A 57,671-nucleotide genomic window follows, 5' to 3' on the forward strand; every position below is an offset into this window, starting at 1 on the left:
GTAAAGAAAACTCATCGATTGGCTAGCCTGTAAGGCGTAGACAGAGATGTAGTTGAACTTACACTTGTTACCTACTACCTCGAATTTTCTTCCCCTCAACGGGTTATAAGAAGTGTAAAGAAAACTCTTCGATTGGCTAGCCTGTATGGCGTAGACAGAGATGTAGTTGCCCTTACACTTGTTACCTTAACCCGCTTACTACCTCGAATTTTCTTCCCCACAACGGGTTATGAGAAGTGTAAAGAAAACTCATCGATTGGCTAGCCTGTATGGCGTAGACAGAGATGTAGTTGAACTTACACTTGTTACCTTAACCCGTTACTACCTCGAATTTTCTTCCCCTCAACGGGTTATAAGAAGTGTAAAGAAACTCTTCGATTGGCTAGCCTGTATGGCGTAGACAGAGATAAACAAAAAACGGGAATCCCCGTAAAAGGGATTCCCGTCTTTTTAATTCCTACTAATTATTTAGCTGCGCTGTAACGTTTTGCAACTTCATCCCAGTTAACAACATTCCAGAAAGAATTGATGTATTCAGGACGACGGTTTTGGTAGTTTAGGTAGTAAGCATGCTCCCAAACATCCAATCCAAGAAGTGGAGTTTTACCTTCTGATAATGGGTTGTCTTGGTTCGGTGTGCTTGTTACTTCTAACTCACCGTTGTTTACAGCAAGCCATGCCCAGCCAGATCCGAAACGAGTAGTAGCCGCTTTAGCGAACTCTTCTTTAAAGCTGTCAAAGCTGCCAAATTTAGAAGTGATAGCATCAGCTAGCTCACCAGTTGGTTGTCCGCCACCGTTTGGTGAAAGGATTTCCCAGAATAATGAGTGGTTAGCATGTCCACCACCATTGTTACGTACAGCTGTACGAACAGCTTCAGGTACTGCATCAAGATTAGCAACAATTTCTTCAACGCTTTTGCTTAGAAGTTCTTGGTTGCCTTCTAGAGCATTGTTCAAGTTTGTCACATACGTGTTGTGATGTTTAGTGTGGTGAATGTTCATTGTTTCTTTGTCGATGTGTGGTTCTAATGCGTCATATGCATACGGTAATTGTGGAAGTTCGAAAGCCATAATAAAATTCCTCCCTATGTAAGCTGTTTTTTTGAGGGCTCTAGTTCTCTTAAGATACCTAAAGCTCGCTAGCAATAGAGTATCAAATTTTTGAAACGGTTTCAAACCTTATGCCTCACTTTTTCAATTCAATTCTATTTCCTATGAGAATACCGCGAATAAAAAATACGCAATCATCAAAAGTTGGATGATACCTTTTGTAATCACACTGCTTATAAATCCGATAACGGAACCAAGGCCGATTTTAGATGCAGTAATAGGGTCTTTTTTATGGACGATGATTTCTGCTAGGAATGCGCCTATAAAAGGCCCTATTAATATCCCGACAAATGGTATCACAAATGGTCCGACAAGAAGCCCGATTGTACTGCCCCAAACCCCCGCTTTGGTCCCTCCATATTTTTTGACCCCGACCATGTTTGCGATATAATCTGCTGCGAATAAGAGAATGACAAATAAAATTTGGACTGTCCAAAAGAACCATCCAAAAGGTTCAAAGGAATAAAATAGCCCATATAACAAAATCCCCCCAAATATAAATAAAACGCTTGGAATGACTGGAAAAATTAATCCGACAAAGCCCACTATGAACATCAGGACTATAATTATCCAAAATATTGTATCCACAATTAAAACGCCCTTTCACATTTCATTTATAATTTGCCTCTATCTCTTCATAATTACCTGTTTACAGATATGTGAAACCATTGAAGTAGAATACAGGTTGTTTTATTTTTACCATGTAGTTAAAATTGGATAGGTATATTACAATAGATAGGTGCTGAAAACATTGAACATATTCAAACAACTATGGGTAAGCTTGTATTCACCTAAAGATATCTCTTCCTTTCAAAACCAAGGAATTGGAAAAACGATTCTATTTGTATTTTTATTAAGCCTTGTTGCCTTTCTCCCTTCAGCTTTTTACTTCGGTACAATGGTTGTGGACGGGATTGATGCGATGCACGAAACAGTATCTGAAGATTTGCCGGAATTTGAAATTAAAAATGGCACATTAACGTCTGAGAGTAGCGAGCCATTTGTTTTGAATAAAAACGGATACCAAATTTTTGTAGACGGTTCAGGGACCTTGACCCCAGAAGATGTGGGCTCTAAAGCTGATGAGGCAATCGCCCTTTTAAAATCCGAGCTGGTTTTCGTTTCTGGTGGTAACGTTCAAACTTCTCCTTATTCCCTTTTAGAAGGAAATAATCAGGACATATCCAATTGGCTTGATTCAGTCGATTCTGTGCTGCCGATTATACTTTCGCTACTGCTTCTCATATTATACCTGTTTACTGCTTGTGGAACATTCATTAAAGTGACAATTCTAGCCGCTTTTGGTCTTCTTTTCAAAAGCACTCTTGGTCGTTCGCTTGCTTATAGGCATCTATGGAGAATTGGTGCATATAGTATTACACTTTCCACTATTTTCTTTACCATCATGGACATCTTTAAGGCAAATGTTCCATTTGCTTCGCTCCTTAGCTGGTTTGTGACATTAATTATGATGTACTTATCAATTAAAGAAACATCAGCTGTTAAGGAATAATGAATTATATGCTAATGAATTGCAAAAAAACCCGCGCCGATAAGGCCCGGGTTTTTACTTTGGGAATATCACTGTTATACAATCACTCAGTTGTTATTTATTAGGTTTATAAACCTTTAATCGTAATAATGGAGGCAAAAAAGATTGATCTGACGCCAAAGGAAATCCGCTACTTTCTTAACACCAATTCATATAAAAGGGCTTTTACACAACAAAATAAAAAAGTCGTACAAGTAAGTCCTAATTTTCATTTGAAAAATCTGCCCAATTTTAGGCATAATCTTTAAACCTTCCAAGTATATATGTATTAAAGACAAGCTTGGGAGGATGGAAAAATGAAACGGCTACTGCTTTTTATCTCATTCTGTTTCATTATATTTATTATTTATTTTGATTTAACCACAGGTACACTGCCGGATTCCCATCCATCAACCACTTCAGTCGAGCCATCTGTTCCGGCAAGTAAGCCTGCATCTGTCCCTTCAGTGGCTTACAATGAAATCACCATCAAACCTGGTGATACATTACTCTCCATCGTTGAAAAGGAAATCGGCGCATCAAACCAGCCGATTGAGACAATTATATCTGACTTTCAAGGACTGAACGAAGGGTTGAAGCCAGAACAAATGCAAATTGGCAAAACATATAAAATTCCTGTTTATAAATAGCTATCAAAGGGTCCACGGTTTCAAAAACGGAATACTTTCTTGATACAAAAAAAGATAATGCATCCTATTCCTTGTAAAGCGGTATGTACATTGATACAATATTTTAGAGAAATAAATTAAAAATCAAAACTGATTTTTTCCTAAAGGAGAGAATTCCACTTGAGTGAAATCATACATCGCACTAAGACGCGGCCAATTAAAGTCGGAAACTTAACAATTGGCGGCAATAATGAAGTTATTGTACAAAGCATGACTACAACAAAAACACATGATGTTGAAGCAACAGTTGCAGAAATTCTTCGTCTTGAAGAAGCTGGTTGCCAAATCGTACGTGTCGCCTGCCCAGATGAAAGAGCGGCTGATGCCATTCCTGAAATAAAAAAACGGATAAACATCCCACTTGTAGTTGATATTCATTTTGATTATAAGCTGGCTCTTAAAGCAATAGAAGGCGGAGCAGATAAAATCAGGATTAATCCTGGTAACATCGGACGACGTGAAAAAGTTGAAGCAGTAGTTAAAGCGGCGAAAGCAAAAGGGATTCCGATTCGTATTGGAGTCAATGCTGGTTCTCTCGAGAAGAAGATCCTCGATAAATATGGATATCCAACTGCCGATGGCATGGTTGAAAGTGCCTTACACCATATCAAGATCCTGGAAGATCACGATTTCCATGACATCATCGTTTCCATGAAGGCTTCTGATGTAAATTTAGCCATCGAAGCATATGAAAAAGCTTCAAAAGCATTCGATTATCCTCTACACCTTGGGATTACGGAATCAGGTACACTGTTCTCCGGAACTGTAAAAAGTGCTGCCGGACTAGGTGCCATCCTAAGCCAAGGTATCGGAAGCACGATGCGTGTTTCCTTAAGTGCTGATCCTGTCGAAGAGGTGAAAGTGGCAAGGGAGCTTCTAAAAGTATTTGGACTTGCTTCTAACATGGCTACTTTAATTTCTTGTCCTACATGCGGACGTATCGAAATTGATTTAATCTCAATCGCTAATGAGGTTGAAGAGTACATCCAGACGATTAAAGCACCAATTAAGGTATCTGTTCTAGGTTGTGCGGTAAACGGCCCTGGTGAAGCTCGTGAGGCGGATATCGGCATTGCTGGAGCACGTGGTGAAGGTTTACTGTTTAGAAAAGGACAAATCGTACGTAAAGTGCCTGAAGAAACGATGGTCGAGGAACTGAAAAAGGAAATTGACAAAATCGCTGAAGAGTACTATGAAAAACAAAGAGCAGAAGCTGCTGCTGCAGCCTTAACTAAATAAAAAAAGTCCCGAATTTTATTTTCGGGACTTTTTTCTTTTTAATACACTAAATTCAAATAAATAAAACTCATCATTGGTCGATAAGCCATTAGAAAAGTGTTAAGCATAAAATTTGTACTGATTACAAACAAAAAAAGCGCCTTCAATGTCATGAAAACGACATCGAAGGCAAGCTTATGCTCCTTTAAAAGAACGGCAGAATAAATATGCCGACAATGATGGAGACTGCACCAATAACTATGGCCCATGTACCCATTTTCGATCCTCGAACGCGAGCAAAAATACCGACAATTATCCCTAAAGCCCCTAAGATGAAGGGCATCATAAATAACGATATTATGGAGATGATTAAGGATATAACTCCAACAACGTTTCCACTTGAAGTCCTATCTTCAGAATCAACCGACTCGTCATTATATCCTCTGCTTCGCTGAGGCGGTGTTGATATTTCGGCAGAAGTTTCTTCACGATAGCGGTTATCCGTCTTTACATTAGACTCCCTATTTTCATATCGCCTGTCATCTGCAGCTGTATCTTCATTATAATAACGCTCATGATGCTGATCATCTACAACAGCTGGTACACTTTCCTCTTTAGATCGCATCTCATCGTCAATACTGGAGTATTGATCTTTTTCCATTCGTGCATCCCTCACTTTCATTTGTAGGAGCATTTATAGTGTATGTACAATCTATAGAAACTTCCGTAAAAAAGGTTTCATGTCTTGGAAATAAATATGGTTTTTTTCCATTACTAAGTTGGTATATGGTACACTATTACAAGTATTGAAAATGAGGAGAGATTCATCATGAAAAAACGTTTTGGCATTGATATAGATGGGACTGTTACAAGACCTGATACCATGGTCCCCTATTTAAATAAAGCTTTTCAACTGAATTTAGCTTATGAAGATATAACTGAGTATGACTTATTCCCTTTTGTAAATGTACCAAAAGAAGACTTCACCAAATGGTTCATAGAAACCGAGCCACTCATTTATTCCGAGTCTATATTGGCTGAGGGAGCAAAAGATGTATTGGAAAAGTGGACAGACCAAGCTGACTTATATTTTATCAGTGCCAGAAGCAACCGCCTGCTGGATGTAACAGAGAAATGGTTTTCAACGAATAAGGTCATTTATAACCACCTAGAGTTGGTTGGTTCACACGATAAAGTTGCTACAGCCAAAAAATTCGCCGTCGATCTCTTTTTGGAGGACAAGCATGATAATGCGGTGGCCATTTCTGAAGAATGCAAAATACCCGTAATTTTATTTAATACCCCTTATAACCAAGATCCTGTGCCCGATAGAGTGATACGAGTCAACAATTGGCAAGAAGCCTCTCACTGGGTGAATAATTGGATGGCAGAAAAGCCCCTTACTATAAAATAAAAAGAAAAACCATTGACTGAAGTCAATGGTTTTTTACGCTTCTACAGAAACACTACATGTAGGACAGCGTCCGTAAATTTCAAATTTATGTCCCGAAACGTCATAGTCCTTCAAACTTTCCTGAAGTTCCTGCATCGGGCATAATTCGATTTCCTTCGTTTTACCGCAATTCAAACAGATGAAGTGGTGATGGTGTGAAGAATGTCCGCATGTAAAGCGAAAATGCTTTTCTCCTTCCAACTCGGTCGTCTCAAAGATTCCGAGTTCGACAAACAAGGAAAGATTACGGTAAATCGTATCGAAGCTTAAGCCTGGATATTCCTGTTTCATATTCTCCAACACATCTTTAGCGGTTAAATATTTATCACTGGAAGAGAAAAGCTGAAGCATTTCTTCTCTCTTTCCTGTATGTTTAAAGCCTTTATCTTTTAGTAATTGCATGGCAGTTGTTACGTTCAAAACATCACCCCATCTATCGATTTTTCCACTTATCAAACAAAATTGACAAGATGAGAATTAGCACTGCGATAATAACAATTGTCCCACCTGGAGCGAGATTAAGGTTGTATGATAAAAATAATCCGCCGACAACGGAAATTTCACCGAATAGTACGGAATAAACAATCATCTGCTTAAAACCCTTCGCAAAGCGGAGGCTAGCTGCAACTGGTAGCGTCATGAGCGATGAGACTAGCAATATTCCAATAATTTTCATCGAAGCAGCAATGACCAATGCTACCATGACAATAAATATAAAGTGAATCGCTTTATAAGGTATTCCAGAAGCTTTAGCATGCTCTTCATCAAATGATAACAGAAATAGTTCTTTATACAATAGGGTAAGCATCAAGGAAACTACTATTCCCACTGCCAAAATGACATACAAATCTGAACGGCTGACTGCACTGACACTTCCGAATAAATAACCATATAAATCCGTATTGAAACCATCCGCAATTGAAATAAAAATTACACTCAGACCCATGCCACCGGACATAATGATTGGGATTGCAAGTTCTTGGTAATGCTTGTACACCCCTCTTAATTTTTCAATAAATAAAGAACCCCCTACCGAAAAAGCCATCCCTATATATAGCGGATTCAATCCAGCAAGTGATAGAAAGCTCTTCTGTAGCAATAAACTAAATGCTATACCAGCAAGCGCTACATGACTAAGTGCATCGGAAATCATCGACATCCTTCTTACCACGACAAAAACGCCTACTAATGGCGCAAGCGCTCCGATGATGATTCCAGTCAAAAAAGCGTTCTGCAAAAATTCAAATTGCAATATCCCCGATATCATTGGGCTATCCTCCAAAACATTTTAATGATTATGATTTAACAATTGGACGCCGTGCCCATAAATTGATGACAGTTCTCCCTCATCCAAATCATTATATTCACATGCATCCCCATGAAAATGAAGCTTTTTATTCAAGCAGGCGACATGTGTGACTTTATCGGTCACCGTACCAACATCATGAGTGACTAAAATTAGGGTAATTCCTAATTTTTCATTTAACATTTCCAGCATTTCATAAAATTGGTGGACGTTCTTTGAATCCACTCCGACCGTAGGTTCATCCAGGATCATCAATTCCGGCTCACTGACAAGTGATCGGGCAATGAATACCCTCTGCTGCTGGCCCCCGGATAATTCACCGATATTGCGGCTCTGATAATCGAGCATGTCCACAGATTCCAAAGCTTTCTTTACCTTTTGCTTATCCTCTTTACTTGCAAATTTAAATAAACCGATTTTTTTGGTCAAACCGCTTTGAACCACTTCAAATACTGTTGCAGGGAATCCTGAGTTAAAGGAGTTCGCCTTTTGTGACACAAACCCGACCTTTTGCCAATCTTTAAAGCGTCGTATATCTTCCCCAAATATTTCAATTTTTCCTTTTTGGAGCTTAAACAAACCAAGTAGCAACTTCAAAAGTGTGGACTTACCGGATCCATTTGGTCCGACAATTGCTAAAAAAGCCCCTTTAGGGATTTCAAGCGAAACATGTTCCAACACTAGATCTTTTGTATATTTGTAAGATATATCTTCTAATTTAACAATGGGGTTTACTACATTATCCAAAGAGATCACCTTTTTTTTAAGAATCATTACGATTAACAATGGTTAGTATAAATCAAAGAAGTTCAGATGTAAAGAATCCTGCCCTCTAATCAAGAGCTTTTTCGCCCTGAAATACCAAAATTCATTATTTACATCAATTTCTCGAGAATCAAACAAAGTTTCATGTTCACATACGTCTACCTTCTTCATATGTTTTAAAAAAGGAGGAGATCGTATGAAATTATTTGAAATGATGGTTAATCATAAAATTAACAATATACGACCCGATGAACTACTTTCCCTTGCGAGGCAGCACCAGGTTTCACTAACTCAAAAACAAGCACAAGATATCAGCGCACTTCTAAAAGGTAAAAACATTAACATTTTTGATATCCGTCAAAGACAGAACGTTCTTGGTCAAATTACTAATGTTGCCGGAGCCAGCACAGCCAGGGAAATTGAAACCCTCTTCAACAATCTTACTTCCAATTTTTAAATAACTCTGCCGGCTGTCTGACTTAGTTACCTAGGCATTCGTCCACATTATAAGTAAAATGAAAGGACGATTCATCGTTATTTCGATGAATCGTCCTTTCAACATTATTATTTTTGTAACATGATCTTTTCCAATACATCTTCTTCGAATTGATTGTTCTTAAACATATCAATTTCAAATTTGTATGGTGCCTTTTTGTCTTTCTTGTCTTCTCCTACATAAGGTGTTTCCAGTATTTTCGAAACATCGCTTAATTGCGGATGATGGACAATATAATTCAACGCATTAAAACCAATATGGCCAAAACCAATATTTTCATGGCGGTCTTTACGCATACCGCGTTCATTTTTGCTGTCGTTGATATGAAGGACCTTAATGCGGTCAATACCGACTAGTTTATCAAATTCATTTAGTACACCATCGAAATCCTCGATGATATTATATCCAGCATCATGAGTATGGCATGTATCGAAGCATACCGATAACTTATCATTATGGGTTACACCGTCGATGATCATCGCTAACTCCTCGAAAGAACGGCCACATTCAGTTCCTTTACCAGCCATCGTTTCAAGGGCAATTTGAACTTTATCATCGGCAGTGAGCACTTCGTTTAAGCCTTCGATGATTCTCTTGATTCCGAGTTCACTGCCTGCACCAACATGTGCACCTGGATGAAGAACAATCTGTCTTGCACCTAACGCTTCTGTCCGGTCGATTTCACTACGTAAAAAGTTGACTCCCAGCTCATATGTGGCTGGATTCGTCGTATTTCCGATGTTGATGATATAGGGGGCATGGACCACGATATCACTTATTCCATTTTCCTCCATATGCAATCTACCGGCTTCGATATTTAAATCCTCGATTTTTTTACGTCTTGTATTTTGAGGGGCTCCCGTATAGATCATGAATGTGTTGGAGCCATATAAAACCGCTTCTTGACTCGCAGCAAGAAGCATATTTTTCCCGCTCATAGAAACATGCGATCCAATCTTCAGCATCTAATTACTCCCTTATTATTTCTTTCTCTGTATACGACGTTCACGTTTTTTAAAGTTTTCCACATCACGTTGAATTTTCTTCTTGTAACCAGGCTTAACTTTAGTTGGCTTCTTAACATGCCTACTTGCTTTAACATCAATATCAGATTTTTGTTTCTTACGGTTTTTCCGTTTATTGCGCTCTTCTATATTAACCCAATCGCCGTTTTGGATATCGGCATCATGAAATTCGATTCCCATCTTTTCAAGACGGTTCAATGAATCTTCATCAGATGTAGCATAGATTGTTGCGGCGATACCTGAATATCCTGCACGAGCTGTTCTTCCTGTTCTATGGATATAAAAGTCCAAATCTGATGGCAATTCATAGTTAATGATATGGCTGACACCTTCAATATCGATTCCACGCGAAGCCAAATCTGTCGCAACAATGAATTGATATTCCAATTCTTTAATTTGCTTCATCATTTTTTTACGCTCACGAGGTGTTAAATCTCCGTGAATACGACCGACATTCAACCCTTTTTCAATCAAGGAATTAGCCACATGATCCGCCATTTTTTTGGTATTTGTGAAAATAATCGCCAAATACGGATTATAACGAACAATGATGTCGTGCAGTAACTGCTCTCTGTTACGATGGCGGAGCGGAATTAAGACATGTTCAATTTTTGCAGCAGTCGCCTGTTTAGGGTTCACTTGAACATATTTCGGATTCTCCATATATTTATTCAAGAATGGCTTTAATTTTTCTGGTATAGTTGCCGAGAAAACAAGCATTTGAATTTTTTCAGCCATACGTGATGCAAATAAATCGACATCTTCAAGGAATCCCATGTCAAGCATAAGGTCCGCTTCATCGACTACAAGCATTTTTGCTGTATACACTTGTAAGGCCTGAGCTTCAACCAAATCCTTAATCCTACCAGGAGTCCCAATAACCAGTTGTGGCTGTGTCTTCAATTTATCAATCATTCGCTGTTTATCAGTACCACCGATAAAGCAACGGACTTGAATCTGCTCATCCTCAGGGAAATGGTCTGCAATTTTCAAAGCTTCTTTGTAGATTTGGTTCGCTAACTCACGGGTTGGTGCGGAAATAATCGCTTGAACTTCATTTTTACCAGCATCAAGCTTGTTCATAATTGGCAGCAAATAGGAATGTGTCTTACCCGTACCTGTCTGCGACTGTCCTATTAAGCTACTTCCCTTTAAAAGCGACGGAAGCACACGTTCTTGAATTTCCGTCGGCTTATCGAACCCTAAAGTACGAACCGCATCTAGAATGTAGCTTTTCAAATTAAATCGTTCAAATTGGTTTTGTTTCATCAAAAAACTCCTTTATCCTTGTCAGTCAATAGACATGTCCTATTATTATAATAAATTTTATACAAAAAGCGCAAGCGCCTTGCTAGTGAAGNGGCAATTTTTGCCTTTTGAGGTCCATCATCTTTTTCACAACGAGCTAGGCGCTGAAGCTAAAAAAATATAAAAAGCGCAAGCGCTTTGGTTAGTTCTCTTAAAATGGACTCTTGCAAACGAAAAGCCCCTGTCCTGGCCATAGCGTATCCCCCGCAGACATGGAGCTAAAAGACTACCGTTACCATCTTACCTTCTTTCCGGTTACTTCACAACAGCCCAGTCATTCTTTCCTCAAACCTTTTTTGTTGAACTGCATAATTTATATAGAAGAAAACACCAGCATATAAACTTAGAGGAGGTGAAACCTATGTTCCCAGGTAGAAATCGGCCACCCGGACCCGGATTTCAACCACCTAATGCAAGGCGAATGCCGCAGCCACCAGGCCCGTTTAGAGGACCCCAGCAGCAAAATCCAAACGCTTTTCAACAGATGCGTCGGCCTGTTGCACCAAATAGACCTCAAACACCTCAAGGTTTCCGAGGTCCATTCAATCAGCCACAGAGGCAGGAACAGCCACCTGCGAAGAAAGAAGGATTGCTATCAAGAATTCTGGGTAAGTCCAAACAGAATGCAGCTTCCCCCAACTTATTTGCGCCAGCTGCTTCTTCCACCAACCAAAATTCTTCAAGAAGTAGTGGAGGTGGGATTTTAGAGACATTAAAAAACCCTGATTCCCTGAACAATATGCTCAACAACACGCAAAAAGTGCTGCAGGCAGCCGAACAATTCACCCCAATGGTAGAGCAATATGGCCCAGTTATTAAAAACTTGCCGTCCATGTGGAAGGTTTTCCGAAGCATATCATCCAGTGATGATACAGTGAAATCAGAAGGTGAAAGTGAAGTTGAAACAAAAGCAAAGGATGTGTCACCAAATACCAATGAGTTAAAGGAGGATACAACTAAACAAGAAACCGTTACCCCTGAAAAACCAATCTCTAAAGTTCGTCCTGAAACCACAAGGGTAAGGTCTTCTGGCCCTAAGCTTTATATTTAAAATTCTAAAAAGCTAATTTTAGGCAAATAGGATGTTTTGTAATATCATCTATGGTCTTATATAATAGAAAGGTATAAATAGTGAGAGTTTCTTGCCTTTGAAGGAGGACACATAGATGAAAGTGATTAAAATTTCCCCGCGCGGCTATTGTTATGGCGTTGTCGATGCCATGGTCATCGCCCGAAATGCGGCTTTAGATAAAACCTTGCCACGTCCTATTTACATTTTAGGTATGATTGTTCATAACAAACATGTAACTGATGCTTTTGAAGAAGAAGGAATCATCACGTTAGATGGCAGTAACCGTAACGAGATCATCGAACAAGTGGACAGCGGAACCGTTATCTTTACTGCTCACGGTGTTTCCCCTGAAATTCGGAAGATTGCTGAGAAAAAAGGGCTTGTTACACTCGATGCTACTTGCCCTGATGTTACCGCAACACATGACTTAATACGGGAAAAAGAAGCTGAAGGGTATCAAATTATCTATATCGGCAAAAAAGGCCACCCTGAACCAGAGGGCGCTGTTGGAGTTGCCCCCGATGTCGTTCACCTGGTTCAAAAGGATGAAGATGTTGAAGCCTTAACTTTGAACAGTGAAAAGATTATTGTGACCAATCAAACCACCATGAGTCAATGGGACGTATTGGATATCATGGATAAGGTTAAAGAAAAGTTTCCACACGCTGAAGTCCATAAGGAAATCTGTTTAGCCACACAGGTACGTCAAGAAGCAGTTGCACAGCAAGCTGGAGAAGCCGATGTTTTAATCGTTGTTGGTGATCCGAAAAGTAACAATTCTAATCGTCTTGCACAAGTATCCCAAGAAATTGCCAGCACAACCGCTTATCGCATTGCTGACATTTCCGAGCTGAACCTCGAGTGGCTAAAAGATGCAGAAACTGTTGCTGTTACTTCTGGTGCTTCTACACCAACACCGATTACAAAAGAAGTTATTGCATTCATAGAGCAATATGACCCAAATAATGAATTGACCTGGAATACGGAAAAGAAAACACCATTGCATAAAATTTTACCTAAAATTAAAGTAAAGAAATAAATTTTCAAAAAAAGGCAGCCATAGTGGTTGCCTTTTTTCGTATGTTTAAATAAATCGAAAAGGGTCGGTATTTATCTCAGATGGAATGAACTCTACATCGAAGTTTCTTTCGTGACACATTTCTTTTAGGATTCGCGCAACGCCTTTTTTCATCACTTTTTCAACATTGTGGCCAGGGTCTACAATATTCAAACCAATCATCATCGCGTCATGGGCCGTATGATAATACATATCACCTGTAACATACACATCAGCACCCTTAAATTTCGCGGTAGTAAAGTATTTATTACCGTCTCCTCCAAGAACTGCTACTTTTTTTATCGGACTATGCAAATCTCCGACGACACGTACCTTATCAACATCTAATGTTTGTTTCACATGTTCGGAAAATTGCTCAAGTGACATTTCTTCTGCAAGCACACCAATTTTACCTAATCCAAGTGATTCTCCTTTGTTCTCCAGCTTATAAATATCATAAGCGACTTCTTCATACGGATGGGCTTTAATCATCGCAGAAAGCACTTTCTTCTCGATATTTTCCGGGAATATCGTTTCAACCCGAACTTCAGCAACCGCTTCAAGCTTTCCTAGTGAGCCAATTGCCGGTTCACTGCCTTCGCCTGGTAAAAATCGTCCAGTACCTTCACCTGAAAACGAACAATAGCTGTAATTTCCGACTGCTCCTGCTCCCGCCTTACCTAAGGCTTCTCTTATCTTTTGTTCATCAGCCTTAGGCACATATACGACCAATTTCTTTAGAGCTGTTTCATGAGTAGGAATAAGTACCTCTGTATCCTGTAATTGAAGAGCATCTGCAAGTAAATCATTTACCCCGCCCTTAGCAACATCCAAATTAGTATGTGCAGCATAAACAGTAATATCATGCTTGATCAGCTTTTCTATAATACGTCCGCCAGCAACGGTTGTATCTATTTTCTTTAATGGACGGTAAATAAGGGGATGATGGGCAATGATTAGTTCCACGCCACATTCTATTGCTTCGTCCACAACCTCTTCTAGCACATCAAGGGCAATCATCACTTTTGTAACCGGCTTATTCAATTGTCCGACATGTAATCCGATTGGATCTCCCTCCATCGCATATTGCTTTGGAGAGAACTGTTCAAACATCTCAATGATTTGAAAACCATTTGCTGTCTTCACCCTTTAAGCACCTCCTCAATTACAGAAATTTGAGCTTCTAATTCATTACGCTTCGATTCTAAGCCGCTTCGGCCGCTTTCATCCAATTGTTCGATGATTCTTTCCAAATGTCTTTTCTCAAACTGCCATTTTTTTATGAAAGTGTCACTGAATTGCTTTGTCAAGAACGGCCCAAACATGAGGCCAATTTGCTTATTTACATGATAAGGTTGAAGCGGGTCCCCCTTTTCAGCAATTAAGATTTCGTAGATTTTTCCATCTTCCTCGAGGATTTCTTCTCCAGTTAATGCCCAGCCGTTATCGATTAGCCAGCTACGAACATTTGCTGCACCAACATTCGGCTGAAGGATAAGCCTCTCTGCCTTGCCCAGTTTTTCTTTTCCACTTTCCAATATACTTGAAATTAATGTCCCTCCCATGCCTGCAATCGTAATGCATGTAGCTTCATCAGGATTCAACACCTCAAGTCCATTTCCTTTACGGACCTCAATCTTGTCCTGAAGCCCTGTTATAGCCACTTGCTTGCGAGCTGACTGATATGGTCCTTCTACAACCTCCCCGGCTATAGCCTGGTCACACAGTCCATTACTCACTGCATAGCAAGGCAAGTACGCATGGTCTGAACCAATATCTGCAAGGATGCTTCCTTTTGGTATATGTATGGCAACACGTTCTAATCTCATCGATAGTTTTTCATGATTCATATTATCAACTCTCTTAACTCAAATAATGTCTTACATAGTTTAGTTTCCCATTCGATTATAACAAGTTCTATGGAAAAATTACAGAACGAGAGAAATATGGCTCTCTCTCAATCACTAGACAAAGGACAACTTCCATCATTGGAATCTTTGTTTTGCGAAAGAAAAGAAAAACTGACTCAAAAAGCTCGCCTTCCAACGATTTTTTGAATCAGTTTTCATAAATTATTTCAGTCCGTGAATATACTCGGCCATGGCATCAATGTTTTGCTCTTCGACTAAACCTGGTGGCATGGCACCTCGTCCATTAGTAATTACATTTTTAACTTCGTCTACTGATAGACGATCGCCAACTCCTTTTAGAGCTGGACCGACACCACCCTGATAGGCATCACCATGACAAGAGATACAGTTCTGCTTATAGATGTCTTCAGGTGATGCTGAGGCACTTTCTGTTTCTTCTGTCTTTGCGCCGCCTTCTTTTTCCTTAGCAAGATCTTTGGCATCACCCAAACCTTTAAACGAAAGTAAAAACATAAGTCCAATACCAAAAACCATGATAATAATAAAAGGCATTACTGGATTTTTCATAGTATTTCCTCCCCTATGTAGAACCTAAACCTACCATATTTAATATTATATACAAACAACTATATATTATTTTACTTGAAAAGAGTTTCAAGTAAAAGCCCAAAAATAGAAGATATTATATAATTTCTTAAAATTGTCAAAAATTTATGTATATTTCCAAACAGTTTTTTCTTATATATATATATATTCCATAATACCCTAAAATTTCTATTAAAACACTTTATTGTCCATTTTAATTATATTAATAAAAAGTAAAGAGTGATAATAACCCCTAGACACCCCGATATGGAAAAATAGAGCAGCTTTAGTTTTTTCCCTATTAAGATCCAGAGCCCGCAATGGATAAACAAACAAGTATTAAGAATACTTTCCTTGCCAGGGGCAATTAATTCAGTCAATTTAACTGTAAATAAAAGCATTAATAATGCCATTCCTATTAACGTCAATTGAAAAACAATCTTTTTGTTAATAAAGCGGCGAACTAACAACCCAAAGATGATGATAGAAATAGTTGTCACAACAATTTGCATTCTTATGGGTATTTCAGTAAAATAATTCAAAAATACAATAAATACAAAAAAGGCTCCTATTATCAGCCCTGAAAGAATGTCTTTTTTATCGCTTCCGGTTTTATTCGAATAAGCAGGTGGGAATTCTCCTTGACAGTATAATGCAAGTAAGTAATTACAATATTGCTCCGGAATCATATGACTTTCCTTCCAGGAGTTAATTTCTTGAATGATAATTTTCTTTCTCGTCTCATCCATGAATACACATCCTCATGCCCGTTTGTTCTTTATATCGGCTAATAAAGACATTCATTTAAGATTGATTTTAACATTTTGCTCGGCACTAAGGGGAACGTTCGTACGATACCAGTGGATACCTATGTTCCTATTAATAGATATTTAATGCACTGAATCTCGTCGCCATTATATAGATAAATACATAAATATTGTTCTTATATGTATATTTTTACATTTAATCACGTAAAAAAAGCCGCTCCCGAACGCTTGGCATTCAAAGAGTGGCTCTTGTGAAGGGCATATTTATTTCTATTCTAAGAAGTCTTTCAAGCGTTTGCTGCGACTTGGGTGTCTCAGCTTACGTAATGCTTTCGCTTCAATTTGACGGATACGCTCGCGGGTAACTCCAAACACTTTACCTACCTCTTCAAGCGTCCGTGTACGGCCGTCATCAAGTCCAAAGCGAAGTCTCAAGACATTTTCTTCACGATCTGTCAGTGTGTCTAATACGTCTTCAAGCTGTTCTTTCAATAGTTCATATGCTGCATGTTCAGATGGAGAAGTCGCGTCCTGATCTTCAATGAAGTCACCTAAGTGGGAATCATCTTCTTCACCGATTGGCGTTTCCAAGGAAACAGGCTCCTGAGCTATTTTCAAGATTTCACGAACTTTTTCCGGAGTTAAATCCATATCCTCTGCAATTTCTTCTGGAGATGGTTCACGTCCAAGATCCTGAAGAAGCTGCCTTTGAACACGAATTAATTTATTGATGGTTTCAACCATATGCACCGGGATTCGAATCGTTCTTGCCTGGTCAGCAATGGCACGAGTAATGGCCTGGCGAATCCACCATGTTGCATACGTACTAAATTTGTATCCCTTGCGATAATCAAATTTTTCTACCGCTTTGATAAGTCCCATATTACCTTCTTGAATAAGGTCAAGGAAGAGCATACCGCGTCCAACATAACGCTTAGCAATACTGACAACTAGACGCAGGTTGGCTTCAGCTAAACGGCGTTTTGCTTCTTCATCTCCTTCTTCAATTCGCATCGCTAAAGAGATTTCCTCTTCGGCTGATAAAAGGTCAACGCGACCAATTTCCTTTAAATACATACGGACAGGGTCGTTAATCTTTACGCCAGGAGGAACACTTAAATCATTTAAGTCAAACTCTTCTTCTTTTGCAAGTTTCTTCTCATCGGGATCATCTTCATCTTCGTCTTCCTCACCATCAGTGAGTATTTCGACTCCGTTTTCAGTTAACACCTCATAGAACTCATCCATTTGATCGGAATCTAACTCAAAACCGCCAATTTTTTCTGCGATTTTTTCTAAAGTTAAAGAGCCCCGTTTTTTACCTAGCTCTATTAATTTTTCTTTCACCTGCTCAAGGCTAAATTCATTATCAACTTGTTTGGAACGTGCTGGTTTTTCAGCCATTAGTTCCCCTCCTTCCAGGACTTACACCTAAACAACTTACTACAACAATTTACGCAATTTAATGATTTCCATGGCAATTTGTGCAGCAGTTACATAATCACTACGTCTAACTGCATCTTTTTCTTCAACTTGTTTTTCTTTTATCTTTAACAACTTTTCATATTTCAACACTTGATTTATACAATCGGTCAGTTCTTTTTCGGTAACTTCCTCATTCACTGACATCATTTCTATTTCCGAAACGATCCTTCTCAAGTTTGGATCCGGTAAATACGTAAGGAAAAAGCTTGTATCCGGCTCGTGTCCATCTTCATAGAACGCATATAAATAGGTGATGATTGCCTGATGTTCATCTACATGAAAGACTGTTTGCCCAAGCAACTGCTGAATTTTGAAAGTCATATCCCTGCTTTTCAGCATATGGGCAATTAACTTAGTTTCAGCATTATGGTGAGCTGGCTTTAACTTATGCTCATATTGCAGGGTCATTTTCTTTTGTATTGCAGGCTGCGGCAGTGTCCCCTTCTTGCGTTCTGCAAAAAACACCTGTCGCTGCTGCTGTTCCAACGCATCCAATGATAGAGAAAATTCAGAGGATAACTGCCGGAGATAATGATCCCTCTCCACAGCATTGGGCAATCGCGAAATTTCTCTAAGAACTTCTTCGATATATTGAATTCGATCTCCTTCATTATTTACGTTTTTTCCTCGTCGTAAATAATGCATTTTGAATGCCATGTAGGTTAAACTGGCCCCTATTACTTCAGAAACAAAGCTTTTTTCACCGAATTCCTTTATGTAGTCATCGGGGTCCAAGTTATCAGGCATCAGCGCGACCTTAACTGTAAAATCGTTGTCCTGTAACATATTAACTGCACGGTTTGCCGCATTCAATCCCGCAGAGTCCGAATCATAGCAGATTAGTATCTGATCAGTATTTCTTTTTAATAGCTGAATATGCTGATCGGTTAGGGCGGTCCCCATCGTAGCGACCGAATTCTCTACACCCGCACGAACAGCTGAAATACAATCGGCAAAGCCTTCAAAAATAACTACTTGTTCTTTCTTTCGTATGTGAGGTCTTGCATGATGAAAATTATATAAAGTTTTACTTTTATTGAAGATTGGCGTTTCGGGACTATTCAAATATTTGGGCTCATCGTCCCCCATTGCTCTTCCCGAAAACGCAATCGTATTCCCTTGGTGATCCATAATTGGAAACATGACTCTATTTCTGAAACGGTCAAAATATGACTCGTCTTTTTCCCTAAAAATAATTAGCCCTGCTTGCTCCATAAATTCCGCTGGAAACCCACGTTTTAAAAGAAACTTGGAGACAAAGTCCCATGAATCCAATGAGTAACCAATTTGGAACTTTTCTATCGTCTCTTCTGTAAATCCGCGTTTAAGAAGATATTCAAGAGCTTCTTGACCCTCCTTCGTATTTACGAGGAGATGGTGGTAAAACTTTCGCAACAAGTCATGTGCTTCAAACATTTGCTGCGAGCCAGCAGGCATATTAGAACGCTGGGAGTCCTTATTTATTTCAACATCTAAAGGAACATTTCCTTTTTCAGCTAAAACTTTCGCAGATTCCACAAAATTGTAGCCTTCTATATCCATTAAGAAAGTGAAAATATTCCCGCCTGCCCCACAACCGAAACAGTGAAAGATTTGCTTTTCAGCTGAAACGGAAAACGACGGCGAGTTTTCACCATGAAAAGGACAAAGGCCAAAGTAATTTCGCCCTTGCTTCTTCAGCTGGACATATTCTCCAATTAAATCAACAATGTCAACAGCTTCACGAATTTGGTTTATTTTCTCGTCTTCTATACGGCCATTTGTCATTTTTCCACCTTGCAATTTTGGTGATAGTTTCTAATTCGATATCGACTTCTAATTCCCTGCAAAATTCGACAAAGTTTTCAAAAGTTTATTTGTAAAACTTGTTCGATCTTCCTTTGTGAATGCTTTCGGCCCTTTCGTATGTTTACCCTGCCTGCGAAGTTTCGCTGACTGATAACGCATATCTAGGAGCATAAAAATATTCTCGTCTGTGTATTCTTTTCCCCTCGGTGAAAGAACATAAACGCTTTTTGGAAGCAGGGTTCCAGCCAATCCAATATCTGCGGTTACAACGATATCACCCTTCTTTACTGAATTTACTATATAAAGATCGGCCGCTTCTTTATCCGCATCGACATATACCCATTTACCTTCAGGGTTGTTCATCATATTTTTATATGACGCAACAAAACAGACTTCGACATCGTGCAAACGTGCGCAATGAAGGATCTCGTCTTTCACCGGACATGCATCGGCATCGACGTGTATGGTTGGTTTATTATTCATACCTTTTAATTCTACATCTTTCTGCATAATCCTTTTTCTCCCCTAAACTTTATCGAGATATAGTGTAACTTTCAGCCATGGGTCAGAGAATATTCTCTAAAAGAGCCAACCTTTTTAATTCAAGGAATCTCTTCTTAGTAAAGTTACAATGCTGCTTTTACCTTGATTCAGAGTCAGCCAATTTAAAATTATACGGAACATGTCGAATTATTTTTATGATAAAAACCTTGACTTCTCATTAACCTTTAGTTTATTCCTTATTAATTAAGTCTAAACCTTAAGATTACTTTTTTCTCACAATTTTTTATTATAGTCTATTTGATTAGAAGATGCCAACATTTAAATTCCGATTCTTATTTTATACAAATCGATGGAATTTCAAATGTAAAAAGAGGAGAAAACCATGTAATTATTTCCTATTTTTGTGCGAAATTCCCTAAATCCCCTTAGCATTAAAATGTGAGCTGACACTTAAAGTGTCTAGCTCACATTTTGGTTTACCTTAATTTAAGAATTAAATAAATCCACCTATCAACGATCTTTTTTTTGAAGGATATTGATAATCAAATTGGCTGTTTCTTCAACAGCTTTATTCGTAACATCAATGATTGGACAATTCAATCTCGAAATGATTGTATCAAAGTACGTCAGCTCTTCTTTAATACGTTCCACATTTGCGTAAATAGCATGATCATTAAGCCCCAAAGACTTTAATCGCTCTTTACGAATATGGTTCAGCTTTTCCGGACTAATCTTTAAACCAATACATTTTTCAGGTGGGACCAGGAATAATTCTTCTGGTGGTTCCACTTCAGGCACTAAAGGTACATTAGCCACTTTATAACGTTTATGGGCCAAATATTGAGATAGAGGTGTTTTTGAAGTGCGTGATACACCTACAAGGACGATATCTGCTCGTAAAATACCACGGGGATCCCGCCCATCATCATATTTTACCGCAAATTCAATAGCTTCGACTCGCTTGAAATAATCATCATCAAGCTTTCTTACGAGACCAGGTTCATTAAGCGGTCCTTTTGGCGCTCTTTCCTGAAGGATGTCCATGAGCGGCCCTAAAATGTCATAAGCAGACAGATTTTCTTTTTCGACCTGTGCTTTCATGTAAGCTCTAATAGTTGGCTTAACAAGGGTATAGGCAATGATCGCTCCATCTAATTTTGCCAGTGAAATTACTTCATCCACGTTTTGTTCATCTTCAATATACGGAATCCGTTTTATGGAAAAAGCAGATCCCGAGAACTGGCTTGCAGCTGCTTTTGTAACCAATTCCGCTGTTTCCCCCACTGAATCCGATACAACATATATAATAGAACCGTTCATATTCTCCGTCATTCCTTTTGCAAGCCCCCTAATAGCCTTCATCAGCTAAAGCTACGAATGCTTTTGTTATATTGGTTTTTGTAATTCTTCCGATTACTTCATAGCCTTTTTCTGTTTCTTTGACGACCGGTAATGAGTCGATTTGTTTATCAATCAATTTTTTGGCAACATCAATCATTAAGTCTTCTTTTGAACACATTGTAATATTGGGCATCCTAGTCATAATAATATTGACTGGAATGGAGTTAAGTTCTTGCTTACCTATACTTGCACGCAACAAGTCTTTCCTTGATAAGACACCAACTAGCAGAGCATGCTTATCGACAACAAACATGGTACCGACATCTTCTAAAAACATCATGACGATTGCATCATATACGGAAATGCCTTCATCAACAACGACAGGGATCGATTGATAGTCTCGTACATAAAGATGGTTCAAACTATCTGTCAAAAGCTGTGTTCCTGACCTGCCTGTATAAAAATACCCGACACGCGGCCTCGCATCAAGAAAGCCTGCCATCGTTAAGATAGCAAGATCGGGACGAAGCGTCGCTCTTGTAAGGCTCAGTCTATCGGCAATATGTTCACCTGTAATCGGTCCATTCTCTTTAACAATTTGTAAAATATGCTCCTGACGCTTATTCAATTGGATTATAATCACCACCCCACTGCTTTCGCAGAGAAAAGTAACAAAAGTTATTCATCTAACAATTATATACTATATTATTTAATAAAAGCAGGTTTGTCCTATTTATTGACCATTTAATATTTTAAGAAATCGGAAACCTTTATATAAAGTGTCTCCGATTTCGATGAATCCTTTCAATTATGAAAGGATAATTTTATTCATAGCCGCAAAGCCTGAAACTAAATCGCTAATTTCTTTCATTAGGGATAAGCGGTTATTACGGATTGCTTCATCATCTGCCATGACCATTGTATTCTCGAAATATGATTCTATTTCCGATTGAAGCGAGATAAGATGTTCAAAACGCTCTTTCTCTTTTTTAGATTCAGCATATCGCAATGCTACTGTTTGATATTTTTCATAAAGCGCTTTTTCCTGCTCATTTTCAAAAGTATTCGGGTCAACTGTCACTTTATGGTCACACTTTACAGCAATATTCATAACACGACTTAATGCTTCGAGGCTTTCTTTAAAGCCTGCTTCATCTTTTTTCGCGTCCAATACATGAGCACGTTCTACTAAAGAGTGTATAAACCCAATCTCGTCGATCAGAACGGCATCAATTAAATCATAACGAATCTGCTGTTCTTGAAGTAAATGTTTTACCCGCGCTTTAAAGAAGGTAAACATGTCTGCTTTTACTTCCTCTAAATCGCGTTTTAGAAGACCTTTTGATTCAAGTCCTTTAAGTCCTAGAGTAATAAGCTCTTCTAAAGAGATATTCCATTTTTTCTCCGCTAAAATTTGAACAACACCACTTGCCTGTCTTCTCAATGCGTATGGATCCTGGGAGCCGGTTGGAATGACGCCAATAGCAAAGAATGATGCGAGAGTATCAATTTTTTCGGCTATACTTACAACTGCTCCAATAACAGAAGGCGGAACATTGTCATCCGCATGTCTTGGCATGTAGTGTTCATTGATTGCAGCCGCTACTTCTTTTGCTTCTCCTTTTAGGAGCGCATACTTCTCACCCATATACCCTTGTAATTCGGGGAATTCATAAACCATATGACTGACTAAATCAAATTTAGCAATTTCAGCTGCACGAAGCGCCAGATCCTTTTCTGCCTTTAAATTCAAAGCATCTGCCAGAACGCCTGTTACCGCTGTTACACGGGCTGTTTTCTCAGCTAAGGTACCTATTTCTTCATGATAAACGATGCTGTCGAGTTTTTTCAAAGCATCTGCTATCTCTTTTTTCTGATCTTCTTTAAAGAAGAATGCCGCATCCGATAAACGGGCACGCAACACTTTTTCATTTCCTTTAGATACCTTTTCTAGATGACGGTCATCTCCATTACGAACGGTTACAAAGAATGCGAGTAACTTACCGTCTTGATCTTTAACTGGGAAATAACGTTGGTGCTCCTTCATTGAAGTGATCAAAACTTCAGCTGGAAGTTCAAGGAATTCTTCTTCAAAGTGGCCAAATAACACCGTTGGGTACTCCACCAAATTATTAACTTCTTCAAGCAGATCTTCATCAACTGGGATAATCCAGCCTTTTTCCTGCTCAAGACTTTTAATCTGTTCTAAAATAACACTACGACGTTTATCTGGATTAGCCATGACAAACTGGTCTCTTAACGTTGCTTCGTACTGTTCAGGAGCCTCTATCATTGCAACTTCTCCTAAGAAGCGATGTCCCTTTGTTTCACGGCCAGTTTCAACATCAGCTATGGAAAATGGCACTACTTCGTTGCCGAATAATGCAATCAGCCATTTAATCGGACGGACGAAACGAAGGTCTTGGTTGGCCCAACGCATATTTTTCGGGAACGTCATCCCGCTGATAATTTCCTGTAACTCAGATAAAAGCTGGGAAGTCGGTTGTCCTTTAATGAATTTATTTACATGGGCATATTCAATACCCTTAAGTTCTTTAAAATAAATATCCTCGGCGGTCATCCCTTGGCCTCTAACAAACCCCAATGCTGCTTTAGACCAGTTTCCTTCACTGTCCAAAGCAATTTTTTTAGCTGGTCCTTTTGCTTCTTCTTCGATATCTTTTTGTGATTCTGAAACGTCTTTTACCAATATGGCCAAACGTCTTGGTGTGGAAAAAGCTTCAACCGCTCCGAATTCAATTGCTTTTTCCTTAAGCCATTTCTGTACTTTATCTGACAACTGTTTCATAGACGCTGTCACAAAACGAGCCGGCATCTCTTCCAATCCAATTTCCAATAACAAATCACGCTTGCTCATTTGTATTCTCCCCTTTCACTTTCAGAATCGGGAAGCCTAATTTTTCCCGCTCTTCATAGAAGGTTTTGGCAACCTTACGTGCTAAGTTACGGCAGCGGGCTATATACCCCGTTCTTTCAGTTACTGAAATCGCACCTTTTGCATCCAAAAGATTAAATGTATGTGAACATTTTAAAACATAATCATAGGCAGGATGTACAAGCCCTTCTTCCATTTGGCGATGTGCTTCCTTTTCATACATTGTGAAAAGTTGAAATAACATATCAAGGTCGGATGTTTCAAACGTATATTTTGAATGCTCGTATTCCGGCTGTCCAAAAATATCCCGTACTGTAAATCCTTCTGTCCATTCTAGATCAAACACATTTTCTTTTTCCTGAATGTAGGAAGCTAGACGCTCGATTCCATATGTAATTTCCACGGAAACCGGCTTACACTCAAGACCGCCTACCTGTTGGAAATACGTAAATTGTGTAATTTCCATTCCATCAAGCCAAACTTCCCAGCCGAGACCAGCACAACCTAATGATGGGTTTTCCCAGTTATCTTCTACAAAGCGAATATCATGCTCAAGTGGGTTAATACCTAATGCACGCAATGAATCCAAATACAGCTCTTGGATATTGTCTGGGGATGGCTTCATGATCACTTGGAATTGATGATGTTGATAGAGACGATTAGGATTCTCTCCATAACGACCGTCTGCTGGACGGCGGGATGGCTCCACATAAGCAACACTCCACGGTTCAGGTCCAATTGCTCTAAGGAACGTATAAGGGCTCATCGTTCCTGCCCCCTTCTCGACATCATAAGCATTCATTAATATGCAGCCTTGTTCAGACCAATGCTTTTGTAAAGTTAAAATCATATTTTGAATATTCATCGTACACCTCCAAATTATTTAAAACGCCTCTTTATGAATTAGGGACGGGAACTCCTATACCAGTAATTTTGAATCGTTTATCGGCCACGCATGCATTTCACCAATTAATTCAAGTGTTTTACCGGTCCATTCATTGTTATTCTTTCGCATTTTTGCAAACAAAAAACTCCCGTCTCTATGCGAAATGCATAGGGACGAGAGTTTACCCGCGGTTCCACCCTAATTGCCGTTAATAAACCGGCCTCTTTTCAAAGCTACATGCTCCGGAACGCCTTCCCTGTAAATCCATACCCCGGCTTTCACCATCCCAGGTTCGCTTTTTATGGAGAATGACAGATACTCTTTTCCATCAACGCAATCTTCTTATTTTAATGATTAGAATTTTATACAATCAGGCCTGGAATGTCAATAGGTCAAATCTTAAAACATATCTTTCATCGTATCAATCTGTTTTAAGAACTTTTTTGATTTTATATGGAGGCCTGAATACTCTTCATAATAAGCATCAATGATTTTCTGCAGTTCTTTTTTCGTTTCAGGCTTAACCGAAATGTTTCCAAGCCTTGATAAATCCAAATAATAAAATATTCGCAGCAATTTAACGGCTGCGGGTGAAATTTTATAGTGATATGGGTCTTTTCCCAGACAGCGGTGACAAATAAAACCACCTTCCCGTAGCGAGAAGGAGAATTCCCCTTCTGTTTCACCACAAACAGCACATTGATTTAGTACTGGGTTAATCCCGTTGACGGGCAGCATCTTCATTTCGAAAATAAATTTCAAAACCTCCGCGTCATATTCTTCGTTTATGTAATGCAAGGTTTGCGAGAGTAATTCAAACAGATATGGATTTGGTTTCTTATCATCTACGCTTTTATCAACCAATTCAACAATGTATGAAGCATATGCAGTGGCAAAAAGGTCCTCCCTTATAAAACGAAGCGAGTCGACCATTTCTCCTTGTTGAAGACTTCCGAGTCCGCTTGATGTAGAAACAAGGAAATACCCGGAGCAAAAAAGTTGGGTGACGGCAGCAAGCCTGCTATTAGGTTTACTGGCTCCTCTAGCCATAACTCCAATTTTCCCTAGCTCACGGGTATAAATAGTAATAATTTTGTTGTTTTCTCCATATGCAGTCCGTCTTATGACAATGCCTTCACATTTTTGGAGCATACCAAGACACCACCCATGCTTGCCAAGACTATCTTATGAAACAGGAAAATCAATATCTGCTAGCTCATCACTCAATACTAAGGGTCTTTCCTGTCTTTCGACTTCTATCTCCTTAAACAGCAAATAGGTGTCCACATTACCTGTTTCACTAAATAACTCCCAGGTAAAATCCAACATATAAAGCCCACCTTTCATTTTTAACTAGCAATATAAATATCCGACCATATGATTAGCTTGACCTTTTTCCACACTTTCATGAAGCGTAAATTTTGCTAATTAATACTCACTTTCATTGAAACCATAGTCGCGAAGTTGGCTCGCTTTGTTACGCCAATCCTTCTGTACCTTCACCCATAGTTCCAGAAATACTTTCGAGCCTAATAAATTCTCGATATCAACCCTCGCACGGCTACCGACTTCTTTCAACATTTTCCCTTGCTTACCAATGACAATACCTTTTTGTGAATCACGTTCTACCACAATCGTAGCCATAACATTAATTGTATCACTGTTATCCATTTTTTTTATTGAATCGATAACTACAGCCACTGAATGGGGAATCTCCTCCCTAGTCAGGTGCAGAACTTTTTCGCGGACCAATTCAGAAATAATAAAACGCTCCGGATGATCGGTTACTTGGTCAGCTGGATAAAACTGTGGACCTTCAGGAAGATGCTCCTTGATTTGTTCAAGCAGTGTATCGACATTATTGCCTTCAAGCGCTGAGATTGGAACGACGGCCGCGAACGGATAAAGCTTTTGATATTTCTCAATAATTGGAAGTAAATCATCAGGGTGCATAGCATCAATTTTGTTGACTACAAGGAAAACAGGTGTTTTTACGGTTTGTAGTTTTTCAATGATAAACTCATCACCACGTCCGTATCCTTCTGTCGCATTAATCATGAAGAGAATCAAATCGACCTCTTTCAATGTATTTGTTGCTACCTTCATCATAAAGTCCCCAAGCTTATGCTTCGGTTTATGAATACCCGGTGTATCAATGAATATCATTTGTGAATCGTTTTGTGTAAGTACACCTTGAACCTTGTTTCTCGTTGTTTGCGGTTTATCACTCATAATGGCAATTTTTTGACCAATAACCCGGTTCAAAAATGTACTCTTGCCAACATTAGGTCGTCCTATAATCGAAATAAAACCTGATTTGTAACCTTTTACTTGTGTTTCGTCAAATAGTTTATTCATTTAAATCCTCCGGTGAAAAAGCTCCTGGAAGCAATTCCTGTACTGTTAATTCTTTAATATCCCCGTTTAAGTTGGTTAAAACAACCATCATATCTTGTTCACATAGTTCTGAAATAACCTGCCTGCACGCTCCGCATGGGGAAACAGGACGATCAGTATCTGCTACGACTGCTAGTTTTGTGAACTTCTTATCATTATGGGCATAGGCACTAAATAAAGCGGTTCTTTCTGCGCAATTGCACATACTATATGCAGCATTTTCTATATTGCACCCATGATAAACCTTACCATCGGCAGTTAATAAAGCAGCCCCTACTTTGAATTTTGAATAAGGTACATAAGCCTTTTCCCTTGCTTTTTTAGCTTCCTCAATCAATTCATTCGTATTCAATTCACATCTTCCTTTCAAATTGGATACCATTTCAACCACCTATAGACCAAACTTCGGCAAAAAGATAATCAATCCAACTATTATAGAAAATATAGCATATATGAATACAGCTCCGGCTGCAATATCTTTTGCCTGCTTAGCAAGGGGATGGATTTGGTCTGTTACCAGGTCTACAACTCTTTCAATCGCTGAATTAACGAGCTCTAATGTAATCGTACCAGCAATGGCAGCCAAAATGAACAGCCATTCCATCCCATTCAATGAGAAATACCAACCAAAGAATACGACGATTACTGTTAATAAGAAATGAATCTTTATATTACGTTCTGTTCGAACTGCTTCCAAAATCCCCTGACAGGCAAAAGAGAAGCTTTTTATTAAAGGATACTTTTTTTTACCCTTCTCTTGAAAGTCCATATTCTTCCAAGATCTCCTTTTGTTTAGTAAACATCACTTTTTCATCTTCTTCAGTCATGTGATCAAAGCCTAGTAAATGAAGAAAACCATGAAGAGCTAAAAACCCAAGTTCACGGTCAAAAGAATGTCCGTATTCTTCTGCCTGCTCCTTTGTACGCTCAATGGAAATGATAATATCACCAAGCATACGAGGCATTTCGGCCCCGATAATTTCCACTTCATCTTCACCCATCTCTTCCAGTGCAAAAGAAATGACATCGGTAGCTGCATCTTTATGGCGATATTCTTTATTGATTTCCTGAATTCTCTTATTATCTACAAAAGTGACAGACAGTTCCGTATCTTCTTCAATATTTTCTTTTTTAGCCGCAAATTGCAGAATACTTTCAACAAGGTTCTGAGCTTTTTCCGTAACTTCGTTCGTTTCATCCATTAAATCGATTGCTAAAATCATTCTTTCACCTTCTGTCCTAATTTATCCGGCTCCGGATATTCAATCCTAGAGTGGAAGATACCATTAAGCGATTCACATAAGGAATGCTTCACGATACTTAATTCTCTCATAGTAATGTCACATTCATCAAATTGACCGTCTTGAATTCGGTCCTGAATAATAAAACTTACCAGCTCTTCAATCTTCTCAGGTGTAGGGTGCTGCATCGATCTCACCGCGGCCTCTACACTATCAGCAATCCCTATGACAGCGACTTCCTTCATTTTCGCTCTCGGGCCTGGGTAACGGTAACAGGCTTCAACTGTCGTATCATCCTGCTTCTTCGCCTTATGATAGAAAAATTTCAATAAAGTAGTCCCGTGATGCTGCTCCGCAATATCAACAATCTCTTTCGGGAATTTATGACTGCGCAACATCTCTCCACCATCAACAGCATGGGCAATGATGATATCCCTACTCGTTTCCGGCTGCAGTCGATCATGCGGGTTTTCCTCATTCATCTGATTCTCGATGAAAAAATGCGGACGTTTCGTCTTGCCTATATCATGATAATAACTGCCGACCCTTGCAAGCAATCCATTTGATCCAATAGCTTCACAAGCTGATTCCGCTAAATTGGCCACCATTACACTGTGATGGTAGGTTCCTGGCGCTTCAATTAAAATTTTTCGTAGTAAAGGGTGGTTTGGATTTGAAAGTTCGATTAGCTTCATCGATGATAAGATCCCGAAACCTGCCTCAAAAAACGGTAACAGGCCCATTGTCAAAACAGCTGAACCCACTCCCGATCCTATAGCTGCAGCAGCATAGTACAAATACTCCATTTTAGTATAATGCCCGTCCATTATAAAGATAAGCGAAAATACAAATGCCATATTGATTAAAGACATCAGAAGTCCTGCAATCAGAACTTTTGATTTGAAATTTGGGCGCGATAATATAATGATTGCCGCCAAACCCCCGAAAATAATATAAAGTCCCATCGAGAAATCTAGATTTCCAGGTGTATCACCATTAAATATAATCGTACCATACGAACCTAATAAAATAATCATTGCTACAGCTAGCTTATCATTCAATAAAATCTTAATAAGCATAGCCGCCATGGCACCTGGGAAAATGTATTCCAAATTCGAATTTTTAAGATCTGCCAAAACACTGACAGTTTTCATAGTTGCCATTGAAAGGATAAAGACAAGACTGAAGATCAATAACTGATTGTATTTGTTATCCCTTTTGGAAATTGAAAAGGAAAAAAAGTAATAAAAAGCTCCAAAAGTTAAAAGGATAAATAGCAGTAGCCCAATATAAGGATAAATGGTAGACTCTGTACTTAAAAAACCTGCCAGTTCAAGTTGCCTGTACACATCCCGGTCTACTAGCTGATTTTCTTCAACAATAATCTGCCCCTGAAGAATTCTAATAGGCTCTACGCTTTCGATTGCTTTCCTACGTTGCTCCTCGGTTTTATCCTTATCGAAAAACACATTTTGGATGATTGCCGTGCGTGCAAGGGAATTAGAGGCTTTTTTCATATCGCTATTAATGCTCATATACCCTAATTCTTCTACAACCTTTTTCTTGGCATTTTCAACATCACTGGCCGCAATTCGTGAGCTCATCACATTATTAACAGCCGTGATCGTTGAGTCTTTTGCTATTTCTAACTCATCTTCATCCGCCTGCACTAAAGCAAGGAAAACAGAATCCTCAATATTTCTATTGACTTCATCTGTCAATTTTTCTTTTAAAATGGAAACCTTCTGAGCATCAGTTTTTATTGGTTCCTTTTTATCTTCCTTTCCTTCCTCTTTTTTATCTCTTTCAGGATCTGTTTCTTTATTCACCTCAATTGCCGAATCAAAAATGGATGAGATCAGATCGACTTTATTTTTGGCGTATTCTTTTTTTAATGTATAGACATCCGCCACTTGTTTTGAAATCTCTTCTTTTTCTTGTTCGGTCTTATATGTATCTTCTACAGTCTTTGTTGAACGAATAGTTTGTTCTGCCGGCTTAAAAAGCTCTACCTGGATTTTTTCCGGTTTGACATTGGAAAACATTAATCCATACGCAAACAAACCAAGTATCAGAAACAACAGTACTTGAAAAAAACGATGGACCAATAGCCCCTTTATTTTAGTGAAAAATTTCTGGATACGATTCAAGGAAGGTCCTCCTATAAAAAAGTGATGTAATATTCTAGATATGTAAAATCATAACAGTTTTCTTGTTAATTTTCACATTGGTTATGATAAATGTAAAGCTTCTTCCGTTCTATTTCTACTTTTTGCTAATAAAGACACATAATCTACACACAGCACGAAAAATCCGCCGAGTGGAATTGGCGGATTTTTTTCTTATTCCTTTGCCTGCTCGTAAGCAGTAATGATTTTGGCTACAAGTGGATGTCTTACAACATCACTTTGTTCAAAATAAACAAATGAAAGACCTTTAACATTTTTCAAGATTTCTTCAACCCTAACCAAACCAGACTTCATTCCTTTGGGAAGGTCAATCTGTGTACGGTCTCCCGTAATGACCATCTTTGAACCGAATCCAAGCCGAGTTAAGAACATTTTCATTTGGGCTTCAGTCGTATTTTGTGCCTCATCCAAGATGACAAATGCATCTTCAAGCGTACGTCCCCTCATGTAGGCAAGAGGAGCAATTTCAATCGTTCCACGTTCTATCATCCTTTGGGTCTGTTCCATCCCCAGAAGGTCATGTAGGGCGTCATATAACGGCCGTAGGTACGGATCTACTTTTTCCTTCAGATCTCCTGGCAGGAAACCAAGGCTTTCACCCGCTTCAACAGCCGGTCGAGTCAAGATAATTCTTTTAACATGGCCATTTTTTAATGCATTAATCGCCATCACTACAGCAAGGTAGGTCTTCCCGGTTCCAGCAGGTCCAATTCCAAATACTAAGTCTTGCTTCTTTATAGCTTGAATATAGTATCTCTGACCGATTGTTTTGACTTTAATAGATTTCCCTTTAGCTGTTTTAGCGATTTCCTCTTCATATAATTCACCGAAATATTCTAAGGTCCCTTTTCTAGCCAATTCAATTGCATATAGAACATCCCTGGAACTGATTGTAATTCCTTTTCTAATTACTGTTAATAGTGCTTTCAATATTTCCTGACCCATTGTTACCCGCTCGATTTCTCCAGCAACACTGATTGCTTCACCTCGGGTAATAACTGAAATTCCAAGCTCTTCTTCAAGCACTTTTACATTTGAATCTCCATTGCCCAATAAAGCCATTGCTTCATTAGGTGATTCTATTTCTAGCTTAATTACTTTCACATCATCTGCCATTCGTTAGTCTCCTTGAATGATTGGCTGTCCAATCGCTATATCTTCAATAACTTGGTAATGTATAGATAATTTAACTTTACCATTCTCTATGCTTTCGTGCAAAATTTTTTCTCCCACGATTTCATCTTCCTCATCGAGCAGCTTTTGCAAATCGGCTCGGGCCATTTTTTTACCTTCCTTTATCGCTTCTTCCTTCGTATAACTTCGGACAATATCATCCTTGCTCCTTAAGGTCACAACTTTATAGGAAATAGGCAGTTCCCATTGAAGAAAGTGAAACGGCCTCACAGTCGTTTCTTTTTCCTGTTTTTCATATCCCGGATCTTTGAAACCCCAGATTGGCAAAGAAAATCCACTCATTTTTAAATAGTGCTTACTCGTTTCATTTCCGTTTAAAACAGAAAATTTAGTTTTCAACGGAACCTTCACTTCCGCTTTATACCAGGTTTTCCCTTTTATTACTCCCTGAGCTGATACAATTTCCGGCTTGTCTTCTTTCCCAATCACACCTGAAACAAGAAGCTGCCCTTTGCCGACATAATCATTTACGTTTACTATAGATTGTCCTTTTTTTACGAACAAATCAGTGATTATTGCTTTTTTCGAAGCTACCAAATTCTGTGGAGACGTTTTCTCGATTTCTTTCGGCTGCCGTTTTTCAACAACTCTAAAATGGTAAGTTGTCCCCTTCAGCTCAACTCCCACCCACGTTAATGCGCCAATCCGATCAGATAGTTTACGCTGGATTGTATCCACATCATCAACAAAAAATTGCACCTTACCAATTTTCACGCCCATCTTGTCCAACTCTTTTCGGATGGCATGCTCGGTTGCCGGCTTTGCACCTTGCACATCAATGCCCCAAACCATATTGGAAAGTACAAAAATACAAAGCAGGAAGGCAATTAGACCAGCCAAAAACCCGCTATTTTTCATTACTCTCTTCAATAGGAACGGAACGCCTTTTCCCTGCATGAACTTTACTTTGCAGTCACTTTTACGCATAACCTGACGGAGCTTTGGAATATCTCTAAAATCCATATGAAAAATTAGAGATTCACTTCCAACACGCTTCACATCCCAGATATGAAGCCCTCTCCTTGTCAGCATGTTAATCAACCGTTCCGCACCTCTGCCATAAGCCTTCACTTTAACATAGCCTGTATAGTAGTTTGTCCATTGGTTTTTCATGGAGACCTCCCGGGATCATTCATTGATAAAATATACCTTGTCAATCTTGCCTTCGAGCATGATTTCTTCCGGCAAAATCGTCTTAATGACAAAGGCTGTTCCCTTTATTAGCAGCTGACCATTTTTCAGCATCAATCGTACTTCACTGTCAGTAAAAGCTAATAAGCCACGATGATTTTCAATATAAATATGTAATTGTCCGATCATAGTAATTCGCGGCAGGTCCATCATGACATCTTGCGGAAGGTCCATTGTTTTGGTCATAAGCTGTTTCATTTTTTTTCCCCAATTACGAGCCATAAAAAAGAACCCCCTTTCATCTCAATGTATGAAATGAAAGAGGGTTCTAGCACAAAATTATAAAGGAACAAAAGTCTATTTTTTTATTGCATCAAATACATAATGCAAACAGGTCCCCTATCGAGTTATCTCCTTGACCTCTGAAGACTTCGCTTCGCCCTTGGCGGTCCCAGCACTTCTGACATGATGATGCCATCAATCAGCTGTTTTTTGCCAAAAGACGGTCCTTTGCGATAGACCGGACTGTTATTATCAGATATCGCTGATGTAATTTGATCCGCCTTCGCTTTTTGATATAAACGCTCTTGATCGTACTTCTGCTGCAGACGCCTAAGCTCCGCAATCCTTTTGTTAGCTTCAGTTTTCGTCTCATCGATTACTTCAGCAGCCTGTGCTGCCTGCTGTTCGACTTTCCTTACGGGAGCAGGTGCAGGCCTTTGCTGTTGATTACCTTGTGCCATTTCACCTTGAAGCTCCCGGATGACCTCCTGCCATTTCTTTTTCGGAGGCGTATTTGGATCATCACTTTGCTGAGGCTGCTTTTTCTTTCCTAACATGGACGTTAAAATACCGATCAAGACAATGATAAGGAATGGGTTCTTGAGAAAGAAATCAATAAAATCTCCCATTTAAAGACCTCCCTTTCCTGATCTAATTATTATTATTGTTATTATTATTATTATTATTGTTAATGTTGTTATCTTTTGGATTGTCGGAGATTTTACTGATGGAATCACGCATATCCGTATCAGCCGTGATATTTTGGATATTCATATAATCCATCACTCCAAGGTTTCCACTTTTTAGTGCATCTGCCATAGCCAACGGAACTTCCGCTTCGGATTGGACAACCTTCGCTCGCATTTCCTGAACGCGGGCAACCATTTCCTGTTCAAGCGCAACAGCCATGGCACGTCGTTCTTCTGCTTTTGCCTGGGCAATTTTCTTATCCGCTTCGGCTTGGTCTGTTTGCAAGATCGCCCCGATGTTTTTCCCGATATCCACTTCAGCGATATCAATGGAAAGAATTTCGAATGCCGTTCCTGAATCCAACCCTTTTGATAAAACAGTTCTTGAAATCAAATCGGGATGTTCCAGTACATCCGTGTGCATTTTCGAAGCACCAATTGTGGATACGATCCCTTCCCCTACACGGGCAATGATCGTCTCTTCACCGGCACCACCGACTAGACGTTCAATATTGGCACGAACCGTGATCCTTGCCTTTGCTTTTACTTCAATCCCATTCATTGCTACACCAGAGATGAACGGAGTTTCGATCACTTTCGGGTTAACGCTCATTTGAACAGCTTGCAGTACATCACGACCAGCAAGATCAATAGCTGCACCCCGTTCGAAAGGCAGCACGATATTGGCACGTTCTGCAGCAATTAATGCGTTCACGACGCGATCGACATTACCTCCTGCAAGGTAATGGCTCTCCAATTGATTCGTTGAAACATTAATTCCAGCCTTATGGGCTTTGATAAGAGGATTGACAACTCTGCTTGGTATAACTCGACGAAGCCTCATACCCACCAATGTAAATATACTGATTTTGACTCCTGCCGCTAAAGCAGAAATCCATAACATTACTGGTACGAATGTGAAAAATACTGCCAATACGATGATAGCAGCAATCACTGCCAGTACAATAAAAATCGTTCCTGAAGTTATCACTTAATGATTCATCCTTCCTGTATCTTTTAATTTGATTCCGGAATTTCCCGGACGACAACCCTAGATCCTTCAACTTTAACAATTATGATTGCCGAACCTTTGGAAACAAAACTTCCTTCAGTCACGACATCAACTCTTTCATCATTAATCAAAGCTGTTCCTGAAGGCCTTAAATCTGTAAGGGCCTTCCCTTCAACACCTAATAAATCCACTCGATTCGGATTGCTCACATACCCTTGTTCCGTTTTTGTTGCATCGGTTAATATCATTTTCCTGAAAAATTTCATCTGTTTTCCAAACACCTTTACAAGTAGGATGAATACCAAAATGGATACGGTAATCGCAATTAGCAAGGAAATCGTCATATGAACAGGATCACCTGAAGCGAGGAATAGACTTCCCACAATCGAGGTAAACCCAAGCAGCCCGATAATCCCCCCTGGGACAAAAAATTCTACTAGTACAAGAATGATTCCAATAATGAAAAATGCTAACGATTCGTACCCGGTGATACCTGCGACAAGATGGCCATAAAAGAACAACACAAGACTGGAAATCCCAATAACACCCGGAATTCCAAAACCAGGTGAAAACAATTCAATCACAATCCCGATTCCTGCTATTGTTAATAAAATAGGAATGACAATTGGATTGGTCAAAAAGCGGGCAAGTTTCTCAGGAAAGCTTTCTTCGATAGATCGAATATCGGCATCCTCAACCCCAAGTATACTATACAGCTCTTCTATCCCAGAAACGGTACCTTCACTATAGCCAGCCTTTTTAGCCTGTTCCGCTGTAAATGTCAGCAGCTTTCCGGTTTCTGCACCATATTCAGGAAGGTTGATGTCTTCATCCGCCATCGCCTGGGCAAAAATCGGATCGCGTCCATTTTGTTCAGCAGCAGTCGTCATGGCAGCAAGCCAATAAGATTGCGCTTTCTTTCCTGCAGCGTTTCCTGATGAATCAATAACAGCTGCCGATCCCATCGTCGCACTCGGAACCATATAGATCTCATCGGCACTCAGAGAAATATAAGCGCCTGCAGAAAGAGCTCTGTTATTGACGTAGGCAACTGTCTTTATTGGTGAATCGGACACTAACTTAGCAATTTTCCCTGCCGCATCAACAGCACCACCAGGGGTATTCACCTCGAAAACGACAAGATCTGCATTAGCGGCTTCTGCAGTGGTCAACGCACGCTCTAAAAAAGCAGAGAGTCCCTTTTCCACCGTTTCTTCAATCGGAACATGGTAAACGATCTTCTCCTTTGCAGAAACAGCCGGCACCATCAGTGAAGACATGGTAAACAGCAATCCAAATAAGAGCAAAGAAATATAACGCCAAATTTTCAACGGAACGCCTCCTTTCCCGTATTTAACGCTGTAAGCGGCCTCCGATTTTCCGAAGAATACTTACTAGATAAATTCAGCCCGTAACTAAAAATTGAATAAGAGGCCCCTGCAAATGAAGCTACCCTTTACTCTGTTCCTTAGTTATTACGTATGTATATGAAAAAGGTTTCAAAAAAAGCAAATAAATTTAAAAGTATCCATAATATCTCTCCATTTGTCCCAATAATATACGCATAAATATTTTAATCTAATCCTTTAATACACAAAAACCACAGGCAATTTGCCTGCGGTTAGGTTTCGAGTTTAAGATAGATGTTGTTGTACTAAGTTGTTTACTAGAGAACCATCTGCTTTACCTTTAACTTTAGGCATTAAAGCTCCCATAACTCTCCCCATATCTGCTTTGGACGTTGCATTGACTTCTAAAATTGTTTGTTTAACAATTTTAGAAATCTCTTCTTCTGAAAGTTGCTCAGGCATATATGCCTCTACGTATACTAGTTCGGTGCGGACTTTATCCACGAGATCGGAACGACCTGCGTTTTCAAACTCCTGGAGGGAGTCTTTGCGTTGTTTTAATTCGCGAGAGAGCACTGTCAATTCTTCATCATCTGTTAAATCTTGTCTCAGCTTTAGAGCTTCATTTTGAATAGAAGCTTTCAGCATCCGAATAACAGATAGTTTGTCCTTTTCCTTGTTCTTCATCGCTTGTTTCATATCATTATTTAAACGCTCGAGAAGACTCATCTTTCCACCCTCTCTTAGAATTTACGTTTTCTTGCAGCTTCAGACTTTTTCTTACGTTTTACGCTTGGTTTTTCATAAAATTCACGCTTCCTAGCTTCCTGAAGCGATCCTGCTTTAGATACAGTACGTTTGAAACGACGAAGAGCATCTTCAAGCGATTCGTTTTTACGAACGACGGTTTTAGACATCTCTTTCCCTCCCTCCGAAAACAACACACTAACTCAAGTTGTCAACATGTTATACATGTACTAAACAATTATAATATATCATCTTTAACAGGTCAACCAATAAAATCAAACTTATTTCGAATATTATCATGTTTATGTCATAATTTTTCACTAAACAATCATCCTAGAGCAAAGAAATCCTTTTTATAGCATGTCTACCCCCTTTGGACCATAAGCTGATTAAGGGGTGAGAGTCATGTATGAGCTCATTTTATTTCTATTATTCATTGCGATATTTTTAGCCGGTATGGCTGTTTTACGTATCGGATTGTTCAATATGTCCGGTGCTGCATTAAAAACTTTCCTCTCAAAGGTAACAGATAGACCCTGGAAAGGCTTTTTTGCCGGTACCATTTTTACAGGAATCCTCCAGAGCAGCTCAGCGGTCATGGTTATGACGGTCGGCCTCGTTTCTGCAGGCAGTTTAACTTTCCCACAAACAATCGGTATTATTCTAGGAACAAATATCGGTTCTACCTTCACAGCAGAATTTATGACCATTTCCTTGGATCGTTGGATAATTCCTGGTGTCATCAGTGGTGCTATTCTTTGTTTAATGCCAAAAGTATTATTGAAAAGCGCTGGGATGTCCCTAATCGGTATCTCAGCTATCTTCGCAGCGATGAGTGGCTTTAAAATGCTTTCGAAACCTATTGCAGTCTATCCATCGGTACAGACTCTAATCAGCAACATAGAGGATCATATGAGTATTGCTCTATTGGCTGGTATCTTGTTAACGGCAATGATTCATTCTAGCTCCGCGACTATTGGAATAGCAATGAGCTTTTTAATGAGCGGGGAGTTATCCGTCGCTTCCGCCATTATCATGATGCTCGGCTCTAATATAGGCACCTGTATCACCGGCTACATGGCCAGCATCGGTTCTGGTAGACAAGCTGCTTTTACAGCTTATGCACATATTTGGTTAAATGTAATCGGAGTTGCAGCTTTTCTCCCTCTTGTGGACGTCCTAGAACGAACAGCTGCTTTTTTTACCGATGATAAGGGAACACAACTCGCGCATGCTAGTGTTATTTTCAATATCGTGACTTCTTTGATCGTTTTACCATTTGCACGCCAATTTTCCAACTTTATTTTATTGATCCATCGTCCGCATATAAAAAAATAAGCCGCACTCTTAAGAATGCGGCTTGTAAATTAATAATCAGAGTCAGCTGTTAAGCCCTTTAAGATGGAGACACCTGCACTCGCTCCAATTCTTGTTGCACCCGCTTCAATCACTTTCTGAGCATCACTCGTGTTACGAACTCCGCCTGAAGCTTTAACGCCGATATCTGGTCCTACTGTTTTTCTCATAAGCGCAACATCTTCAACTGTTGCACCGCCAGTTGAAAAACCAGTTGAGGTTTTAACGAAATCCGTTCCCGCTTTTACGGCAAGTTCGCAGGCACGGACTTTTTCTTCCTCAGTAAGTAAAGAGGTTTCAATAATTACTTTTGACAGAGCTTTACCTGTCGATACCGCTACCACAGCTCGAATATCCCGCTCTACCAATTCATTATCCTTGTCCTTTAATGCGCCGATATTGATCACCATATCGACTTCGTGTGCGCCATTACTGATGGCGTCTTTTGTTTCAAAAGCTTTAGTTTCTGGTGTAGTGGCACCTAAAGGGAAACCAATTACCGTACAAACTTTTACTTCTGAGCCTTCTAAAAGCTCACTTGCATACTTCACCCAAGTCGGGTTTACGCATACTGAAGCAAAATTATACTCTCTCGCTTCTTCACATAATACCCTTATTTGTTCTTTCGTTGCATCTGCTTTTAATAAAGTGTGGTCAATTAAACCTGCTACATTTTGTGACATATATAATCCTCCTTAAAAACAATTTAAAACTAGTTGTACGTACCTCTCATCATACCATAGTTCTTCTATTTTGACGATATATATAGTCTTTACCCTAATGTACTAAGAAAACACGTTAAACAAAGAATAAAAAAAAGACAGCGAAAAAATCGCTGTCTTATATATTAGCTACTTGCTGCAACGGAATATCTTTCACAACCGTCACGAACTGTCCTTCGCTATGCGGATAGCCAGACTTTGTAATTTTCACTTTTACAATGTCACCAACCATTTCCTCGGTAGCGGGGAAGACTATTTTCATGTAATTATCCGAGTAGCCTTCATAAAGACCATTTTCCAACTTAGTCTCAGGAATGACTTCAAGCACTTCTCCCTCAAATCGAGAAGCGTACTCTTTTGCCAACTGATCCGATAATGAAATCAGACGGTGAACGCGTTCGTTTTTCACATCTTCATCCACTTGGTCTTCCATGCGTGCTGCAGGAGTCCCTGTCCGTTTTGAATACGGGAAGACATGAAGTTCGGAGAATTTATATTTTTCTATAAAATTATACGTCTCCAAAAATTCTTCTTCGGTTTCACCCGGGAAGCCTACGATTACATCAGATGTAACAGCAAGGCCTGGCAGTGCAACTTTTAATTTTTCAATTCGATCACCGAAGAAAGCCATTGTATATTTACGTCTCATCCGTTTTAAAACCGTATCAGAACCCGATTGGATAGGGATATGCAAATGACGAACTACCTTTTTCGAATTCGTCAGTACTTCAATGATTTCATCTGTAATTTGACTGGCTTCAATGGAAGAAATACGGATCCGCTTTAGCCCATCAATTTTTTCCAAGTCACGTAGTAGCATCGCCAAATTATAATCCTTCAAGTCATCTCCGTAACCACCGGTATGAATGCCCGTCAAGACGAGCTCTTTATATCCTGCCTCGACAAGCTGCTCAGCTTGATGAATGACTTCCTTTGGATCACGGGAACGCATTAAACCACGAGCCCATGGGATGATACAGAAAGTACAGAAATTATTGCAACCTTCCTGAATCTTTAGTGAGGCACGAGTACGATCAGTAAATGCCGGTACATCCAATTCTTCATAGACACGGTTTTTCATAATATTCCCAACCGCATTGATTGGTTCACGTTCTACCTTGAACTGCTCGATGTATTCAAGCAATTTAACCCTGTCCTGTGTTCCAACAACAATATCTACACCTGGAATTGCCATGATCTCTGCAGGAGATGTTTGTGCGTAACAACCCGTTACTGCTATAACAGCATTCGGATTTTTACGGATTGCACGACGGATGACCTGACGGCTCTTCTTATCGCCAGTATTCGTTACCGTGCAAGTGTTGATGACGTATACATCTGATGTATTTTCAAATTCAACACGATCATATCCCTCTGTCTTAAATAATTGCCAAATAGCTTCTGTTTCATAATGATTTACTTTACAACCTAATGTATGGAAAGCGACCGTTGCCATTTTTCATCACCTCAAAAGTTCTACATGATAAGAAACAGCGGAAAGTGCATATAAAGGTGCTGTTTCAGTTCTTAATATTCTAGGTCCAAGACCACAAACTACAAATCCGGCAGCCGACAATTTTTCGATTTCCTTCTCTGCCAAGCCCCCTTCAGGACCAAACACGAATAAAATCGATTGTCCGGCAGTGATATCTTTCAAAACAGAAGCAAGTACAGAAGTTTCTCCACGCTTTGCTTCTTCTTCAAAAGCAATTAATCTATGATCGAAACCAGAAGCATATCCAGCTAGCTGATCTGCCGTCATCGGTTCCTTGATGGCAGGGATAACTGTGCGGTGGGACTGTTCGGCCGCTTCCTTTGAAATCTTCTGGAGTCGTTCCAATTTCTTACCAACCTTTTTGTGGTCCCATTTTACCACCGAACGAGCAGCAATAAAAGGGATAAATTCAACAGCACCTAATTCCGTCCCCTTTTGAACGATATATTCTAACTTATCCCCTTTAGGCAGACCGCTCACTATCGTAACTCTTATCGGAAGTTCCTTTTCTTCATTCTTCCATTCAATAATGGTTCCTATAACAGCGTCATTTGTTATTTCAGAAATTTCCGTGACCGCAGTCATTCCGTTGCCCTTTACGGTGATGATTTGCTCCCCTGGTTCCATTCTCATTACCCTGGAAATATGGTGAAAATCATCGCCTGATATTGTCACTGTTTTACCCTTAAAGTCTTCCTCGTTAAGAAAATACCGTTGCACACTGCCACCTACTTCGTCTAGTCTAAAAAAACTCACAGGCTAGCAGTCAGAGGCTTATTTTCCGATTGCGCGCCATGCAAAAACTCAAGCTAAAAAAAGGTACTCTGACTATCCAAATATACGATAATCAGAGTAACTTTTCATTTAATCATTTCTTTTCGCGATGATTGCTACCCAATCTTCCATCAAAATGGTTTCCTCAACTGTGAATCCGGAAGCTATAATTGCATCCTTCACATCCTGTTTCTTTGGCTGGATAATCCCAGATGCTATAAAATATCCACCAGGTTTAACCACTTTTGCTACATCATCTGTAAAGCGCATAATGACTTCAGCTAATATATTAGCTACAACGACATCTGCTTGTTCGTTTACGCCGTCCAACAAGTTACCTTGAGCAACAGAAACTCTGTCTTGAACGTTGTTAAGTTCTACATTTTGCTTAGCAGACTGTACAGCTACGTCATCCAAATCAAGCGACTGAACTTGTTTTGCCTCTAATAATGCCGCTGCAATACTTAAAACACCGGAACCCGTTCCTACATCAACAACTAAGTCACCCGGCTGAACTGTACGTTCAAGTGCTTGGATACACATAACCGTTGTCGGGTGGGTACCTGTTCCAAAAGCCATACCAGGATCAAGTTCAATGATTAATTCATCACTGCTTACAGGAGTGTAATCTTCCCATGTAGGAACAATGGTAAAGCGTTCAGAAATCTTGACTGGATTATAATATTTTTTCCAAGCCGTTGCCCATTCTTCTTCATTCACTTCACTAATTGAAACAACATTCTTCCCAAGATCGATATCAAAAAGAAGGAGATTATTAATTGATTCCTTAATAGCATCAACAGTTTCGCCAAGGAAGCTGTTAACCGGCAAATATGCCTTAATCAACACACCTTCATCCGGATAATCAGCTGGGTTTAGGTGGTAGATTTCGCCAAAAACATTTTCGCGTTCTTTGACTAATTCAAGAGGATCCTCAATGACAACACCGCTTGCACCTGCCTCATGAAGAATATTTGAAACAGGTTCAACCGCTTCATTTGTTGTTTGGATTGCAAATTCAGACCACTTCATAATCTACCAGCTCCCAATTTCTTTACTTGTCTTCACCTATCTTTAAAAGCACGCTTTACCTTTGAGAAAAAGCCATCTTCTTGTTCATCTATACCTGATTGTCCGCTGATATCGTTGAACTCACGAAGAAGGTCCTTTTGTTTTTCACTTAATTTTTTAGGTGTAACCACTAATACGACCACATGCTGATCTCCTTGGCCATATCCTCTTACATTCGGAACCCCTTTTCCTTTTAAACGGAAACGCGTGCTTGTTTGTGTTCCTGCAGGTATCTTCAACTTAACTTTACCATGCAAAGTCGGAACTTCAATTTCATCTCCTAATGCTGCCTGAGCAAAAGTAACCGGCATTTCACAATAAATATCATCGCCATCTCTTTCAAAGAATTCGTGGCTACGAACATGGAAGACTACATAAAGGTCTCCAGCTGGACCACCATTGATTCCAGGCTCGCCTTGACCGGATACACGCAGTTGCTGGCCATCATCGATTCCGGCTGGCACCTTGACTTGGATTTTTTTGCGTTTTTGAACTTTACCGTCGCCGCCACAAGTTGAACATTTATTAGGAATGATTTTTCCTGTTCCTTGACAATGGTGACATGCTCTCCGGTTCACAATACGTCCGAATGCCGTGTTTTGTTCAACATTTAATTGACCTGTTCCATGACAGTGTGAACAGTTTTCCACTTTTGTGCCAGGCTTAGCACCCGATCCTTTACATGTATCACAATTCTCTTCACGCGGAATTTCGATTTCAGTATCTTTTCCGAATGCAGCCTCTTCAAAAGAAAGCGTCATCGTATACTGTAAATCAGCCCCTTGGCGCGGTGCATTAGGATCTCTTCTACGTCCGCCTCCACCAAAGAAACTACTGAAAATATCTTCAAAACCACCGAAACCGCCAAAGTCCTGGCCACCGAAGCCCTGATTTGGATCTGTATGTCCAAATTGGTCATAATGAGCCTTTTTCTGCTCGTCGCTTAATACCTCGTAAGCTTCCTTAATTTCCTTGAATTTATCCGCAGCATCTTCCGCTTTATTAATATCAGGATGATATTGTTTGGAGAGCTTTCGATACGCTTTTTTGATTTCATCCTTCGAAGCACTCTTCGAAAGGCCTAACACCTCATAATAATCACGTTTACTCATATCTAAAATCCACTCCCGATTCGATTCACATAAAGGTAATATTATCACTGAACGAAGATAATAATCAACTAGAAAAGTACAAACGGCTTGAACACTTTTTCTTAAAAGAAGACATCTGCCTCAAATTTGCACCTATTTTTCTCTATAGTCTTATGATTCCCCACTAGCGATTGTAAGAATAAAAGAATACCAGCTGCCATTACTTCCGGACTTTGATTTCACCCATTGTAAAAAAGCCAAAGCCAAGATAACCTGACTTTGACTTTTCTACAATTACAGGCAGAAATCCCTGCCCAATATATCAGCGTCCCAACAGGGTCACTTTTTTATTTTTTCTCTTCTTCGTTTACTTCTGTATATTCTGCATCAACTACATTATCGTCTTTTGCACCAGCTTCGCCAGCACCCTCTTGGCCTGCTTGCTGAGCTTTTGCAGCTTCTTCATAAAGCTTCATTGTCAAAGCTTGAACGATTTCGTTAAGTGCATCTTTTTTCACGCGGATTTCTTCAAGCTCATTTTTCTCGATTGCTGCTTTCAGTTCATCCTTCGCTTCGTTTGCTTTTGTTACTTCCGCTTCGTCTACTTTACCTTCTAGATCTTTAAGCGTTTTTTCCGTTTGGAAGACTAGTTGATCTGCTTCGTTACGAAGTTCAACTTCTTCTTTACGTTGTTTATCACTATCAGCATTTTCTTCTGCTTCACGTACCATGCGGTCGATTTCTTCATCAGAAAGTCCTGAAGATGATTTGATTGTGATTGCTTGTTCTTTGTTTGTGCCAAGATCTTTTGCACGAACGTTTACAATACCATTTTTATCAATGTCGAAAGTTACTTCGACTTGTGGAATTCCGCGCGGTGCCGGTGGAATGTCACTCAATTGGAAACGACCAAGCGTTTTGTTGTCTGCTGACATCGGACGTTCACCTTGAAGAACATGGATATCTACAGCTGTTTGATTATCAGCCGCTGTTGAGAATACTTGTGATTTACTTGTTGGAATTGTTGTATTACGGTCGATTAATTTCGTGAACACGCCGCCCATTGTTTCAATTCCAAGTGAAAGTGGAGTTACGTCTAAAAGAACAACGTCTTTAACATCCCCTGTTAATACGCCACCTTGAATCGCAGCACCCATAGCTACTACTTCATCAGGGTTAACACCTTTGCTTGGTTCTTGACCGATTTCCTTTTTGATTGCTTCAACAACCGCAGGAATACGCGTAGATCCACCAACAAGGATGACTTTATCGATTTCAGATGCTGAAAGACCTGCATCTTTCATCGCTTGACGAGTAGGTCCCATTGTACGTTCCACAAGACTTGAAGAAAGTTCATCGAATTTAGCTCTAGTCATTGTTACGTCTAAGTGAAGCGGGCCAGCATCTCCAGCTGTGATGAATGGCAATGAAATTTGTGTAGAAGTTACACCTGAAAGATCTTTTTTCGCTTTTTCAGCTGCATCTTTCAAACGTTGAACTGCCATTTTGTCTTTAGAAAGATCGATTCCATTTTCTTTCTTGAATGCTTCTACTAGGTAATCAATGATGACTTGGTCGAAATCATCTCCACCTAGACGGTTGTCACCAGCAGTGGATTTAACTTCGAATACGCCATCGCCAAGTTCCATGACTGATACGTCAAATGTACCGCCACCAAGGTCGAATACAAGAATTGTTTGGTCTTCATCCGTTTTATCTAAACCGTATGCAAGTGCTGCAGCTGTCGGTTCGTTAATAATACGTTCTACTTCAAGTCCAGCAATTTGACCAGCATCTTTCGTTGCTTGACGTTCTGCATCATTGAAGTAAGCAGGTACAGTGATAACCGCTTTTGTAACTTTTTCACCAAGATACTCTTCAGCATATGATTTTAAGTATTGAAGGATGATTGCAGAAACTTCCTGCGGTGAATATTCTTTTCCTTCAATTACTTCTTTATGATTAGTACCCATATGACGTTTAATAGAAATGATCGTGTTCGGGTTTGTAATTGCTTGGCGTTTTGCCACTTCCCCTACTTGTCTTTCACCATTTTTGAATGCCACTACGGATGGTGTTGTACGGTTTCCTTCTGGATTCGGGATAACTTTTGGTTCCCCGCCTTCAAGTACAGATACACAAGAGTTTGTTGTACCTAAGTCAATACCAATAATCTTGCTCATAGTTTCACTACCTCCCAATTATTTGTATGTAATTTCTATTATTCGTTTACTTTTACCATTGCAGGACGAAGCACTCGGTCTTTAAGAACATATCCTTTTTGGAACTCCTCGACAACGATGTTAGAACCAAAGTTTTCATCTTGAACTTGCATGACCGCTTGATGTAAACGCGGATCAAATTCTTCACCAACCGAACTAATTGGTTCGATGCCTTCTTTAGTCAATGCATCAATAATCGCTTTGTAGACCATTTCCATCCCTTGAAGCAGGGATTTTGTTTGTTCATTATCAGCTTCGATTTTTGTCGCTCTTTCAAAATTATCAAGAGCCTCGACTAAATCACCAGCAATACTTTGAACTCTATATTTTTGAGCCGCTTCCATATCAAGCTTGGCACGGCGTCTTGAATTATCAAAATCGGCCTGCAGACGAAGATAACGGTTATCCATTTCTTCGATTTTTGCCTGTAGCTCAGCAATCTTTTCATGAGCCAATTGAAGTTCATCTTTCTCAACCGGAGTTTCCTCCTGATTTTGTTCCGCTGGAATTTCCTCTTCAGCGAATACAGCTTCTGCAGCGCTTTCCTCGATTGTTTCATTTTCTAATGTTTGTTCTTCGTTTTTATTTTCTGTCACAATCTCACCTCCCTAAAAGGGTTATACAATTTATGCTTAAGTAATAAGTCAGGCTGGGGAATTTACATCCCCGCCACCTTAACAATATTACCTTTGCTCCTATTTTTGATACAGTTTAGTCATCAGAGTCGTTAAATCTTTCGAGAAAAACGAAAGCAGACTGATTACTCTCGAATATTCCATTCTCGTTGGACCTAGTATCGCTAATGTGCCCACTTGTTCCTGTCCGATTGAGTAGGTTGCGGTAATTAAGCTGCAGTCATCGAGTACCGTATTTTGATTTTCACGGCCAATCTTGACGTGAATGCCCGCTGGATTTTGAGTAATAAGATCATAAAACCCTTGTTCCTGCTCAATCATCGATAAAAGTGTACTTACTTTTGCAATGTCATGGAACTCCGGCTGCCTTAGCATATTCGTTTTCCCGCCGAAAAATATTTTTTCAGGCTTTGTATCCGTCAAGGTATCCGCTAGAACTGAAACAATCGATCCATAATTATGAATGTGGCGGCTTAATAGAGCAGCCACCTCCTTATAGATCTTATCTTTTAAATCAACAAGCGGAACATCGACTAAACGGGCATTTAAAATGTTCACCATCTTTTCAATTTCATTTATATCAAAAGAAGGGGGCAAGGAAATCATTCGATTTTCCACATGACCTGTATCAGTAATAATGATTGCAATTGCAGCATCCGGACTCAAAGGAACAATCTGAATTTTTTTCAACTTATGTTCATTGACTTTTGGACCTAATACAATTGCCGTATAATTCGTCAGTTCTGAAAGAATTTTTGCTGACTTTTGAACAATCTTTTCTAGCTCATAGATTCGCTCAACAAAAACAGATTTTAACAATTTCATTTCATTCTTTTTCGGAGCTTGAGGAGAAAGCAAATGATCCACATAATATCTATACCCTTTTTCAGAAGGTATTCTACCAGAAGATGTATGAGTTTTTTCTAAAAAACCCAATTCTTCAAGATCAGACATTTCGTTACGGATTGTGGCAGAGCTGAACGTAATTTCATCTTTCTTCGACAAGCTTCGCGACCCGACTGGCTGGGCAGAATGGATAAAATCCTCGATTATCACTTGCAGAATCAATAATTGACGATCAGTTAGCATGTATGATCACCTCTGTTAGCACTCTGTCTCTTTGAGTGCTAATATACTAATAAATTATCAAATGAAGCTTATGATGTCAACAATGAAAACCGCTAATTCATTGATAAAATAACAAGAGATTTCCATCACTCGTAATCAACAACGCCTAAAAACGATTGGAACACTTCATTACCAAGCAATTTCCCCTGCTCAGTCAATCGGACAAACCCACCTTCAATCGTAAGCAGACCCTTTGCTGATTCTTCTTCGAGCGATTTCCCGAAAATTTCCGTCATTTCAACAGAAAATTTATTCTTGAAGTTTTCCAATGAAACTCCTTCTGTTTTTCTAAGTCCTAAAAACATCTCCTCTTCCATCTTTTCATGGAGTGGTACAGGATGTTCTTCCAAAACAGGTAACTCGTTCACCGTCAATGGCGTGATGTATTTTTTCACTGGCCCATGATTGGCCACTCTTTTCCCCCCAGTATAGCCATGTGCTCCCGCACCAATCCCATAATATTCTACATTATCCCAATATGTTAAATTGTGCCGGCTTTCAAATCCAGGACGAGCAAAATTACTGATTTCATATTGATGCAGACCATGTTTCTCCATCTCTTCCATCAGCCGTTCATACATGGAAGCCTCAAGCTCCTGAGGCGGAAGATTTAGTTTGCCTCTTCTCATCTGATTATAGAAAACCGTCTTTGGCTCAACAATTAATGAATAACTGGAATAATGGGGAAGCTGTAGTGCAAGGGCCTTATCTAGCGTATCCTTGAAGTCTTCCATCGTTTGACCTGGCAATCCATAAATCAAGTCGATACTTATATTTGTAAAGCCAACCTCTTGAGCCAAATGAATCGTTTCATATACTTCAGATGCCCGATGTGTCCGACCAATTCGCTTTAATAATTCATCATTGAAGCTTTGTACCCCAAAGCTAAGCCTATTCACACCGGAATGAAATAGTATTTCAAGCTTTTCTTTTGAAAGATCCCCAGGATTAGCCTCGAATGTATATTCAGCCTTCTTTGAATCAAATGGAAGGGTTTCATTGATTGCTTCACATAAGAATGCAAGTTGTTTTTCATCAAGAGAGGTTGGTGTCCCTCCGCCGACGAAAACCGTGTCCAATCCTGTTGTTGGATACTTTGCAAGTTGCATTTCCATTTCTCTTTTCATCATCCGTAAATATTCGTCGACTGGCTGCCCCTGCAAAAACACTTTGTTAAAATCACAATAGTGACAAATATGTTCACAAAACGGTATGTGGAGGTAGGCACTTTTAATCATTGTGTTCACAACCTTTAATCGATTGAGTCGATAGAAAAAGAGGCTAGATCTTCTCTACCCTCTTTTTTCTATCTATCATTTATTTTTTTGGAGTCGTATCATCCATTTTCAATACAGCCATGAAAGCTTCCTGCGGTACTTCAACAGAACCTACCTGTTTCATCCGCTTTTTACCTTCTTTTTGTTTCTCAAGCAATTTACGTTTACGGGAAATATCGCCACCGTAACATTTAGCGAGTACGTTTTTACGCATTGCACTAATAGAAGAACGAGCCACGATTTTTTGTCCAATAGCTGCTTGAATTGGAACTTCAAACTGTTGTCTTGGAATCAATTTCTTCAATTTCTCAACAATAACTTTACCACGCTCATAAGCGAAGTCCTTATGAACGATGAAACTTAAAGCATCGACCGTCTCAGCATTCAGTAAAATATCCATCTTCACAAGCTTGGACGGTTTGTAGCCGATTAATTCATAATCAAATGACGCATAGCCCCTTGTATTTGATTTCAATTGATCAAAGAAATCATATACGATTTCCGACAATGGTATTTCATAGTGAATACTTACACGTGTCTCATCGATATATTCCATATCAATGAAGTTCCCGCGTTTATTCTGACAGATTTCCATGATTGCGCCTACAAATTCTGTTGGTGCCATCATTGTTGCTTTTACATATGGCTCCTCAACACGTTCAATCTTTTGAGCATCCGGCATGTTAGATGGGTTATCAACCTTCAAAACCGTTCCATCAGTTTGAACGACATCGTAAATAACACTTGGCGCAGTAGTAATTAAATCAATTTTGAATTCACGTTCAATACGCTCTTGGATGATTTCCATATGAAGAAGTCCTAGGAAACCGCAACGGAAACCAAAGCCTAATGCTTGAGATGATTCCGCCTCAAACTGCAGCGCAGAATCATTCAATTCCAATTTCTCTAATGCATCCCGTAGATCATTGAATTTCGATGCGTCAATCGGATACAAACCGCAATATACCATCGGATTCATTTTCCGATAACCTGGCAGCGGCTCTGTCGCACTATTCACAGCACTAGTAATCGTATCACCAACTGTCGTATCACCAACGTTTTTAATAGCTGCTGTAAGGAAACCAACATCACCTACGTTTAGTTCATCAAGCAGTTGTGTTTTTGGATTAAAGACACCCAATTCCGTGACATCAAATTCTTTGCCTGTGGACATCATTTTAATTTTGTCGCCCACTTTAATAGACCCTTCAACAACTCGGATATAGGCAACTACACCCCGATATGCATCAAATAGCGAGTCGAAAATAAGCGCCTTAAACGGTGCTTCAGGATCTCCTTGTGGTGCCGGTACTAATTCAACGACCTGCTCCAAAATCTCCTCGATTCCGATACCGGCTTTAGCTGAAGCCAAAACTGCATCAGAAGCATCCAACCCGATTACTTCCTCAATTTCATTACGAACACGTTCTGGATCAGCACTCGGCAAGTCAATTTTATTGATGACCGGGATGATTTCCAAATTGTTATCCAATGCTAAATATACGTTTGCAAGCGTCTGGGCCTCAATACCCTGCGCCGCATCGACAACAAGGACTGCACCTTCACACGCAGCAAGGCTTCGCGAAACCTCATACGTAAAATCGACGTGCCCTGGTGTATCAATAAGATGGAAAATGTATTCTTCGCCATCTTTCGCATTATATTTTAATTGAATTGCATTCAATTTAATCGTAATTCCACGCTCACGCTCTAAATCCATGGAATCTAACAGCTGACTCTTCATTTCACGTTGAGTCATAGCGTTCGTTTTTTCTATGATACGATCCGCCAATGTAGATTTACCATGATCAATATGAGCGATGATGGAAAAGTTACGAATCTTGGATTGTCTTTTTAATTTTTCTTCTCTATTCATAACGTTCACTCCCACTAGTCGACACAATACACTATTTTTTATTATATCAATAGAAAATGCAAGATTCAACAGAATAGTTACAAAAGAAGCATCATTGTAGTGCCAAGGATAAAAAAAGGCTGCATTCCGAATTCTCGGATGCAGCCTTTCGACAGAGTTATTCGACTTTCTTGCGCAAGCTTAAATCATATTTATAAGGGCTTGAAAGGCCGCTGATATCGTTTCGCCGAGAGTCTTGCCAATAGATGAGAAAAAGTTGAAAGCCTTCATTTCTTCAAGCTTTTCTTTTTTCGTCTCTAAATCATGACTTGTTACTTTTTCACCAAGGATATCCGCCTCCATCTCCCCTTGGTCCGATTGGTTGATAATAAATGCACTATTCAAAGAGGGGTCATCATATCCCTTCATTTTTTTCATGCCGTCATTCGCTTGCTGCATTCCAATAAGGACGCCTAAAAATAATACGAGTATAATCCCCGTGCATTTTAACCAAAATCGAACCATGAGAAAACTCCTTTCAAATTACTTCGCTTCTGATTCTCCAGTTGTTTTATCCACCGCTTTAGCATCCCAATAAAATTCACTGAAAACATCGGTAAATGCATCAACGGTTAAATACATTTCTTCAAACGTATTATCAACACCGCCAATTTCAATGAGCATGGCATTGCCTGACAAATCCTGATTGTATACTCCATTATGACCCGCTCCGCCTTGTTTCATAACCCCTCTTGAAATGCCAGGGTATTTTTTTTCTAGAGCTTTATGAAGTTTATTGGCAAGCGCTGCATTTTTCTCAAAGTTCGGGTTATTTCCCCCAATGACGAAGGCAATCTTGGCATAATCTTTACCGTTAATGTTAATGGTCGTATGTTTTTTTCGTTTTGAATCACGATGGATATCAATCATATATTCTAGATCTTTGTTGGTAGCCAATGCCGTTTGAACGGATTTACGAGACTCTTGATAGGATTTGTTGTAATTCAATCCCTTATTATTCAAATTGCCCATAATATCCGTATTATCAAGCGATGAGCCTATCCCGTTATCAGCCAAGTCCTCCACCATTCGTGCCCCGAGTTTTGTAATATTGATTTTAGAGTGATAGGCGAGATTAGGATTTGTAACCCCTTTTAAATAAGGGAGATATGACTCCCGATTATGGCTATGATAAATTTCAACAACTTTTCGCCCATTGGTTGTCTGATTTGGCTGATTAGCCACTCCTTTTTCAGGTTCTTCGATCTCATCCAGATTTTGCAGGGATGCATCCCTTTCTTCGTTCAGGACATCTACCGGCGGCGAAGATTCATACGGCATATTTGTATAATTGGTTCCTTCACCAGCGACAAGGATTTCATTATCAAAAATCGAGAAGCCTGGAAGTTCCCGACCAAGCAAGCTTCGCGGATCCTCCATAGAAATATTAGTCGAGATTTTTATCAATTGATTTGTGATCACCGATTCTTGTTTACCTTCAGGCAGGGCATTAAAAAAGTAATGATTTTCATTAGCCAGCATCGAGAACAGCATTTTCCCTGAAAATTGGTTTGCTACGGTATGTACGGAATCCGAAGATATCCGATACTCCGGTCGAAGAGACGTCATGACCCCGCTGACGGAAAAAACAAAAAGAAGCAAGGCGAGAATACCTAGAAAAGATTTTATTATAGTTGAACCGTGAATAGCTGTTATGATCCCTGGGGAATTTCTTCTTTTCATCCTTCCACCCTCTCTATAGCTTGTCTATTAATACCTATGACTTTGCTAGAAAGGGTAGAACACCATTTTTGGGCACTAAAATGAACTAGCGGGTATAGTAGCCAGTATTTTCTTGATTAATTGACCTATGCAATGCTGCATTCAATCCATTGGCTATCAAATTGGCCATGTCCTCAATGAAAACATCGACTTCTTTCGGTGTAACCATTAAATTTTGACCGAGCGGTGATAGCACTTCATAAATCAGTTTCCGCTTTTCTTCGTCCGGAAGGACACCAATCATGCCCAAGAAGGTTTGCCGTTCCTTTTCACCTGGCATATCCTCATCAGTCAGCTTTTTACGTTTCCCAAAACTAAATCCTGCGGGGGCTAATGAACGTGATGGGCGGTCACCCTCATTCAGTTCCTTGCCAAAGTGCTTCAAAATATAATCAATCGAGTCGCTAGTAATTGATACAGCATCAACGACGGTAGGTATTCCAATTGCTATAACAGGAACCCCCAGTGTCTCCTGACTCAATTCCTTTCGTTTATTTCCAACACCTGACCCTGGATGAATGCCTGTATCAGTTATTTGAATCGTTGAATTTACCCGATCAATCGAACGGGCTGCCAAGGCATCAATGACGATGAGAAAATCAGGATTGCTTTTATCAATGACTCCTTTAATAATGTCGCTCGTCTCGATTCCTGTAATCCCCATAACACCTGGAGAGATCGCACTTACCGGCCGATAACCTTCTTTAACAGACTCTGGTTGCAACTCGAACAAATGCCTTGTGACTACCAGGTTCTCGACCACGGCTGGCCCCAAAGCGTCCGGGGTAACATTCCAATTACCGAGGCCGACGACTAAACAACTGCTTTCTTTCGTGATATTATTTCTTTTTAAGAAGTAGGCTAGCTCGTCAGCAAACACCTTCTCCACTCGTTGCTGTGTGTCCGTATCCTGTTGGCGGATACCCTGAACTTCAATGGTTAAATAGCTCCCCTGTTTTTTACCAATCTCTTTTTCTCCCTCAGCCGTGACCTCGACTAAGGAAATTTTCAGATCATCCACTTCTTTTTCCTTTATTATGACCCCTTCGATATGGGAAACATCAACTTCTTCAACAACACCTTTATTTTCAAGAGCAATATCTTTTGCTTCTATCGCCAAATCGGTCCGAATTCCGAACTTACTAAGGTCCAAATGATTTTCCATAGCGGCCTCCTGATGTTTGATTTGTATCTAATCTAGTAATTTCCATAGTCTCTCTTAAACATTCTGTCGTTTTAGCTTTTTTATTATTCATTTTTTTGGTACAATAAAATATGACGAGATGAATTTATTTACTGAAATTATAATTCCTTTTCGATTCTCAATCTGAAGTATTGCATATTCATGAGCAGTCTGATAGAATATCACTTGTGCTATTTGATATGGATTTGAAAAGTCGAGTTCATATAATCTCGATTTCTTTGTAGGAGGTGAACGGAATGCCAAACATTAAATCTGCTATTAAACGTGTGAAAATCAACGACAAAAAACGCGTTCATAACATTACTGTTAGATCAACTATGCGTACTACAGTGAAAAATGCTGAAGTTGCATTAGCTGGTGAAAACGTTGAAGCTGCTAAAGAAGCTCTTTTAACAGCTGCTGTGAAATTAGACAAAGCTGCATCTAAAGGATTAATCCATAAAAATGCGGCAGCCCGTAAAAAATCTCGTTTAGCGAAAAGACTTAACGCTCTTAACGCATAATGACAAAAATTAAACGATCCTTCTGGATCGTTTTTTTTTACGCACCAAAAAGGTGACAGGGATTTCTGTCACCTTTTTTTTATTATCTAATTTTCAAAAGCAGCAACTCAAGTGTGATCGCCTTATCGGCTTGACCCGTTTTCATCTTATAATCCGCTTCCGCTAAATCGTTCATTATACTCAACAACTCGCGTTCCTGGAATTTCCCCGTTTTTTCTAGGGCTAGCTTTACTCGGTATGGATGCACCTTCAATTGCCCCGCAATTTTTTGCTGACTATACCCTTGACGCGAAAGCTCCTTCACTTGATACATAAGCCGGATCTGTCCGGCCATTACACTCAAAATTTTTATCGGCTCTTCATTCTGCCGAAGAAGATCGTGAAAAATCGTCATAGCACTTTCCATTTTTCGCTGCAAAACATGATCAACAAGTGTGAAGATATTCTGTTCTAGAGATTTAGCGACTAACTTTTCAACAACCTCAATGGTAATCCGTTTGTCAGCTTCTACATAAAGTGCCATTTTATCAAGTTCATTTGTCAACATCATCAGATTCGTTCCTGCAAGTTCGAGCAAAAGTTCTGTGGCTTGTTCATCTATTTGGACAGAATAAGCTGCAACGCGCTCCTTAACCCATGCCTTTAATTCATGATCGCCAAGCTTTTTCGCTTCAACGAGAACCGCATTACGCTTCAGTTCTTTGGTAATCTTTTTCCGTTCGTCCAGTTTTTCATAAGGAGCTGTCAGAACAACAATAGAATAAGGAACTGGGTCAGCCAGATACGCTTCCAGTCTTTTTACATTATGTTCAACTTTCGATTTCGTTTTTTCAGCTGTCAAAAAAAATGGATTTTGCATGAAAACAAGGCGTTTTTCCCCGATAAAAGGAAGAGTTTCAACGTCCTCAAGCGCTGTTTCAATCGGCGTCTCTTCTAAATCAAATTGAGAGAAGTTAAAATCCATTTCATCTTCGTGAAGGACATGCTCAATCAAAAGCTGCTTTGTTTCATTAATTAAATAAGCTTCTGTTCCATATAACAAATATACAGGCGCGAATTGCCCTTTTTTAATACTTTTCCATACGTCTAATACCAATAGAATCCGCCTCTTTTTTATGTATTCTTCTCTAATGGTATAGGTGGATGAACCATTTGACAAGCTATAAAGGGAACTAGCCCTCTAAAGGACTAATTCCGGATCTATATGAACACTTTCAAGAAAGGCCCGGGTAAACTCCCTTGAAAGCGGGTAAAGTATTCATGTAGAACAAAAAAGTGAACTTTTCTTTTTCGCTTGCTTTGTTTGTACCTTTATTTTGACCTCAAAATTTCAAACTATTTGTGACAACTCTTGTCAGTAAAGGAAATGAAGAAATGTGGCCTGTAGATTTTTTTTTGGTAATGTTTTATACTATTAGCAGAAATAGGAGGGGTAAACAATGAACGAATTCGAAAAGAATGTTCAATCAAAGACTGATGACGTCGCTGATTCCGCTATGGGATTCATCGGTTCTTTTGTATTTTTCGCTGCCATGTTCACCATTGCTGTCGTCATTAAAGCAGTCGGATCCTGATTTCATTTTTCAAAATGCACTTATTTTTCCCTGAAGGAGGCTGCTGATGCAGTCTCTTTCTTTTTGATTTCTACATACTATGGAATAGTCTTCCGAAAGGTTCCTTCACTTTTGTAATACTTGTAAATAATAGAACCATCTTCATCCGTCCTAAACAAATAAATATTATATTCTTTCAAGGCCTCAATAACTTGTTCATGTGGGTGACCGTACCTATTCTCCTTTCCAACTGAAATAAGCGCTGCTTTTGGCTGCAATTGTTCAAGAAAAGGCTTCGAGGAAGAAGTCTTACTGCCGTGATGACCGACCTTCAAAATATGCGCCCGCAACTGTGGGTAAGTATCCATCAATTCTTTTTCCCCCTCTTCCCCCATATCTCCGGTAAATACCCAGGACAATCCCCCTAACTCTGTATATAAAACAATGGACGAATCATTCTTATTTTCTTCTTTTTTATGTGGATCTAGAACGAAAAACTCAGCTTCCCCAACTTTCCAATGTTCGCCCCTTCGTACGACTGTCACTTTTACCCTCTTATTTCTTGCAATGGAAACAAAGTCTTTATCTCGATAATCGTCCTCACTCCAACCTCCAATAACTATCTCCTTAACTTTGAAATTTTCAATGAGTTCTTTTGCACTTCCTATATGATCAGCATCGGCATGCGTTAAAATCAGCTTGTCCAAATGGTGAATGCCCTTACTTTTCAGCAGCGGGATAATGATATCATCAGCCGTATTATAAGTCTTTCGCTTTTTTTTCCACATTTCCATAGGAAACGTAATTTGTCCCCCCGTATCAATCAAGTAATTTCCTCGGTTAAACGGAAGAGTAATTAAAATTGAATCACCCTGTCCAACATCAATTATCTGCACTTCACCGAATGGAGATAGCTTTTGTAGATTGTATTGAAAAAGTAAAAGTAAAATCATTATTCCACACCAGATTTTACATTTACTAAAAGATTTCTCCCAAGTCAGGAACAGTCCTAAAACTGCAACAACAAGCAACAACATCATAATGAAAAGTGGTTTTCCAAACGGAATGGAGGCAAGAGGAAGATTCGATGCAGCATCGGCGACCTTATTACTGAGCAGGAAGGTGAAGTTTAGTAACGAAATAAGGGGTTGACCTAAAACAGGAAGTAACAGATGGATAAAGAGGGTGATTAGTGAAAAAGGCAGCAAAATGATGGAATAAAGAGGCACATACAGTACATTTAGAAGCACACCAAGGAAAGATACTTCATAAAAGTGAAAAAGCAAAATCGGAAGGGCTGCCAATTGGCAGATTGAGCTGACAATGAAAAGTTGTAGTGTCTTTTGTGGGTACTGCAAAAAGATTTTCGAAGACATAATGATTGAAAAGGTGACAGCGAAAGAAAGCTGAAACCCAATATTATAGAGCATAAGCGGCTGAAAAAATAGCAGCGTCATATAGACCGCACCGATCGTGGCACCTGCTGAAATTCGTTTCTTGAAAAGCATAAGCAAAAAGAATACCATAGCCATCAAACATGATCTCATCACTGACGGGCTTGCTCCTGAAAGTATCATGTAAATCGGAAGAAAGATAAGGATGGCAATCATCATTCTT

The 57,671-nt window shown here is 39.5% G+C and carries 59 protein-coding genes and 1 other annotated feature (1 of these 60 only partly in view); of the genes, 10 read left to right on the forward strand and 49 right to left on the reverse strand.

The annotated features are described in order from the left end of the window. Positions 1-464 precede the first annotated feature (464 nt). Together sodA and AKG34_RS15880 are read right to left on the reverse strand one after the other, a co-directional pair. Entirely contained in the window at positions 465-1,073 is a 609-nt protein-coding gene (gene sodA / locus AKG34_RS15875; protein ID WP_053346971.1) for a superoxide dismutase SodA, read from the reverse strand. Between the two features lie 141 nt (positions 1,074-1,214). Next, positions 1,215-1,700 (reverse strand): DUF456 domain-containing protein, encoded by a 486-nt coding sequence (locus tag AKG34_RS15880; RefSeq protein WP_053346972.1) that lies wholly within the window; start codon positions 1,698-1,700, stop codon positions 1,215-1,217. Positions 1,701-1,863: 163 nt separating this feature from the next. On the opposite strand from AKG34_RS15880, the gene AKG34_RS15885 reads away from it, so the two are divergent. The 3 genes from AKG34_RS15885 (at position 1,864) to ispG (ending at position 4,571) form a co-directional block, all read left to right on the forward strand. Beyond that, positions 1,864-2,625, forward strand: coding sequence for a DUF1189 domain-containing protein (locus AKG34_RS15885; RefSeq protein ID WP_053346973.1), 762 nt, complete (start codon positions 1,864-1,866; stop codon positions 2,623-2,625). A 335-nt stretch (positions 2,626-2,960) separates the two neighbouring features. Then, entirely contained in the window at positions 2,961-3,293 is a 333-nt protein-coding gene (locus AKG34_RS15890; RefSeq protein WP_053346974.1) for a protein YqfZ, read from the forward strand. Between the two features lie 168 nt (positions 3,294-3,461). Beyond that, entirely contained in the window at positions 3,462-4,571 is a 1,110-nt protein-coding gene (gene ispG, locus AKG34_RS15895; protein ID WP_180320478.1) for a flavodoxin-dependent (E)-4-hydroxy-3-methylbut-2-enyl-diphosphate synthase, read from the forward strand. Positions 4,572-4,755: 184 nt separating this feature from the next. Here ispG and AKG34_RS15900 read toward each other — a convergent pair whose 3' ends face one another. Next, positions 4,756-5,211, reverse strand: a complete 456-nt coding sequence (locus tag AKG34_RS15900; protein ID WP_152952298.1) for a DUF308 domain-containing protein — start codon at positions 5,209-5,211, stop codon at positions 4,756-4,758. A 168-nt stretch (positions 5,212-5,379) separates the two neighbouring features. Here AKG34_RS15900 and AKG34_RS15905 point away from each other — a divergent pair, with 168 nt between their 5' ends. Beyond that, on the forward strand, positions 5,380-5,964 hold the full coding sequence (locus AKG34_RS15905; protein ID WP_053346976.1) for a 5' nucleotidase, NT5C type: 585 nt from the start codon (positions 5,380-5,382) through the stop codon (positions 5,962-5,964). A 33-nt stretch (positions 5,965-5,997) separates the two neighbouring features. On the opposite strand, the gene AKG34_RS15910 is transcribed toward AKG34_RS15905, so the two are convergent. From AKG34_RS15910 to AKG34_RS15920, 3 genes are read right to left on the reverse strand one after another with little or no spacing between them, the layout of a single operon-like run. Continuing rightward, on the reverse strand, positions 5,998-6,423 hold the full coding sequence (locus AKG34_RS15910; protein ID WP_053346977.1) for a Fur family transcriptional regulator: 426 nt from the start codon (positions 6,421-6,423) through the stop codon (positions 5,998-6,000). Between the two features lie 13 nt (positions 6,424-6,436). After that, positions 6,437-7,270 carry a metal ABC transporter permease gene (locus tag AKG34_RS15915; RefSeq protein ID WP_053346978.1) on the reverse strand — a complete coding sequence of 278 codons (834 nt, stop codon included), beginning with the start codon at positions 7,268-7,270 and terminating at the stop codon, positions 6,437-6,439. Positions 7,271-7,291: 21 nt separating this feature from the next. Further along, positions 7,292-8,056: a metal ABC transporter ATP-binding protein gene (locus AKG34_RS15920; RefSeq protein ID WP_116820721.1), complete on the reverse strand. Its 765-nt coding sequence runs from the start codon at positions 8,054-8,056 to the stop codon at positions 7,292-7,294. A 214-nt stretch (positions 8,057-8,270) separates the two neighbouring features. On the opposite strand from AKG34_RS15920, the gene AKG34_RS15925 reads away from it, so the two are divergent. Beyond that, positions 8,271-8,531, forward strand: coding sequence for a DUF2624 family protein (locus AKG34_RS15925; RefSeq protein WP_053346980.1), 261 nt, complete (start codon positions 8,271-8,273; stop codon positions 8,529-8,531). Between the two features lie 107 nt (positions 8,532-8,638). On the opposite strand, the gene AKG34_RS15930 is transcribed toward AKG34_RS15925, so the two are convergent. Both AKG34_RS15930 and AKG34_RS15935 read right to left on the reverse strand, forming a co-directional pair. Next, positions 8,639-9,535 carry a deoxyribonuclease IV gene (locus AKG34_RS15930; protein ID WP_053346981.1) on the reverse strand — a complete coding sequence of 299 codons (897 nt, stop codon included), beginning with the start codon at positions 9,533-9,535 and terminating at the stop codon, positions 8,639-8,641. Between the two features lie 15 nt (positions 9,536-9,550). Continuing rightward, positions 9,551-10,864, reverse strand: coding sequence for a DEAD/DEAH box helicase (locus AKG34_RS15935; protein WP_053346982.1), 1,314 nt, complete (start codon positions 10,862-10,864; stop codon positions 9,551-9,553). Between the two features lie 400 nt (positions 10,865-11,264). On the opposite strand from AKG34_RS15935, the gene vrrA reads away from it, so the two are divergent. After that, positions 11,265-11,954, forward strand: a complete 690-nt coding sequence (vrrA, locus tag AKG34_RS15940) for a VrrA/YqfQ family protein (RefSeq protein ID WP_053346983.1) — start codon at positions 11,265-11,267, stop codon at positions 11,952-11,954. Positions 11,955-12,069: 115 nt separating this feature from the next. Further along, positions 12,070-13,014, forward strand: coding sequence for a 4-hydroxy-3-methylbut-2-enyl diphosphate reductase (locus AKG34_RS15945; RefSeq protein WP_053346984.1), 945 nt, complete (start codon positions 12,070-12,072; stop codon positions 13,012-13,014). Between the two features lie 45 nt (positions 13,015-13,059). Here the strand turns inward: AKG34_RS15945 and AKG34_RS15950 are convergent, their stop codons facing one another. The 26 genes from AKG34_RS15950 to rpsU form a co-directional block, all read right to left on the reverse strand. Next, entirely contained in the window at positions 13,060-14,178 is a 1,119-nt protein-coding gene (locus AKG34_RS15950) for a Nif3-like dinuclear metal center hexameric protein (protein ID WP_053346985.1), read from the reverse strand. Further along, on the reverse strand, positions 14,175-14,882 hold the full coding sequence (locus AKG34_RS15955) for a tRNA (adenine(22)-N(1))-methyltransferase (protein WP_053346986.1): 708 nt from the start codon (positions 14,880-14,882) through the stop codon (positions 14,175-14,177). Before AKG34_RS15955 ends, AKG34_RS15950 begins: the two co-directional genes overlap by 4 nt. 222 nt (positions 14,883-15,104) lie before the next feature. Beyond that, the gene (gene cccA, locus AKG34_RS15960; RefSeq protein ID WP_053346987.1) at positions 15,105-15,470 is read right to left on the reverse strand and encodes a cytochrome c550; all 366 of its coding nucleotides are present in this window, start codon (positions 15,468-15,470) and stop codon (positions 15,105-15,107) included. Positions 15,471-15,706: 236 nt separating this feature from the next. Then, on the reverse strand, positions 15,707-16,237 hold the full coding sequence (locus AKG34_RS15965; RefSeq protein ID WP_053346988.1) for a hypothetical protein: 531 nt from the start codon (positions 16,235-16,237) through the stop codon (positions 15,707-15,709). 288 nt (positions 16,238-16,525) lie between these two features. After that, the gene (gene rpoD, locus AKG34_RS15970) at positions 16,526-17,659 is read right to left on the reverse strand and encodes an RNA polymerase sigma factor RpoD (RefSeq protein WP_053346989.1); all 1,134 of its coding nucleotides are present in this window, start codon (positions 17,657-17,659) and stop codon (positions 16,526-16,528) included. A 39-nt stretch (positions 17,660-17,698) separates the two neighbouring features. After that, positions 17,699-19,507: a DNA primase gene (dnaG, locus tag AKG34_RS15975; protein WP_053346990.1), complete on the reverse strand. Its 1,809-nt coding sequence runs from the start codon at positions 19,505-19,507 to the stop codon at positions 17,699-17,701. Between the two features lie 48 nt (positions 19,508-19,555). Next, on the reverse strand, positions 19,556-20,011 hold the full coding sequence (locus AKG34_RS15980) for a YaiI/YqxD family protein (protein ID WP_053348134.1): 456 nt from the start codon (positions 20,009-20,011) through the stop codon (positions 19,556-19,558). A 531-nt stretch (positions 20,012-20,542) separates the two neighbouring features. Then, the gene (locus AKG34_RS15985; protein WP_236694960.1) at positions 20,543-21,364 is read right to left on the reverse strand and encodes a pyruvate, water dikinase regulatory protein; all 822 of its coding nucleotides are present in this window, start codon (positions 21,362-21,364) and stop codon (positions 20,543-20,545) included. Positions 21,365-21,380: 16 nt separating this feature from the next. Then, positions 21,381-22,019: a transcriptional regulator CcpN gene (locus AKG34_RS15990; protein ID WP_053346991.1), complete on the reverse strand. Its 639-nt coding sequence runs from the start codon at positions 22,017-22,019 to the stop codon at positions 21,381-21,383. A 162-nt stretch (positions 22,020-22,181) separates the two neighbouring features. Continuing rightward, complete coding sequence (gene glyS, locus AKG34_RS15995) at positions 22,182-24,251, reverse strand: glycine--tRNA ligase subunit beta (RefSeq protein WP_053346992.1); 2,070 nt, start codon at positions 24,249-24,251, stop codon at positions 22,182-22,184. Continuing rightward, on the reverse strand, positions 24,238-25,134 hold the full coding sequence (gene glyQ, locus AKG34_RS16000; RefSeq protein WP_053346993.1) for a glycine--tRNA ligase subunit alpha: 897 nt from the start codon (positions 25,132-25,134) through the stop codon (positions 24,238-24,240). The genes glyS and glyQ overlap by 14 nt, the downstream gene beginning before the upstream one ends. Positions 25,135-25,321: 187 nt before the next feature. Beyond that, positions 25,322-25,496: a binding site (T-box leader), on the reverse strand. Between the two features lie 58 nt (positions 25,497-25,554). After that, positions 25,555-26,307, reverse strand: coding sequence for a DNA repair protein RecO (recO, locus tag AKG34_RS16005; protein WP_053346994.1), 753 nt, complete (start codon positions 26,305-26,307; stop codon positions 25,555-25,557). A gap of 33 nt (positions 26,308-26,340) precedes the next feature. Continuing rightward, positions 26,341-26,484 (reverse strand): YqzL family protein, encoded by a 144-nt coding sequence (locus AKG34_RS27105; RefSeq protein WP_083450815.1) that lies wholly within the window; start codon positions 26,482-26,484, stop codon positions 26,341-26,343. A 99-nt stretch (positions 26,485-26,583) separates the two neighbouring features. Further along, on the reverse strand, positions 26,584-27,513 hold the full coding sequence (gene era, locus AKG34_RS16010; RefSeq protein WP_053346995.1) for a GTPase Era: 930 nt from the start codon (positions 27,511-27,513) through the stop codon (positions 26,584-26,586). Then, complete coding sequence (locus tag AKG34_RS16015) at positions 27,506-27,934, reverse strand: cytidine deaminase (protein WP_376102825.1); 429 nt, start codon at positions 27,932-27,934, stop codon at positions 27,506-27,508. The genes era and AKG34_RS16015 overlap by 8 nt, the downstream gene beginning before the upstream one ends. A 9-nt stretch (positions 27,935-27,943) precedes the next feature. Continuing rightward, a complete protein-coding gene (locus AKG34_RS16020) occupies positions 27,944-28,321 on the reverse strand; it encodes a diacylglycerol kinase family protein (RefSeq protein WP_053346996.1) in 378 nt (125 codons plus the stop codon). Then, a complete protein-coding gene (gene ybeY, locus AKG34_RS16025) occupies positions 28,299-28,775 on the reverse strand; it encodes an rRNA maturation RNase YbeY (RefSeq protein WP_053346997.1) in 477 nt (158 codons plus the stop codon). The genes AKG34_RS16020 and ybeY overlap by 23 nt, the downstream gene beginning before the upstream one ends. After that, positions 28,772-30,943, reverse strand: a complete 2,172-nt coding sequence (locus AKG34_RS16030; RefSeq protein ID WP_053346998.1) for an HD family phosphohydrolase — start codon at positions 30,941-30,943, stop codon at positions 28,772-28,774. The genes ybeY and AKG34_RS16030 overlap by 4 nt, the downstream gene beginning before the upstream one ends. 192 nt (positions 30,944-31,135) lie before the next feature. Further along, positions 31,136-32,098, reverse strand: a complete 963-nt coding sequence (locus tag AKG34_RS16035) for a PhoH family protein (RefSeq protein ID WP_053346999.1) — start codon at positions 32,096-32,098, stop codon at positions 31,136-31,138. Positions 32,099-32,101: 3 nt separating this feature from the next. Next, positions 32,102-33,289, reverse strand: coding sequence for a sporulation protein YqfD (gene yqfD / locus AKG34_RS16040; RefSeq protein WP_053347000.1), 1,188 nt, complete (start codon positions 33,287-33,289; stop codon positions 32,102-32,104). Positions 33,290-33,304: 15 nt separating this feature from the next. Beyond that, complete coding sequence (yqfC, locus tag AKG34_RS16045) at positions 33,305-33,589, reverse strand: sporulation protein YqfC (RefSeq protein ID WP_053347001.1); 285 nt, start codon at positions 33,587-33,589, stop codon at positions 33,305-33,307. A 125-nt stretch (positions 33,590-33,714) separates the two neighbouring features. Beyond that, a complete protein-coding gene (locus AKG34_RS16050) occupies positions 33,715-34,218 on the reverse strand; it encodes a YqfB family membrane protein (protein ID WP_053347002.1) in 504 nt (167 codons plus the stop codon). A 22-nt stretch (positions 34,219-34,240) separates the two neighbouring features. Further along, positions 34,241-35,251: a flotillin-like protein FloA gene (floA, locus tag AKG34_RS16055; protein WP_407946288.1), complete on the reverse strand. Its 1,011-nt coding sequence runs from the start codon at positions 35,249-35,251 to the stop codon at positions 34,241-34,243. A 44-nt stretch (positions 35,252-35,295) separates the two neighbouring features. Beyond that, on the reverse strand, positions 35,296-36,615 hold the full coding sequence (locus tag AKG34_RS16060; protein WP_407946289.1) for an NfeD family protein: 1,320 nt from the start codon (positions 36,613-36,615) through the stop codon (positions 35,296-35,298). A gap of 309 nt (positions 36,616-36,924) precedes the next feature. Then, the gene (locus tag AKG34_RS16065) at positions 36,925-37,368 is read right to left on the reverse strand and encodes a GatB/YqeY domain-containing protein (RefSeq protein WP_053347005.1); all 444 of its coding nucleotides are present in this window, start codon (positions 37,366-37,368) and stop codon (positions 36,925-36,927) included. A gap of 14 nt (positions 37,369-37,382) precedes the next feature. Further along, positions 37,383-37,556, reverse strand: coding sequence for a 30S ribosomal protein S21 (rpsU, locus tag AKG34_RS16070; protein ID WP_028391853.1), 174 nt, complete (start codon positions 37,554-37,556; stop codon positions 37,383-37,385). Between the two features lie 235 nt (positions 37,557-37,791). Between rpsU and AKG34_RS16075 the strand changes: the two genes are divergently transcribed. Continuing rightward, positions 37,792-38,724 (forward strand): Na/Pi symporter, encoded by a 933-nt coding sequence (locus AKG34_RS16075; protein WP_053347006.1) that lies wholly within the window; start codon positions 37,792-37,794, stop codon positions 38,722-38,724. 29 nt (positions 38,725-38,753) lie between these two features. Here the strand turns inward: AKG34_RS16075 and deoC are convergent, their stop codons facing one another. The 13 genes from deoC to gpr all read right to left on the reverse strand — a co-directional run bounded on the left by deoC (position 38,754) and on the right by gpr (position 53,959). Then, positions 38,754-39,425 carry a deoxyribose-phosphate aldolase gene (gene deoC / locus AKG34_RS16080; protein ID WP_053347007.1) on the reverse strand — a complete coding sequence of 224 codons (672 nt, stop codon included), beginning with the start codon at positions 39,423-39,425 and terminating at the stop codon, positions 38,754-38,756. Between the two features lie 157 nt (positions 39,426-39,582). Beyond that, positions 39,583-40,920, reverse strand: coding sequence for a tRNA (N(6)-L-threonylcarbamoyladenosine(37)-C(2))-methylthiotransferase MtaB (gene mtaB / locus AKG34_RS16085; RefSeq protein WP_053347008.1), 1,338 nt, complete (start codon positions 40,918-40,920; stop codon positions 39,583-39,585). Between the two features lie 6 nt (positions 40,921-40,926). Further along, on the reverse strand, positions 40,927-41,679 hold the full coding sequence (locus AKG34_RS16090; RefSeq protein WP_053347009.1) for a 16S rRNA (uracil(1498)-N(3))-methyltransferase: 753 nt from the start codon (positions 41,677-41,679) through the stop codon (positions 40,927-40,929). 144 nt (positions 41,680-41,823) lie between these two features. Further along, entirely contained in the window at positions 41,824-42,765 is a 942-nt protein-coding gene (prmA, locus tag AKG34_RS16095) for a 50S ribosomal protein L11 methyltransferase (protein ID WP_053347010.1), read from the reverse strand. A 32-nt stretch (positions 42,766-42,797) separates the two neighbouring features. Then, complete coding sequence (dnaJ, locus tag AKG34_RS16100; protein WP_053347011.1) at positions 42,798-43,916, reverse strand: molecular chaperone DnaJ; 1,119 nt, start codon at positions 43,914-43,916, stop codon at positions 42,798-42,800. A gap of 326 nt (positions 43,917-44,242) precedes the next feature. Continuing rightward, positions 44,243-46,078, reverse strand: coding sequence for a molecular chaperone DnaK (dnaK, locus tag AKG34_RS16105; protein WP_053347012.1), 1,836 nt, complete (start codon positions 46,076-46,078; stop codon positions 44,243-44,245). 38 nt (positions 46,079-46,116) lie between these two features. Continuing rightward, positions 46,117-46,713, reverse strand: a complete 597-nt coding sequence (gene grpE / locus AKG34_RS16110) for a nucleotide exchange factor GrpE (protein WP_053347013.1) — start codon at positions 46,711-46,713, stop codon at positions 46,117-46,119. A 99-nt stretch (positions 46,714-46,812) separates the two neighbouring features. Continuing rightward, positions 46,813-47,841: a heat-inducible transcriptional repressor HrcA gene (hrcA, locus tag AKG34_RS16115; RefSeq protein WP_053347014.1), complete on the reverse strand. Its 1,029-nt coding sequence runs from the start codon at positions 47,839-47,841 to the stop codon at positions 46,813-46,815. A gap of 125 nt (positions 47,842-47,966) precedes the next feature. Next, a complete protein-coding gene (gene hemW / locus AKG34_RS16120) occupies positions 47,967-49,118 on the reverse strand; it encodes a radical SAM family heme chaperone HemW (protein WP_053347015.1) in 1,152 nt (383 codons plus the stop codon). Positions 49,119-49,197: 79 nt separating this feature from the next. Continuing rightward, positions 49,198-51,033: a translation elongation factor 4 gene (gene lepA / locus AKG34_RS16125; RefSeq protein ID WP_053347016.1), complete on the reverse strand. Its 1,836-nt coding sequence runs from the start codon at positions 51,031-51,033 to the stop codon at positions 49,198-49,200. 180 nt (positions 51,034-51,213) lie between these two features. Continuing rightward, positions 51,214-51,537, reverse strand: coding sequence for a YqxA family protein (locus tag AKG34_RS16130; RefSeq protein ID WP_053347017.1), 324 nt, complete (start codon positions 51,535-51,537; stop codon positions 51,214-51,216). Between the two features lie 18 nt (positions 51,538-51,555). Further along, positions 51,556-52,755, reverse strand: a complete 1,200-nt coding sequence (gene spoIIP / locus AKG34_RS16135; RefSeq protein ID WP_053347018.1) for a stage II sporulation protein P — start codon at positions 52,753-52,755, stop codon at positions 51,556-51,558. Between the two features lie 85 nt (positions 52,756-52,840). Then, the gene (gene gpr, locus AKG34_RS16140; RefSeq protein WP_053347019.1) at positions 52,841-53,959 is read right to left on the reverse strand and encodes a GPR endopeptidase; all 1,119 of its coding nucleotides are present in this window, start codon (positions 53,957-53,959) and stop codon (positions 52,841-52,843) included. A 275-nt stretch (positions 53,960-54,234) separates the two neighbouring features. Between gpr and rpsT the strand changes: the two genes are divergently transcribed. Further along, positions 54,235-54,501, forward strand: coding sequence for a 30S ribosomal protein S20 (gene rpsT, locus AKG34_RS16145; RefSeq protein WP_034308554.1), 267 nt, complete (start codon positions 54,235-54,237; stop codon positions 54,499-54,501). An 82-nt stretch (positions 54,502-54,583) separates the two neighbouring features. Here rpsT and holA read toward each other — a convergent pair whose 3' ends face one another. Then, positions 54,584-55,597: a DNA polymerase III subunit delta gene (gene holA / locus AKG34_RS16150; RefSeq protein ID WP_053347020.1), complete on the reverse strand. Its 1,014-nt coding sequence runs from the start codon at positions 55,595-55,597 to the stop codon at positions 54,584-54,586. Between the two features lie 343 nt (positions 55,598-55,940). On the opposite strand from holA, the gene AKG34_RS27110 reads away from it, so the two are divergent. Beyond that, complete coding sequence (locus tag AKG34_RS27110) at positions 55,941-56,075, forward strand: YqzM family protein (protein ID WP_081108861.1); 135 nt, start codon at positions 55,941-55,943, stop codon at positions 56,073-56,075. Positions 56,076-56,152: 77 nt separating this feature from the next. Here AKG34_RS27110 and AKG34_RS16155 read toward each other — a convergent pair whose 3' ends face one another. Then, positions 56,153-57,671, reverse strand: the 3' portion of a protein-coding gene (locus AKG34_RS16155) for a DNA internalization-related competence protein ComEC/Rec2 (RefSeq protein ID WP_053347021.1). The gene runs 788 nt beyond the window's last position; 1,519 of the gene's 2,307 nt are visible here — the last part of the coding sequence; its start codon lies off the right edge, out of view; it ends in the stop codon at positions 56,153-56,155.

Origin of the sequence: Peribacillus butanolivorans (assembly GCF_001273755.1) — a bacterium.
In the GTDB taxonomy this organism is placed as follows: Bacteria; Bacillota; Bacilli; order Bacillales; family DSM-1321; genus Peribacillus; species Peribacillus butanolivorans.

What these genes read in the sequence shown, in the direction of transcription:
- recO (WP_053346994.1), bottom strand. Translation starts at nt 26,307, where the DNA reads ATGCTCCAAAAATGTGAAGGCATTGTCATAAGACGGACTGCATATGGA.
- AKG34_RS16050 (WP_053347002.1), bottom strand. Translation starts at nt 34,218, where the DNA reads ATGGGAGATTTTATTGATTTCTTTCTCAAGAACCCATTCCTTATCATT.
- AKG34_RS16035 (WP_053346999.1), bottom strand. Translation starts at nt 32,098, where the DNA reads ATGGCAGATGATGTGAAAGTAATTAAGCTAGAAATAGAATCACCTAAT.
- sodA (WP_053346971.1), bottom strand. Translation starts at nt 1,073, where the DNA reads ATGGCTTTCGAACTTCCACAATTACCGTATGCATATGACGCATTAGAA.
- AKG34_RS16015 (WP_376102825.1), bottom strand. Translation starts at nt 27,934, where the DNA reads ATGGTATCCAATTTGAAAGGAAGATGTGAATTGAATACGAATGAATTG.
- AKG34_RS16065 (WP_053347005.1), bottom strand. Translation starts at nt 37,368, where the DNA reads ATGAGTCTTCTCGAGCGTTTAAATAATGATATGAAACAAGCGATGAAG.
- AKG34_RS15935 (WP_053346982.1), bottom strand. Translation starts at nt 10,864, where the DNA reads ATGAAACAAAACCAATTTGAACGATTTAATTTGAAAAGCTACATTCTA.
- hemW (WP_053347015.1), bottom strand. Translation starts at nt 49,118, where the DNA reads ATGATTAAAAGTGCCTACCTCCACATACCGTTTTGTGAACATATTTGT.
- AKG34_RS15985 (WP_236694960.1), bottom strand. Translation starts at nt 21,364, where the DNA reads ATGACGGAGAATATGAACGGTTCTATTATATATGTTGTATCGGATTCA.
- era (WP_053346995.1), bottom strand. Translation starts at nt 27,513, where the DNA reads ATGAATAAACTATTTGACGAAACACAAGTAAAAGGTTACAAATCAGGT.
- AKG34_RS15965 (WP_053346988.1), bottom strand. Translation starts at nt 16,237, where the DNA reads ATGGATGAGACGAGAAAGAAAATTATCATTCAAGAAATTAACTCCTGG.
- AKG34_RS15900 (WP_152952298.1), bottom strand. Translation starts at nt 5,211, where the DNA reads ATGGAAAAAGATCAATACTCCAGTATTGACGATGAGATGCGATCTAAA.
- cccA (WP_053346987.1), bottom strand. Translation starts at nt 15,470, where the DNA reads ATGAAAAATCCAGTAATGCCTTTTATTATTATCATGGTTTTTGGTATT.
- spoIIP (WP_053347018.1), bottom strand. Translation starts at nt 52,755, where the DNA reads ATGAAAAGAAGAAATTCCCCAGGGATCATAACAGCTATTCACGGTTCA.
- mtaB (WP_053347008.1), bottom strand. Translation starts at nt 40,920, where the DNA reads ATGGCAACGGTCGCTTTCCATACATTAGGTTGTAAAGTAAATCATTAT.
- AKG34_RS16075 (WP_053347006.1), top strand. Translation starts at nt 37,792, where the DNA reads ATGTATGAGCTCATTTTATTTCTATTATTCATTGCGATATTTTTAGCC.
- AKG34_RS27105 (WP_083450815.1), bottom strand. Translation starts at nt 26,484, where the DNA reads ATGTTGGATTTTACCTGGGAGTTATTTAGTGAAACAGGTAATGTGGAC.
- AKG34_RS15925 (WP_053346980.1), top strand. Translation starts at nt 8,271, where the DNA reads ATGAAATTATTTGAAATGATGGTTAATCATAAAATTAACAATATACGA.
- dnaK (WP_053347012.1), bottom strand. Translation starts at nt 46,078, where the DNA reads ATGAGCAAGATTATTGGTATTGACTTAGGTACAACAAACTCTTGTGTA.
- rpsT (WP_034308554.1), top strand. Translation starts at nt 54,235, where the DNA reads ATGCCAAACATTAAATCTGCTATTAAACGTGTGAAAATCAACGACAAA.
- AKG34_RS15980 (WP_053348134.1), bottom strand. Translation starts at nt 20,011, where the DNA reads ATGAATAATAAACCAACCATACACGTCGATGCCGATGCATGTCCGGTG.
- AKG34_RS16130 (WP_053347017.1), bottom strand. Translation starts at nt 51,537, where the DNA reads ATGGTTCGATTTTGGTTAAAATGCACGGGGATTATACTCGTATTATTT.
- rpoD (WP_053346989.1), bottom strand. Translation starts at nt 17,659, where the DNA reads ATGGCTGAAAAACCAGCACGTTCCAAACAAGTTGATAATGAATTTAGC.
- AKG34_RS15945 (WP_053346984.1), top strand. Translation starts at nt 12,070, where the DNA reads ATGAAAGTGATTAAAATTTCCCCGCGCGGCTATTGTTATGGCGTTGTC.
- yqfD (WP_053347000.1), bottom strand. Translation starts at nt 33,289, where the DNA reads ATGAAAAACCAATGGACAAACTACTATACAGGCTATGTTAAAGTGAAG.
- AKG34_RS27110 (WP_081108861.1), top strand. Translation starts at nt 55,941, where the DNA reads ATGAACGAATTCGAAAAGAATGTTCAATCAAAGACTGATGACGTCGCT.
- glyQ (WP_053346993.1), bottom strand. Translation starts at nt 25,134, where the DNA reads ATGAATATTCAAAATATGATTTTAACTTTACAAAAGCATTGGTCTGAA.
- hrcA (WP_053347014.1), bottom strand. Translation starts at nt 47,841, where the DNA reads ATGCTAACTGATCGTCAATTATTGATTCTGCAAGTGATAATCGAGGAT.
- dnaG (WP_053346990.1), bottom strand. Translation starts at nt 19,507, where the DNA reads ATGACAAATGGCCGTATAGAAGACGAGAAAATAAACCAAATTCGTGAA.
- prmA (WP_053347010.1), bottom strand. Translation starts at nt 42,765, where the DNA reads ATGAAGTGGTCTGAATTTGCAATCCAAACAACAAATGAAGCGGTTGAA.
- AKG34_RS15905 (WP_053346976.1), top strand. Translation starts at nt 5,380, where the DNA reads ATGAAAAAACGTTTTGGCATTGATATAGATGGGACTGTTACAAGACCT.
- gpr (WP_053347019.1), bottom strand. Translation starts at nt 53,959, where the DNA reads ATGGAAAATCATTTGGACCTTAGTAAGTTCGGAATTCGGACCGATTTG.
- yqfC (WP_053347001.1), bottom strand. Translation starts at nt 33,589, where the DNA reads ATGGCTCGTAATTGGGGAAAAAAAATGAAACAGCTTATGACCAAAACA.
- deoC (WP_053347007.1), bottom strand. Translation starts at nt 39,425, where the DNA reads ATGTCACAAAATGTAGCAGGTTTAATTGACCACACTTTATTAAAAGCA.
- glyS (WP_053346992.1), bottom strand. Translation starts at nt 24,251, where the DNA reads ATGAGCAAGCGTGATTTGTTATTGGAAATTGGATTGGAAGAGATGCCG.
- ybeY (WP_053346997.1), bottom strand. Translation starts at nt 28,775, where the DNA reads ATGATTTTAGCAATCGATTTAATGGATGAAACGAACGAAGTTACGGAA.
- AKG34_RS16020 (WP_053346996.1), bottom strand. Translation starts at nt 28,321, where the DNA reads ATGGACTTTCAAGAGAAGGGTAAAAAAAAGTATCCTTTAATAAAAAGC.
- dnaJ (WP_053347011.1), bottom strand. Translation starts at nt 43,916, where the DNA reads ATGAGTAAACGTGATTATTATGAGGTGTTAGGCCTTTCGAAGAGTGCT.
- vrrA (WP_053346983.1), top strand. Translation starts at nt 11,265, where the DNA reads ATGTTCCCAGGTAGAAATCGGCCACCCGGACCCGGATTTCAACCACCT.
- AKG34_RS15890 (WP_053346974.1), top strand. Translation starts at nt 2,961, where the DNA reads ATGAAACGGCTACTGCTTTTTATCTCATTCTGTTTCATTATATTTATT.
- AKG34_RS15955 (WP_053346986.1), bottom strand. Translation starts at nt 14,882, where the DNA reads ATGAATCATGAAAAACTATCGATGAGATTAGAACGTGTTGCCATACAT.
- rpsU (WP_028391853.1), bottom strand. Translation starts at nt 37,556, where the DNA reads ATGTCTAAAACCGTCGTTCGTAAAAACGAATCGCTTGAAGATGCTCTT.
- AKG34_RS15930 (WP_053346981.1), bottom strand. Translation starts at nt 9,535, where the DNA reads ATGCTGAAGATTGGATCGCATGTTTCTATGAGCGGGAAAAATATGCTT.
- AKG34_RS15915 (WP_053346978.1), bottom strand. Translation starts at nt 7,270, where the DNA reads ATGATATCGGGGATATTGCAATTTGAATTTTTGCAGAACGCTTTTTTG.
- lepA (WP_053347016.1), bottom strand. Translation starts at nt 51,033, where the DNA reads ATGAATAGAGAAGAAAAATTAAAAAGACAATCCAAGATTCGTAACTTT.